The organism is Prosthecobacter sp., from assembly GCF_014879935.1.
Taxonomy (GTDB): Bacteria; Verrucomicrobiota; Verrucomicrobiia; order Verrucomicrobiales; family Verrucomicrobiaceae; genus Prosthecobacter.
On sequence record NZ_JACSRD010000186.1, the window covers coordinates 1 to 57,671 of the forward strand.

Consider the following 57,671-nt stretch of genomic DNA (forward strand, 5'->3'; position numbering starts at 1 on the left):
GAGATCGCCGAAAAGCCGGACGACAAGCCTGCCGATGAACCGAAGGACGAACCGCTCGGCACGGCGCTCACTGGTGGTGATGGCAGCAGCGGACTCGGTGTCGGCGGCGGTGGTGGTGGACGTGGCATGATCGGCGGCGGCAGTGGTCGTGGCGGCAGCAAATGGGGCTGGTATGCCGGCACCGTGCAGAACCGCATCGCTGATGCCCTGCGCAAGCATCCTCTGACCAAACGCGCCGGCTTCACCAACACGGTCAAGGTCTGGGCTGACAACACCGGGCGCATCAACCGTGTCAGGCTCGGCAGCAGCACGGGTGACCGTGCGCTCGACACCGCGATCGAAAACGAGGTGCTCAGCGGCCTCGTGCTCAATGAGCCGCCCCCGGACGACATGCCCATGCCCATCAATCTGCGGCTCACCGCCCGCAAATCGAACTGAGTTCTCCTTTTCACCGCTCCCATGCTCAAATCCTCCCAAGTCTGGCGCCGCCAGTTCGCCTGTTTCACCGCCTCATTGTGCGCCGCGATGCAGCCCGTGCTGCTTCATGCAGCGGAACCGGCCCTGCCCGGGCCGCTGCTGGCCGAAAACGCCCCTGCGGCCGCCCCCAGCACTGCGGAGCCTGGAGCAGTGACACAGGAGATCCCGCTTGATCCCGCACAGGCCTCCGCCGTGCTGCCGGACCCGGCCGGCGCGGCTCCGCAGCCGATTTTGGCCGCTCCATCGCAAAACGTGACGCTGAACCTGATCAACCGTCTCGTGCAGAAAGGCGTGCTGACACATTCGGAGGCGGCAGATTTGATCAAAGGCGCGGAGGAAGACGCCGCCTTCGCCAAAGCGCAGGCTCAGGCCCTGGCGGACACCCAGGCGGCCGTGGCGGCGCAGAACGCGATGCCGCCGGTCGAGCCCGACGCCGAGGAAGTGCGCGTCACTTACATTCCGGAGTCGGTGAAGGCCCAGATTCGCGACCAGTTGCGTACCGAGGTCTTCGCCCAGGCTCGTGCGCAGCAGTGGGCCGCTCCGAACTCCGCTCCCGAGTGGACGCAGCGCATCAAGATCTTCGGCGACATCCGCATGCGGCATGACAACTTCATGTTCGCGCCCGGAAACGACAACACAGGCGTGTTTCCGAACTTCAACGCCATCAACACCGGAGCTCCATTTGATGTCTCGGGCACGGTCTTCTCTCCGCAGCTCAATGTGGACCAGGATCGTGAGCGTACCCGTCTGCGCACGCGCATCGGCTTCGACATTGACCTGGAGGATGGCTTCACTGCCGGCATTCGCATGGCCACCGGCGCGAACAATTCGCCCATCTCCACCAATCAGACGCTCGGCTCTGCCAGCGCCGGGAGTGGCGGTCAGGGGGGCAACTTCTCGAAGTATGAACTGTGGCTCGACCGCGCCTTCATCAAGTACGAGGCCTCCTTCCTGGACCACGCCAATGTCACGATGCTGCTGGGCCGTTTCGACAATCCGTTCATGAACTCCAGCCAGATCATGTGGGACGAGGACGTCGGGCTGGACGGCATCGCCTTCAAGGTCAGCAACCAGTGGAAGCCTGGTTTCAAGGCGTTCCTCACCGGTGGCGCGTTCCCAGTGTTCAACAGCGACCTGAATTTCGCCTCGCACAACGCCGCCAAGTTTGAGAGCTACAACAAATATCTCTTCGCCGCTCAGTTCGGGGTCGAGTTCAAGATCACCGAGGACATCGAGGCGAAGATGAGTCTGGCCTATTACGACTGGAAGAACATTGAGGGCCGTCTGTCCGATCCCTTTGTGCCGCTGGACCCCACGGACGCTGGAAACACCGACAACAGCCGACCGCTCTTCGCGCAGAAGGGGAACACCTATCGTCCGATCCGCAACATCACGCCCACGGCGCTCAATGGTTTCGGCACCACCAACCAGTATCAGTACTTCGGTCTCGCCAGCGAGTTCCGCCAGATCGCGTGGGCTGGGAGGCTGGACTTCAACCAGTTCGAGCCGGTGCAGGTCTCGCTGCTGGGCGAGTATATCAAGAACCTGGCCTTTGACCAAAGTGCGATCAACGCCTTCGCGGTGAACAACCGTACGGGTGGCGGCGCGGGTGCTTTCGATGGCGGCGACACCGCTTGGTACATGGGAGTGAATGTCGGCAAGGCCATCACTGCCTTCGACAAACCGGGCGACTGGGCGTTGGGCATCGGCTACCGCCATGTGGAATCCGACGCGGTGATCGATGGTCTGAACGACTCCGTCTTCGGCGGCGGCGGCACCAACATGGAGGGCTACACGCTCAATGCCGCGCTGGCGCTCTCCAAACGCACTTGGATGCGCATGGCCTACATGAGCGCCTCCCAGATCGCCGGTCCGCAGCTCCAGACGGACGTCTTCCTCATCGACTTCAGCGCCAAGTTCTAACCATGAAACATCCCATCGCCCTGCTTACCCTTGTGACAGTTATTGCCGGCTCCCTTTGGGCCGCGGAGGAGGCCGATCCTGCCATGGCCGTGCTCAAACGCATGCGCGACCAGCTCCGCACTGTGATGATCCAGCAGCAGAAGACCGAGGCCGAACGCGCCACGCTGCAAGCCGCGAATGTGGAGCTGGAGGACAAGCTCAAGAGCCTGGACACGAAGTTCAAGACACTGGCCAAGGAAAGCAACGCACAGAAGGACGCGGATGCGAAGCTCATCGCCGAACTGAAGGAGAAGATCGCCGCCGAGGAGCAGCAGCGGCTGCGGCTGGAGGATTCCGTGGCGAAGTGGAAGGTGGCGCACCAGCAGATCACCGACGAGGCCCGCAAGATCGACGCGCAGCGCGCGGAGATGGCGGCCCGGGTCATCCTGCTGGACCGGAAGGTGGCTGATCATCAGCGCAAGAACGACGAGTTGTTCCGCATCGGCAGTGAAGTGCTTTCCAAGTATGAAAGCTTCGGCCTGGGAACCGCCATCGCCGCCCGCGAGCCCTTCACCCGCAATATGCGCGTGAAACTGGAGACGCTGGTGCAGGACTACTCCGACAAGCTGGTGGACGGCAAGATCAAGCCTGACGACGCGCCGAAGACTCCGGCCTCACCTCCAGCCAATGCCAAGCGCTGACATGATCGCATGTCACTCCATCCTGCGCTTCGCGCTGTTGCTCGCCTGGGTGCCTGCTTTGCAGGCGCAGGAGACAGATCGTGTCGTCGGCAGCATCGGTGACCTCGAATTGCGTCAAAGCGAGGTGGAGGCATCGCTCGCACGGCTGGATGGCGTGGAGAAGGAGGCGCTGGCGGGAGATCCCGCCACGCTCGGAAAGCTGGTGAGATCGATGTTGGTGCAGCGTCTGATCCTTCAGGAGGCGCTGGAGAAGCAATGGGACGTGGAGCCGTCCATCCAGCCGCTGCTCAAGAGCACCCGTGAGGCCGCGATCACGGACACCTACCTCAAGTCGTTGTGCAAACCGCCGGCCAGTTATCCGAGCGAGGCCGAATTGAAGGCCGCGTATGAAAGCAGCCGCGATGCCTTGACCGTTCCGCGTTCCTTCAGGCTGGCGCAGATCTTCATCGGGGAAGGATCGGGCGCTGAGAAGAAGCTGCAGACTTTGCGGCAGCGATTGGAGGACAATCCGGCCGCCTTTGGCGCCGTGGCCCGTGAAGTGAGCGAGGACAAGGAAAGCGCGTCGCGTGATGGCGAGATCGGCTGGCTTTCCGAGAAGCAGATCCAGCCGGAGATCCTCGCGCAACTGCCCAAGCTGCGCGTGAACGTCATTTCCGAACCCGTGCGGCTGAAGGACGGCTGGCACATCCTCAAGGTGCTCGACATGCGCGAGCCCTTCACCCCCATTTTTGACCAGGTGCGGCTGCAACTGGCCCGGCGTCTGCGGGCTGAGAAGACACGCGCCAGCATGCAGGCCTACATGACGGAAATGTTGCAAAAACACCCTGTGGCTGTGAACGAGGTGGCGCTGTCAAAGCTGCTTCACGAATCCCCGCCCGGGGATGCGGTCACCAAACCCTGATCCTCTTGATGAAGCGCTCTGATTTGTCTTCCAGCCTGTCCAGGCTGCCACTGTTCCACGTCGTGCTGGCGCATTTGCTGGTGCTGCTGATGCTTCTGACGCCCTGCACTCAGGCGGGCGACATCCTGCGTATGGGCGCGGCTGCCGGTGCCACTCCCGCCGCGGGAGGAACCCCTGCCACGCCCGACGCGGCTGCCATCAACACCGCCGCCGCGACGGCACAGGCACGCACCAACGCGCAGGACATGCTGGCGCGGAACACCATGGCGCTGCAGGCTGTCACGGCCATGCAGGAGGCGGCGCGTGCAGCCGCCGCCGGGTCGAACAATCTGGGGGCCAACCCGAACTTCCCGGGGCAAACGCTGCCCGATGTGCCGAATGGACTCGTCACAGGCGGCTTGGAACTCAACGGCATTCCGACCGGTGCCGCTTCTCCCCAGCAGTCGTTGGAAAACGCGCGTACCATCGTCAGCATCCAGCAGACGCAGCAGCAGGCGTTGCTGAACTGGAAGACATTCAATGTCGGCAGCAATACGGCCGTGCGTTTCGACCAGAGCGCCGGTGGCGAGGACGTGGGGAACTGGATCGCCTTCAACACGATCAACGATCCCTCCGGCAATCCGACGCAGATCCTCGGCTCCATTGAGGCCCAGGGCCAGGTTTATCTCATCAATCAGAACGGCATCATCTTTGGCGGCACCAGCACGGTGGACACACGCACGCTCGTGGCCTCGTCGCTGCCGATGAATGACAATCTCATCACCCGCGGCCTGCTGAACAATCCCGACTCGCAGTTCCTTTTCTCCGCCAACGCCCAGCCGGCGGGCACGAAGGGGCCGACACCGGCTTACACACCGCCGTCACCTCCCGCATCCGGCCGCATCGGCAATGTGACGGTGCAGGCCGGCGCCCGCATCACCGCGCCGACTTCCTCGGCCAATGTCGGCGGCCGCGTGGCGTTGATCGGACCGAATGTGACGAATGAGGGCACGATCAGCACGCCGGACGGCCAGACCATCCTCGCCGCAGGCATGGAGGTGGGTTTTGACGCGCACAGCTCGGACGATCCATCCCTGCGCGGGCTGGATGTGTATGTCGGCAGCGTTGGCACCTACGGCGGCACCGCGACCAATGCGGGACTGATCGAGGCGCCACGCGGCAGCATTGTCATCACCGGCAAAAACGTGAACCAGAACGGCTTCATCAACAGCACCACCTCGGCCGCTCTGAATGGTCGCGTCGATCTGTTGGCGAACTACAACGCGGTGCCGAACATTAACTTCAGCCCCACCGTGCCGGAGTTCGGCAAGCCTTTCGTTTATCAATCCGGTGTCTCGACCGGCATCGTCAGCACCGGAGCTGGGTCGGTGATCCAGATCCTGCCGGAGTATGAGAGCGCCTTGAAGGTCGTTGGCACGGAGCTGGCTTTGAAGTCCCAGATCAACATGCAGGGATTGGGCGTCCACCTCGGCATGGATTCGGTGGTTTATGCCCCGAATGCGGATGTGGCGCTCAGTGCCGGCGTGTGGGATGTGATTTTGACGCTCGGCCTGACCAACCAGGACTTCGCACATGCCTCCGGCCAGGTTTACTTCGACGAAGGGGCCGTGGTCAGCGTGGCTGGCTCCACCGCCATCGCTGCCAGCATTGATCAATACATCCTGGAGGTCACTTTGCGTGCCGCGGAGCTGGCGGACTCGGCCTTGCAGCGCAATGGCATCCTGCGGGGGCAGACCGTCACCGTCGATCTGCGCGAGCACGGCACACGCAGCGATGGCACGGAATGGGTGGGCACCCCGCTGGCGGATCTCACGGGTTATCTCGGCGTGATCGAGCGCAACGTGGGCCAGCTCACCGTCGCCGGCGGCACGGTCAGCATCGCTGCTGGTGAATCGGTCGTGATGCAGGCTGGCGCGAAAGTGGACGTTTCCGGCGGTTACCAGGATTACGATGCCGGTTTTGTGCAGACCTCGCGTTTGATCCATGAAGGCAACCTCGTGGACATCGCGGACGCGCGCGCGGACATCGTTTATGACGGCATCTACACGCCGGACAGCTCTTCAACGGATCCACGTTGGGCGACTACCTCGGGTTCGTCGTCGTTGTTTGCTGCCGCAGGTCATCATGAGGCCGCGCACAGCGTGGGCGCGAACGGCGGCGGCATCATGCTGGCGGCTGCGTCCATGGCGCTGGATGGCAGCCTCGTGGGCAACACGGTCACCGGACCGCAGCAGATCGAATCGGCGCCGACGCCTTCCAGTTTATCGATCTACTTTCGAGCGCAGCAGTTGAGCCGTGCGCCGCTGGAACTGCCGTTTTACTCGCCAAAACCGCCGGAACTTGAGTTTGGCGCATCCTCCACGCTTCCTGCGGCCGCTGCCTTCGCCCTCGATGGCAGCGGAGTCCCGCTGGCGTTGCGTGCGGAACGGCAGGATGCCGTGGTGCTTTCTCCCACGCTGCTCTCGACGCAGGGTTTCGGCTCCCTGCTCGTGGACAACAGCGACGGAAACATCACCGTGCCTGCGGGATTCATGCTGGAGGCTCCGCTCACCGGCTCGGTGACGCTTCGCGGCGCGAATGTGACGATTGAAGGCGGAATCGTGGCCCCGGGCGGAACGATTGACCTCATCGCCTACAATGTCTCGCCTTACACCACGGCAATGCTGAAGGCCCAAGGCCCTGGAGCCGTGATTCCAACGGTGAATCCGCTGCGCGGTCGCGTGACTGTGGGTTCCTCGGCCATCTTGAGCACGGCGGGCATCATCGTGGATGACCGTCTCGGCTCCACCACACGCGGCTTGGTGCCGCTGGATGTGCTCTATCAAAACACGGACGGTTCCAGCCGTTACGCGCTCACCACCCAGGGTGGCGGCATCAGCATCGATGCCTTCATCACGGAGATCACGACGGGCGGCCTGCTGGATGTGTCTGGCGGATTCCACATCGACGAAAATGCGGATGTCATTTACGCCGACGCCGGTTCACTGACCTTGAAGGGCGGGCACGATCCGGCATTCACCTCATTGTTGGGCGGGCATCTCTCGCTGGGCGGCACCTTGACCGGCCTTTCAGGCGCGAGCGGTGGCAATCTCACACTGCAAGCGCCCGTGATCCAGTTCGGCGGCACGGCGGTGCATGCGGACGCGCTGCTGTTGCAGCCGGAGTTCTTCAGCCTCGGCGGCTTTGACTCGTTTCATCTGACCGGCCTCGGCATTGATGTGACTTCCGGCGGAGTTGAGAGTTTCCTGCCGGGCGTTCTGGTCAGCGCCGGAAGCTCCATCCGCCCGCAGGTTCTCAGCCTGCAGGCCATCGTGGACCCGCAGGGCGGGCCGGATTCGCTCACAGTGAGCACCCTTTTGAAGCCTGAGGGCTACCGTCCGGCCGCGTCGCTGCTGTTTGAGGCGCCCGGTGTCCGCGATGTGATCACTCAGGTGCTGAAGATCCGGGGCCGCATCGAGACGCAGTCAGGCTCCTCCATCGAAACCGATGCGCTCGGCTCCGTCGCATTCGACGGCCAGACGATCGAGCTGTTTGGCAGTGTCCTCGCGCCTGGCGGCAGTTTGAGCGTGTCCGGCGATCTGCATTATCCGCGGGACAGCGATCCCACCGCGGGCCAGGTCACCGTCCATCTCGGCACTGGCAGCCGGCTTTCGACCGCAGGCAAGGTGGTGCTCCTGGCAGACGCGTTCGGCCTGCGCACCGGCCACGTTTATGACGGCGGTTCCATCGTGATCGAAGGAAACATCGTCGCCGACTCAGGCAGCGTGCTCGATGTCTCAGGAACCACCGGAGTGCTCGATTTGCTGCCTCCGCAGGCAGGCACGGCCGATGTGTTCACGGCGGGCTTGTATTCCGCTGCTCTGTTCCCCGGAACCGGTGTGACGCGGCCGGTGCAGGAGGCGCAGCCGGTCGCCACGCAGATCGACAGCGCGGGCGGTTCCATCACGCTGCATGGGGGCGACTTGCTGTTCAGCAATGCCACGCTGCAAGGCGGGGCAGGGGGCGCCACTGCCGCCGGCGGCACAGTGACCGTCAGCTCCGACCGGTTCATCCTGCGCGGAAGCGATGACAACGACAAGGACCTCTCACTCATGGTGGCGCAGGACATGGCCATGTTCACACAGCCGGTGTTCGCGGGTGGCCAGGTGCTCGGCAGCACGCTGGTGAACTCATCCGGCGGAGCGATCCAGAGCATCGGCTATTTCGGCATGAACTCCTTCACCAGCGGCGGTTTCGACTCGCTCAATCTCAAGGGAAATGTCCAGTTTGTCGGTCCTGTGGATGTCGCGGCGGCCGGATACTTGAAGATCGCCGATGGCGGCGTGCTTTCCGCCGACTCGCTCGTGCGGCTGGAGGCCTCGTATGTGTCCCTTGGCACGCCACTGGCCGCACCGACTCGTGACGAGGAGCTGCTGAATCCCTTTTTCATCACCACGAGCGTGGGACTCTTTGCCAGCAACTTCAGTCCGACGCATGGCGGCGGACGGCTCGAAGTCACGGCCGATTTGATCGAGACCGGCTTCCTTTCGCTGCAAAACATCGGCCAGGCCGCGCTCACCGCACGTCAGGAGCTGCGCGGCAGCGGCTACTTTGACATCGCTGGCGATCTGACCCTTACCGCAGGCCAGATCTATCCAGTCACAGCCTCCACCTTCACCATCACGGCCTACGACTACACCGTCAGCGGCAATCTGACGCGCGGGTCGGTCACCATCACGTCCTCCGGACAGACCCCGGAGCTGCCTTTGTCCGGCGGCGGGCGTCTGAGCATCTACGCATCGAACATCATTCAAGGGGGCACCCTGCGTGCACCGCTGGGCACCATCACGCTCGGCTGGGATGGCAGCGGTACGGCTCCCAAAGGACTCGTGACGAACACAGCCGTGCCGGTGGCGCAGCAGATCACCCTGCAAAGCGGCAGCACCACCTCCGTGAGTGCCATTGATCCCCAAACCGGGGCAGGAGTGCGCATTCCATATGGCATCCTCAAAGACGGCACGAACTGGATCGATCCCACCGGCTTCGACATCACCAGCATCGGCGCTCCTGACAAGTCGATCAAACTCGGCGCGAACAGCGTCGTCACGGAGGCTGGCTCCAGCATCGACATCCGTGGTGGTGGCGAGCTCTATGGTTACCGCTGGGTGGAAGGCAATGGCGGCACCAGCGACATCCTCGACACCGATGGCAGCTTTGCCATCCTGCCCGCCTACGCTTCGTCCTTCGCGCCCTTCGCTCCGTTTGCCAGTTCCGGTCTGTTTGTCGAAAACCTCGGCGGTGATGCCGGTTATGCGAACGACACGCTGTCGGTAGGAGACCGCATCTTCCTGAAGGCGGCTCCCGGAGTGGCTGAAGGCGTTTACACCTTGCTGCCGGCACGTTACGCGCTGCTGCCGGGTGCCATGCTGGTCACGCCTGACAGCTCCGGCATCATCACCTCCGCTCAGGTGAAGCCAGGTGGTGCGGTGCTGGCGAGCGGTTATCGTTTCAACAGCCTGAACCCCGATGTCACGGGCCGTTTGTACCAGCAGTTTGAGGTGGCTCCGCTCAGCGTCGTCAAAGCGCGGGCGGAATACGTCGATTTCACCGCTGATGTCTTCCTTCCTGCGGCTCAAACCGCTTTGAGCCTGCCTGTGGCGCTCACTTCCAAGGATGCTGGCTATGTGCTGTTCGACGCGCAGCAGTCGATGCAACTGCTCGGAAGCCTGACCGCCGGTGCAGCGGCCGGGCGTGGCGGCCGCGTGGATGTGAGCAGCCCGCTGGACATCGTCATCGCCGCGCCCGGGGCGCCTGCACAGCCTGGGAAGCTCGTTTTGGACGCCACGCTGCTGAATGGCTGGCAGGCGGAAAGCCTCCTCATCGGCGGAGTGCGCACACAGGGCGCTGGCAGTTCCAGCATTGCCGTTCGCACCACCAATTTGACGCTGGACAACGCAGGTGCGCCACTGACGGGTCGCGACATCGTCCTGGCCGCCAGCGGCACGCTCACCCTCGCGGATGGAGCGGAAATCCGCCAGACGGAGGCGCAAGCCGCAGCCGATGCGTTCCTCCTCAGCGGCAATGGCACGCTGGTGCGCGTGAGTGGTGTCGCGTCCGCGCAGACTTCACGATCCGGTGTGACGGCCTCCGGCCTGCCGCAGCTCGTCATCGGCGCTGAAGCAGTGGTTTCTGGTGTCAGCATCACGCTCGACTCATCGAACGCGACCAGCTTGAATCCGGAGGCGGTCTTGGATGCGGACGCAAAAGCAGTGAATTTGAACAGCGGACGCCTCAGCATCCAGCTCGACAGTCCGGGCGCTCTCCAGCCTGACGCAGGTCTCGTGCTCAGTGGCGACATCCTGGACGCTTTGAGGCTCACGGAATCGCTGTCGTTGCTCAGCTACACGGCGCTCGATCTGTATGGCACCGGGAGTTTCGACTCGGCTGGCACGCTGGCTTTGAGCGCGGGGGAGATTCGCGGCTTCAACAACGGCGGTGGATCGGTGAGCATCACCGCTGCAGACGCTCTGCTGCTCAGCAACAGCGCCAATGGCTCGGTGGTCGGCCCGGTGGCGGCCCTTTCGGGCAGTCTGAGCCTGGTGGCTCCCACCATCACGATCGGTCAAAACGCACTCGTGGTGGAGCAGTTCGCCTCTGTGGCGCTCACAGCCTCCCACGGCATCGCCATGCAGGGTTCGGGTTCCTTCCGGGCGCAGGGTGATTTGAGCGCGGTGACGCCCTTTTTCATCGCTTCAGGCAATGCCACGCAGACTTTCGCCGCGGCGGGCAGCCTGACTTTGTTCCGCCCCGGCGGAGCGCAAAACACGCCGGTGACGATGGGACTGGGCGCCCAGGTGACCTTCGAAGGGGCCAGCGTCTTCGCCAACACCAGCATCCTGCTGCCCAGCGGCGTCATTTCGATGCGGGCGACGAACGGGAACCTGGTGGTCGATGGCCTGCTCGACGCAGGCGGCGCCACGCGGACGTTTTTTGACACGGTGCGCCATACAGATGCCGGACAAGTGTCCCTGACCGCTGATGCGGGTGACGTCATGCTTTCTTCTGACAGCATCATCAATCTGGCCGCCATGGCTGGCGGTGGTGACGCGGGACTGCTCGTGCTGAACGCAGCCGGAAACCTCAACTTGAGCGGCACGCTGCTGGGCCAGGCCGGAACAGGCGGTGAAACGGCCTCGGCACGGATCGATGTCGGCACGCTGGCCTCTTTTGACGCTCTCAATGACATCTTGAACGCGGGTTCCTTCACCCAGTCACGCGACATGCGCGTCCGCAGCGGCAGCGTCACGATCAATGGCGTCGTGAACGCGCATCGCTTCCTGCTCGGCGTCGATCAGGGCTCCATCACCGTGAATGGAACAGTGAATGCCTCCGGACAGACGGGCGGTCGCATCGATCTGATCGCCAATGGCGACGTCACACTGAATTCGGGCTCGTTGCTCACCGTGGCAGGCCAGGAATTCGACAACGCGGGCAAAGGCGGCGCGATCTGGATCGAGTCCGGCTCCCAGCGCAATGGCGTGGCCGGCACGGGCAGGGTGAACATCGCTAGCGGTTCCACTCTGAATCTGTCGGTGGCCGAAAAAGTCGCCGGTGGCGTGGATGTGATCGGTTCCAGCGCCTTCCGCGGCCAGTTCAGCGGCAAGGTTCACCTCCGTGCGCCGCAGAACGGCACGTTCACCGATCTGCTCGTCGATCCGATCGCCGGCACCTTCATCGATCCATCCAGTGTGGAGATCGAGGGCTACCGTCTCTACAGCTTCAACCAGGCGAATGTCATCATCCGTGCCGGAACCACGGCGATCACCAATGAAACGATCACGACGACGACGCTGAACACCGACGCCAGCAGTTTCTTCGGTGCTGGGAACGTGAACTACAACAGCATGATGTCTCGGCTGCTGGCAGGGAACGCCGCGCTGCAAAGCGTGTCCGTGCTGCAACCCGGCATGGAGATCGTGAATCAGGGCGGGAACATCGTGCTGGGCTCCACGACGTCCGGCGCTGGTGCTGACTGGAACCTGGCCACCTTCCGCTATGGTCCGAACAGCGCCGCGGGCATGCTGACGCTGCGTGCCGCAGGGAATCTGGAGTTCTATAACACTCTGAGCGATGGTTTCACGCCAGCGGGCGGCAATGCGGTGGAGAGCATGTGGGTGGCCACCCTGACGGCCCGCAACAACGCCCTGCCAGTCAATTCGCAGAGCTGGTCCTATCATCTGTCTGCGGGATCGGATCTCGCAGCGGTCAATTTCCGCGAAGTCATGCTCATGGCCGGACTGGGAGGCAGCAGCGGCTCGTTGTTGCTCGGCAAGAATGCCGGGCAGGCCGTGCCTTCCAGCGCGGGCGTGAATTCCTCGCCGGGCGCTGATGCCCTCACACGGCTGGCGATCAATCCAGACAATGGCACCAATGCCGCGACGACGTCGAACCGCTTCCAGGTCATCCGCACAGGCACGGGGGACATCGAGATCGCCGCCGGTCGTGACGTGCAGTTGCTCAACCCGTTCGCCACGATCTACACCGCCGGCACGGCTGTGACCAGCATCACATCCATCTTCACCGCGAGTGACTTTGTGCGGCCGATCGTGACACCTTCCACGAATTCGTTCCCCGCCCAGGGTGTTCTCGGGGCGATCCAGCAGCTCTACGCCGCGCAATACAGCATGGCGGGCGGCAATGTGGCGGTGACCGCGCAGCAGGACATCATTCATTACACGCGTGACTCGGGCAACAACCTCGTCATCGACTCCCAGCGCCAGCTTCCCAACAACTGGCTGATGCGTCGTGGCTATGTGAACGCCGACGGTGACTATGGTGCCATCGTGGTGTCCGCCGGTGGCATCCGCCGCATCAACGACGCGGCTGCCTCGACCACGTGGTGGATTGATTTCAGCAACTTCTTCGATGGAGTGGCCGCCCTGGGCGGAGGCAACGTGGATCTCAACGCGGGACGTGACGTGCAGAACGTGAGCGCTCATGCGCCGACGAACGCGCGTGCCGCCCGCGGGAGCCCAGGTGCGGACTCCTTGCTGGAGCACGGCGGCGGTGATGTGACGGTGACGGCGGGGCGCAACATCGACGGCGGAGTCTATTACGTGGAGCGTGGCAACGCGGAGCTGTCCGCCCGGAACGAGATCACCACGAACTCCACGCGCTCGCCGTCCCTGGGCAGGCTTTCACCGGCTCCGGTGATCTACGCGGAGCAGACCTGGCTGCCGACCACCTTTTTCCTGGGCCGGGGAAGCCTCGACATCAGCGCGGGAGGTGATGCGCTGATCGGGCCGGTGGCGAACACGATGCTGCTGCCACAGGGCTTGAACAACAAGCACTGGTACAAGACCTACTTCTCCACCTACTCGACCGACGCCAGTGTGAGTGTCGTCTCGCTCGGTGGCGACGTGACTTTCCGCCAGTCGGCGGTGATTCCCAACGCTGTGGCGCCTGAAGGCATGCTGAACCTGTGGATGAAGGAGGTGCTGCTGCTGACTTCGAATTCGGCGTCGTCCTACCAGCCCTGGCTGCGCCTGGTGGAGACGAGCGTGGATCCCTTTGCCACGCTGAGCACCCTGATGCCTGCCTCGCTGCAGGCGACCGCGTTCGCCGGGGATGTGAATGTGGTGGGCAGGCTGAATCTGTCTCCGTCACCGACGGGGAACCTGGAAATCGTCGCCAGCGGGTCCGTCAACGGCCTTCTGCCCGCCGGTGTGTCGTCCACGCTCGTGCCGGGCCGGCAGACGACGGTGTGGGTGTCGTCGAGCATCAATCTTTCCGACGCCAGCCCGTCAGCCCTTCCAGCGGCGCTGACGCCGTTCGCCTACCACTCGGTCTTTTTCGACGCGGCCGTGCCCATCAACAACAACGCGGCACGCCTCACCGACGCATTGTTCATGCAGGGCCTCGATCTGCTGTTCGCCGAATCAGGATCGACAGCGGGCACTTACGCTTCGTTGCAGGTGAAGCAGGGGCTGCATGCGTCTGGTCTGCTGCATGCGAATGACGCACGGCCTGTGATGGTGAGCGCCTCGGGTGGCGACATTTCGGGCCTGACCTTGTTCTCGCCAAAGCAGACGTCCATTCTGGCCAGTCGGGACATCACGGATGTGGCCTTCTATCTCCAGAATCTGCGTGCTAGTGATGTCTCCGTGGTGTCCAGCGGCCGCGACATCATCGCTTACAACGCGAACTCACCTTCACGCACGGCTGCAGCGCTGAGCGGCAACCAGCCGGCCTTTGGCGAGACGCCGAAATCAGGTGACATCCAGATCAGCGGTCCGGGAACGCTTCAGGTGCTGGCGGGACGTGACCTGAACCTGGGCACCGGCTCGAACAACGCGGACGGCACTGGCGTGGGCATCACCAGCATCGGCAACGGGCGGAACCCGAACCTGCCGTTTGCCGGGGCGGACATCGTCGTCGCCGCAGGTCTGGGCGGCGTCGCCTCCGGTCTGGGCAGTTCGAATGCGAAGTTCGCCGATTTCATCTACGCCATCCAGTATGCGCAGGGGGTGCTCACGGGAAGCCCGACCGCGCCGAAGTATGAGCTCGATGGTCGTCGTTACCTCGCGGAACTGGCCGCGATGCTGCAGTCCAACGGCCTGCGCGGCCTGCCGACCAGCATTTTGTTCACTGACGGCGATCCCTCAGCGCCTGTCGTGACTCTCAACTCTGGAACCATCAGCGTTGGAACTCCTGAGCCCGGAGCCACGCTGCTGCCGAACTCGATCAATCTGGATGATCCGGCGCTCACACCGGCCCAGCGTGATCAGCTTGCGCTGTCGCTCTTCTTCCTCGCCCTTCGAGATGCCGGCCGTGATCGCAACAATCCCGACAGTCCGGATGTGAACACCTATCGTGCGGGTTACGAGGCCATTCAGACGATGTTCACGGTGCCGGATCTGGTCAGCCCGGGCGGCGACAAGGAAGGCATCGAGCGACTCATGGATCGTGATCGTCCTATCGACGGCTATGTTTTCGACGGCGACATCACGACCCAGGCTCGTGACATCCGCACGAAGAGCGGCGGCAGCATCAGCATCCTGGCACCCGGCGGCGGTCTCGAACTGGCTGCCACGTTGATTGGCGAGACGCTCGCGCCTCCAGGCATCATCACCGAGTCCGGCGGAAACATCTCCATCTTCGCCGACCAGGATGTCAGCATCGGCATCGCGCGAATCTTCACGCTGCGGGGTGGCGACATCAACATCTGGTCCACCGTGGGCGACATCGCGGCGGGTTCATCGTCCAAGACGGTGCAGTCGGCCCCGCCCACCCGCGTGATCATCGATCCGCAGAGCGCCAGCGTCGCCACGGACCTGGCAGGTCTCGCCACGGGCGGCGGCATCGGCGTTCTGGCCACGGTCGCAGGCATCGCACCGGGCAATGTCGATCTCATCGCGCCCATCGGTGCCGTGGATGCGGGTGATGCGGGCATCCGTGCGACTGGAAACCTGAACATCGCCGCTGCGATCGTGCTGAACGCGGCCAACATCGTCGCCGGTGGCAGCAGCGCCGGCACTCCGACGGCTGCCGCTGCTGCCGCTCCGAGCATGAGCGCGGTTTCCAGCGCCGGATCCAGCGCTGCGGCGGCCACCACGGCCACCAATGCCGCGCAACAGAACAGCCAGCAGCAGACGGCGTCCGGCACGGGCGACGAACTGCCCTCCGTCATCACCGTCGAAGTCCTCGGCTACGGTGGTGGCAGCGGTGATGACGACGAGCGCCGCCGCAACCGCCCCGGGGAGTGATCACGACCTATGTCCTTCGATTTCGATCCAGATTCCAATCAGAAGCCCGTGGTGGCCGATGTCCCTCCGCCGAAGGAGCAGATCGGCACCTTCGCCGTCTTCGCGCTCGTCACTTTCGGCCTGCTGGCGCTGGCGTGGTTCGCATGGACACCGCTGAGCACGGCCATGCGTGCCGCCATGGCTCGAACTGACACACGCAGGGCGCTGGAGGCCGTGACGGCGAAGGACTGGCCGCTCGCCGCGAAACTGCTGACGGAGGCCAACCGCCGTGCACCTGGAGATCCTGAGGTGCTGCGTGGCTTGATCGAGTTTCACAAGGCCACCGGCTCCGATCCCGCCGGCCTGGCGCAACGGCTGAAGACGCTGGATGAGATCCAGCCGCTCAACTCCGCCGAGAGATTGCTGCTGGCAGAGGCACTCATCGCCACCGGCAAGCTGCCGGAAGCACGCGAAGTGCTGGACCAGGTGCCGCAGGAGGCGGATGTGAATGCGCGGCGTCTGGAGTTGCTGGCCGCCGTGTTGAAGGCGGAGGGGCATACCCAGCAGGCCCAGCTGGTGGCGCGTCACTCCTTGAACGGCAGGACGGATGATCCGCAGGTGCGGCTCCAGGCGAGCCAGGAAAACATGCGCAGCACCTTTCCGGAAGTCCGCCAGCAGGCCCGGGGCCAGCTTTGGGACACGGCCCGGCTGAAGACCGAGGTGGCGCTTCCTGCCATCGAGTCATTGATCAAAGACCCGGCGCTCACCGCCGCCCAGGCCACCGAGCTGCTCGAACTCGCCCAGAATCATCCATTGAAGCCTCGCAGCCTCACCTTGGCCGCTGTCTCCGTGCTGATGCGTCTCAAGCCGGACCAGCGTCCGGCGCTCGTGCGGGAGCAGGTGAGACGTTTGACCGAGGAAGGGGAGGGCACCCGCGAGGAAACCGCCTTGTGGCTGATGCGCGAGCGTGAATACGATGAGCTGCGCCGCCTCGTGCCGGCATCACTCGCGGTGAAATCGCGCGAGCTGTATCCCATCCTCATGCAGACCCTGGCGCAGCAGCAGCGCTGGCAGGAGCTGGAGGAGTTCCTCACCGCTCCCAATCCACCGGTGGATCGCGGCCTCGTCACGCTGGCATTGGCGGAGGTGAAAGCCCACCGCGAGCCGGACAAACGTGAGGCGCGCCTGTTGATTGACCGCACCATCGAAGCGGCGAAGGTGGAGGGCAATCTGGCGGTCCTGCGCGGAGCTGCTGCCGTTGCGGAAAAGCACCACCTCGCCGATTCGGCCGCCGCGGGTTATCAGGCGGCGGCGGAAAAGGCGGTGGCATCAGGACAGGTGAACGACGCGGTGTCCGACCTGCAAAAGGCCGCCACGCTGGCTCTTGCGGCGAAGAACACGGGCCTGCTCCTGGCGATCTTCCGCCAACTGCACGAACTCCGTCCCAGCAGCACCGCCTTCGCCGAGGAGTTCGTCTATCTCCGGCTGGTCCTCGGCGTGGAGATCGAGACGGTGGACCTGAAAAGCCTCGGTGCAGGCAGCCAGGCGGCCACGGAGGCTGAGATGACCATGGATCGCATGCCAACGGACTTGTTGCACGCGCTGGCGGCCTATCGCCTGGGTGACCCGGCTGCGATGCGGCAGCACGTGGCCGGTTTGCAGGACACGTCCCGCCTTCCCGCCGGACAGAGGGCGGTGGCGGCCGGATTGCTGTCGCTGGTGGGCAAGGCAGACCGCGCCTTCCAGATCGCCGAGAAAGTCCCCGGCGGCCTCCTGCTGGATGAGGAGCTCGTGTTCCTGAAGAAGGCGCTGTGAAGCGAAAACTGCGGCTCAATCCGGCAGCGGCAGACGAATCGTGAACGTGGTGCGGACGCCGGGGGTGCTTTCCAGCTCGATGGAGCCGCCGTGGGCCTCCACGGCTCGTTTGACGATGGAGAGGCCCAGTCCGGTGCCGCGAATCTCCTGGGAGTGATCTTTGGCGCAGCGATAGAAGCGTTTGAAGACGAATGCCACGTCCTCGGCGGCGATTCCCACGCCGTCGTCTTCCACGGTGAGGATGCACTCATGCCGAGTCCAATGGCCGGTGATGCCGATGCGCAGGCCGGTGCGTGGATTCTCCTTCAACGCGTTTTCGATGAGGTTCGTGAAGATCTGGTCCCAGTAAAAGCGGTCGCCATGCATGAGGCCGCCGTCGGGCGGGAAATGCAGCGTGATCGCCGGCTGCCTCTGCTCGATCAGCGGGGTGAGGTGTTCCAGCACGTCCTCCACGCAGCCGCGCACGAGGAAGGGCTCGGGCCGCAACTGGGAATCCGGCCCTTCCAGGCGTGAGATGGTCAGCATGTCGTCGATCAGCCGCATCATGCGGCGGCTGTGTTTCTCCATGACGTCCAGGCAGCGCAGGAGGGAGGCCGGGTTTTTGATCAGGCCGCCTTTCAGCGTCTCAATGTAGCCGTGGATGAGGGAGAGCGGCGTGCGCAGCTCGTGGCCGGCATTGGTGACGAAGTCCTGCCGGATGCGTTCGGTCACGATGCGTTCGGTGGTGTCCTCCACCATCACCCAGAGGCCGGAGCGCACGTCTTCATGCCAGGGCGAGACGACCACGCGGTAAAAATGCTCGTGATGACCGTCGGTCGGGTGCTCGCTGGTGAAGCGCAGCTCTCCCTCGACGCGTTCTTGTTTCTGCCGTGCCTCGACCATGAGATCACCCACGATCTTGAGCCCCTGACGGGCGGTGAACGTCTGACCGACCACGAGACGCAGCGGCAGAAACAGCACGCTCATGGCGAGGTTCACGTGGGTGATGACGTCTTCCTCGTCCACCACCAGGATGCCCTGAGGGGTCTCATCCAGGAGGGTGGAGAACACATGGCAGTCGTCTCCCAGGCACAATGAGGCGGCTGCTCCTGCGGCCCGTGTTCGCGTGGCTGTTTCCAGACGAGGGTCTTCTGCCGTGGCCGTCTCGATCATGCGTTCTCCAGCGTGCTCCCGGCATGAGTTCGGAAAAAGTAGCCCTGGCGGCGCAATGTGCCGATGTGCCGTCCGTGATCGCCCAGCTTGTCGCGCAGGCGCTTGATGTGGGTGTCCAGCGTGCGGGAATGCGTGTCGTCGGCGTAGCCCCACACGGCGCTGAGCAGCTCGGCGCGGGAGTGGATCACGTCGGGATTGGCCATCAGCGTGGTGATGAGCTTCAGCTCGGTGATCGTGAGCTCCACCAGGCGGCCATTGATGGACAGGGACATGTTTTTGCGGTCGAGCAGGAAGTCACCGAGACGCTGCTCGGCCACCATGACGACCTTCTGCGTGCGCCGGAGCACGGCACCGATGCGCAGCATGAGCTCGCGGGGGCTGAAGGGCTTGGTGAGGTAGTCATCGGCACCGCTTTCCAGGCCGGCGATGCGGTCGTTCGTCTGCGCCCGGGCGGTGAGCATGATGACGGGAATGTGACGTGTCCGTGTGTCCGCCCGCAGGCGGCGGTGCACCTGCACGCCGTCGATTCCGGGCAGCATGATGTCCAGCACGATGAGATCGGGCGAGTGCTGCACTGCCGCAGGCAGCACGGCCAGCCCGTTTCCCGCCGAGACCACCTCGTGGCCTTCTCGTTGGAGATGAAGGCTCACGAGATCGACAATATCCTTCTCGTCATCGACTACCAAGATTCTGCTCATGATCGGGAGGCCTTGATTGTGACGGCATTGACGCATCAATGCCAAAGGCTCCCTTGTTACGATCTTGTCGCACTCGTCACGGTGGTTCTCATTGTGACGTTTTCGTGACGCTGCCTCCAGCGTCCGTGATTGCAGGGCGTGCGCCTGTCACCCGCGTGGCGGATGCTGGCGCACCCCTTTGCAAAAGGCCGCGCCGATGACGCAGAGGCCGCCGATGATGAAGCCGATGCCGACAGGGGTGACGACATTGACCGGGATCATCGCCAGACCGGCGATGATCAGCACGATTCCGGCGGCCATCCACGTGCTGGATGGCCGCTTGGATGAATGAACGAAGGGTTGCATGGGGAAATGAGTGGATGTCAGGCCACCGCGGCCTTCCAGGCGCTGTCCGGTTCGACGGATGAGTTCGATGATTGCGAGGCGAGCTGGTTGAAGTCGCCACGCACGGCTTTGAGGGCGAATTTTTCCTCGTCGATCTCCTTCTGCGTCCGCACGCCACGGCGGCGGAGGATGGGCACCGGCGGGCACCAGCCCTGCACGGCATGCTGGAAGAGGAAAGGCAGCACCAGGCAGGGAATGGCGAAGAACTTGCGGTTCACGAACAGGCCGCACAGCACACCGGTGAAGGCGAGCGCCGAGGCGTTCATCTCCAGCCAGCGTTCGATGTCCCATTCGCGGTCAAGTTTGTGGATGCGGGCGGAAATCTGCGTTTCCGACTCGTTGGAAGCGTCCAGAACTCGCTGTCTGGCCTCTTCGTGGATGCGTTGGTTGATGCGGTCGCAGGTATGCGCCTGCACGCGGTCAGGTGGAAGGTTCATGTCTGGAGAACGCGGCTGCGCGGCCTGTGGGATTCGGAGACAGGGCTGAGCTCCCCATCCGGCGGCTTTTTCAACCGCTGTTTCAGGCCGGTTCACGGCCGCAGGATCGGGGCACGGCCGCACTGATCCGGTGCGGCGATAGTTTCCATATGAAAGCCGCCGTTTGTTACCACCGCCCGGGAAAGATTGTTGTCGAAGACGTGCCTGATCCGCGGCTGGAGGAGCGGGAGGATGTGATCGTGAAGGTGACTGCCACCGCGATCTGCGGCTCCGACCTGCACATTTACAACGGCTACCTGCCCGATTTGAAGCCCTTCATCGTCGGCCACGAGTTCATGGGCATCGTGGAGGAGACCGGTCCCGGTGTGACGAAGCTGAAAAAGGGCGACCGTGTCATCGTGCCGTTTCCGATCGCCTGCGGACGCTGCTTCTTCTGCGATCATGGCCTGCCGGTGCACTGCGAGCACTCCAATCCGGCCAGATACGGGCCTGAGGGGGCGCTGCTGCATGACAAAGGCGGCGGTCTGTTCGGCTACACCGGGATGTACGGCGGTTACGATGGCGGTCAGGCGGAGTATGTGAGGGTGCCGTATGCGAACAATGGCCCGCGCAAAATCTCATCCGAACTGGCGGATGACCAGGTGCTGTTCCTGACGGACATTTTTCCGACGGGCTTCACCGCCGTGCAATGGGGCGCGGTCAAAGGCGGAGAAACGGTGGCCGTGTTTGGCTGCGGTCCCGTGGGCCTGATGGCGCAAAAGGTCGCCTGGGCACGTGGCGCCAAGCGCGTGATCGCCATCGACCTGCAGGACTACCGGCTGGCGATGGCGCGGAACGTCTGCCTGTCGGAGACGATCAATCTCGCGCAGCAGGATCCGGTGGAGGCGATCCGTGAGGCGACCGACGGGCGTGGCGCGGACGTGTGCATCGATGCCGTGGGCCAGGAGGCCGAGCACAGCATGTGGGAACGCGTCGCCAACGTGCTGCACCTCCAGGTGGGCAGCCTCAATGCCCTGCGCATGTGCCTGAGCGCGGTGCGGCGTGGCGGAGTGGTGAGCGTGGTCGGCGTGTATGGCGTGCCGTATGACAACTTCCCGCTGGGGCAGATTTTTGACAAAGGCCTGACACTGAGATTCGGCCAGGCACCGGTGCAGTCCTGCGTGGATGACCTCATCGAGTGGGTCGAGAACAAGCGTGTGCGTCTGGACGACATCATCACCCACCGTCTGCCATTGTCGGCGGCCGCGCACGGCTATGACATCTTCAACCGCAAGCAGGACGGCTGCGTGAAGGTGGTGATGTATCCGCATCAAAGGGCCGCCATCGACCCCGTCGTCTAAACCTCCATCCGCGCCTTTTCATCATGAATCCCTCCATCGCACTCATCACCGGCGCCTCCAGCGGCATCGGACTTCACCTGGCACACCAGTTTGCCGCCCATGGTCATCGTGTCATCCTCGTGGCACCCGTGCTCGCCGAGCTCGAACGCATCGAGAAGGATCTTACCGACACCTATTTGACGGAGGCCTTCAGCATCGCCGCCGATCTGGAGCAGCCGGACTCCGCGCAACGCGTCTTCGATGAGGTGAGGGCGCTGAACTTCGACGTGGACATCCTCGTGAACAACGCCGGGCACGGCTTCCGGGGCAAGTTCTGGGAGATTCCGATCGAAAAGGACCTCTCCATCGTGCGGCTGAACATCGAGGCGGTGCTCAGGCTCACGAAGCTCTTCCTCCCGCCGATGCTGGAACGCCGGCAGGGCCACATCCTCAACACGGCCTCGGTGGCCGGCTTCGAGCCCGGGCCGTTGCTCAACGTGTATCATGCCAGCAAGGCCTTCGTGCTGTCCTGGAGCGAGGCGCTGGCGACGGAGCTCAAAGGCAGCGGGGTTTCAGTCACCGCCCTGTGTCCCGGACCCACAGACACGGATTTCTTCCCGAAGGCAGGCATGGAAGGGGTGCGTGGCTTCCAGCAGAACGTGATGGCGCCGCAGGACGTGGCCAAGGCCGGTTACGACGGCATGGTGAACAAGGAACTCTTCGTCGTGCCGGGTGCGATGAACAAGGCGCTGGTGGCCGCCCGTCGTGTGCTCTCCGAATCAGCGCAGGCCGCCATGAACGAGAAATTCTACGAGGAAGTGCCGCCCGACCAGAGAAAGCGCAAACGCGGTGATCTCGAATTCGCCACGGCGGAGAAGCTGTAGCGATTCATCCACGGACGTTTTGCCGGCAGATCACTGCGGCAGCGTCCTGCCCGGTGAGGACGGAGCCGCTGCGGCGAGTGCCGCGGAGCGATGCTCGGTGGCGAGTTCCGGCATGCCGAGCTGCTGGTAATACTGCGCCAGCTTCGCGTGCGTGGACTGCTTGTTCCGCGCACGGGCCAGGGAGTGCTCCAGATCGCGCACGGCCTCCTTGTATTGGCCGAGTTTGGCCAGCACGTGGCCGCGAGTGTCGAGGTAGAAGGGGTTTTCAGCGTCGAGCTTGATCAGCTCGTCCATCATCGCGAGCGCCTTCTCGAGCTCGGCACGATCATCTGACACGGAGGCGATGGCCATGGCGAGATTGTTGCTGATCACGCCGAAACCGGAGTTCAGGGAGCTGGCGAGCTCGAAATGCGCGCGCGCGGCGTTCTTGTCGCCACGTTTCCAGTCCTGCACGCCGAGGTAGTAGTGCATGAAGGAGGTGGCGATGCCGCCTTTGCTCAGGATGCGCGAGACATACTGGCCGCGCTCTTCCACGCTGACGGGCAGCTCGTCGCAGTCGCTGAGGAAGGCCATGATGAGATCCTGGCTCTCCGGGCTGATCTGGATGCCTTGTTCGAGCAGTTCCATCACCTTCGCGCGATCATGGCCGGGCTGTTCCTTCACATGACGGCTCCAGGAGAGGTAGATGCCGCCGAGAACCTGGCGCTCTTCCTTGGTGGGCTCGCCTTTGTGAGAGCTGAGCATCCACTGCACGGCCTTTTCAAACTGCCGCTGCAGGCTGAGGCTGACCGCGATGGAAAATCGGATGCTGTCAGTGCCGGATTCGTCGGAGGCGTGCATGGCACGCAGGGCGGTTTCGGCCTCACGGGCGGTTTTGATGGAGTCGCCGGTCATTCCGCTGAGTTGCAGGGCGGTGGCCTTCATCAGCAGCAGGTCACCGCGTTTTTTCATGTCGATGCGGCTGAGATGATGCAGGGCGGTCTTCCAATCGTTGCGGCCGGCGGCGAAACGGGCGGCGAGTTCGAGCGCATCGACGTTCGTGGGATCACTTTGAAGCGCCAGGTTCATATGCCGGCCGGCGTTCTGCATATCCGGCTTGGCTTGCGAGAGCAGAATGGCCGCCTGCATGACGTGTGCGGGCGCGTAACCGGGACGATCTGCCGGTGCGAGGCGTGCGAGCAGGCGGGAGGCCTCCATCTCGCGGCCCATGCCGCGCAGGGCCTTGGCCTCGATCAGCACGGCCTTCTGACTCTGAACGCCGTCCTGGGTGAGTCGCATGGCGGCGATGCGTGCCTCGACGAAGCGGCCTTTGTCGAGATGCGCCTGGGCTTCTTTTTCCAACTGGGCCACGTGGGGCGGGTCGGTGGCCTCACGCGAATGGAGGATCATGAATCCGAGCAGAAGCACCACAAGCACTGCGGGAATGCCGAGAATGGCGTCGAGCGGGCGGCGTTGGTCGAACATGGAGGACAGGCGGTGTCGTGTTTCGTGGATGAAGTCCTGGATCATTCGCTTTCCTTTCCAGAGGGTGATGTGCGGGTTGAAATGGCATCTGCCAGCAGGTTGCGGGCGCCGGCGAGGAGGTCGGTGAAGGCTTGCTGCGCGGTTTCCTCCTCCTGCGGCTCGATGGCGAGCACCTGGAGGACGTACGTGGTCGTCGGGCCGCGTTTGGGCTGGGTCCAGCGTGACCAGAGGCGCTTGCCGAGGTGATCGAGAGGGTTCTCCGAGTTGAGTTTCTGCGCGGTGCCTTTTTCATCGAGCACGCTGAGCCAGAGATGGGCCCGAGTGAGCTCGGTGGGCTGGTTCATTTCGAGGAAGCGCACGGTCTTCTCGCGGTCACCCGGAAGCGCGGCGTCCACCTGCTTCTGAAACTGCCAGCCCTGGCCGTTGTAGCAGACGCGGGTGTCGTGGAAGCCGAGGAAGGGGAAATTCACGGCCACAAAGGCCTCCAGGCCGTCCTTGCGATAGAGCCACACCTGGTTGCGGACACCGAGCTTGCCGATGATGGAGTCTTCGAGCGGCTTGTCGCCTTCACGCAGCCAGCCGGAGAGCTGTTTGGGCATCTGGAACTCCTCATCAGTGAGATTGCCCAGCGGTTGGCCGCTGGTGACGGCGGAGGGTCGAGACAAGGCGAGCAACTCCGGCCCGGTGATGCTCACAGTGCCGATGAGGGCGATGAGCAGGCTGATACGCGCATACCACGGGTGGGCGGCAGCGGCGGCAGGCACGGGCGGCCGCATCCACGGCGGCGTGTGCGTGACGGCGGGAGCCCAGTTGAGGGCGAAATTCCAGCCGCGGTCAGCGCTCCACACCATGGCGAGATCGAGGAGGAAGAAGGCGAATCCCACCGCCTCATGCGGCCAGCCTTGATCGAGCTCCAGGCCCCAGTGGTGAAGTCCGCCGATCACGACGCAGATGCGCAACACATTGGACGCCACGGAGATCACCACGGCGGAAAGCATCATGAACAGCGCGTGAAGGAGCGATCTGCGGTTCAAACTGCACACGACCACCGCCACACAGACGGCGGCGAGCAGGGAATTGGCCCCGCTGCAGGCGTCATCGACGAAGAAGCGCTTCTCCGGCGTCGCCACGATGGTGCCCTGGACCACGTGGAGCACCTGCATGGCATCAAGCCAGCCCTGACTGAGCCTCGCGGCGAGTCCGGCGAGGATTTGATGCAACTGCTGGTCCAGCATCATCGGCGGCGGAATGAAAAACAGCGCGAGCGCCGGCAGCGACCAAGCTGGTGCCTGGTTCTCACCCGGCTGTCTGGCGGCGGCCACTGCGGCCGCCGCCAGCACCAACGCCACTCCTGCGAGAAATGGGGAGACCAGCACAAACGAAGTCAACGCCAGCAGCAGATGGGCCACAGCCAGCCAGCGGCATGCCGCAGGATGGCGCGGTCGCTGGAGATCACGCAGCCCGCCATCCCGGATCAGCAGCCAGACGCCCGCCGCCAGAGGCAACGGGACGAAGTGCAGGGCCGGATGACGGGCCCATACCTCATGCAGGGCGAAGAACAGGCAGACCACCGCCGACGCCAAAGTCATCCACAACGCAGGGAGGCGTTCGCTCTGATGGGAGGTCTTCAAGATCGGCGGTGGGTTGAGATTTGGGCCCGATGATCAAGCGAGGGCGGCCACTGCGGGCTTCGCACGCTTTTTGAAGGCGAATCCTGCGACAAACAGCAGTCCGGCGCCGCCGAGGATCACGGCGGGTGGCTCAGGTACCGGAGCGATGGGGGCAGCGGTGTAGGAGTAGGTCACCTGGAGGTTGCCAGTGGTGCTGCCGGTGATGCTGGTCAGCCACGAGGTGGTGCTGCCGGAACCCGAAGCGGTCGGCGTGGCCCCGAAGGTGTTGGAGAGATACAACGGGACGCTGCCCGTGCCCTGGAAGTCCGTGAAGTTGGCATCGGCCGAGGTGTAGCTGTCTGTCTGGGTGAAGCCGTTGAAGACGATGTTCTCCACCGTGTAGGATTCGCCTTGGTTCAGCGTCACCGTGCCGCCGGCGGGCGTGTGGTTCTTGGTGCGGCCGACTTCGGCCACCAGATCACCGGTGTCACCGACGGAGGGCACATAACCTTCGACCGTGTTGGTGAAGGTGATCTTGCTCACGGTGACGGTGCCGGTGTTCTGGTTGGTGATGGATGCGGTGGAGATGCTGGAGTTGACCGTCCAGGACAACGTGACCTCGTTCAGCGTGCCGAGCGAGGTGTCGAACTGGTCGAAGTAGAACTGCGTGCCGCCGGTGACGGTGCCGAAGTTGACGGTTTGGGTGATGACGTCGGCACGGGAGGCGACAGCCGTGGTGAAGAGTGCGAGGGCGAGTAGAAGTGGCTTTTTCATAGCAGATGTATTTTCCATAACTTGGGGTTGAGGTGCAAATTCGGGTGTGTAAGTGAAGCCTTAAGCTCCTTAGAGGTGCGGCTAAACCCAGAGACGGACAGCTTCCAGGATGCTGGTCACGCCGAGCTTCCCCAGAGCATTGCGCTTGTGGCTGGAGATGGTTTTCATGCTGAGACCCAGGCGGCTGGCCACCTGGCTGGGCCGCATGCCCGAGACCAGCAGGTTCAGCACCTCCTCCTCACGTGCGGAAAGGGAGAAGGGTGAGGCGTCCGAGTCCTCGCAGGCGGACCCTGACGGCATGGCCGAGCAGGCCACCACGGCCGCCAGTTCGCTCGACATGTAAGGGACGCCCTCCAAGGCGGCGCACATGGCCCGCTTCAGCTCCTCCACGGATTCGTTGCTGCCGATGAAGATGGAAGCGCCGGCCTGCATCGCTGTGCGGGCGGTGATGTGGGCGGGTGGACCGCAGATCAGCAGGACGTGTCTGCCGCCCTGCTGTAGGATCGCGGCTTTCAGCGTCTCCACACCATGGTCGCTGCCAGTGGCAGGATGGAACTCCATCATCATCGCATCGGATTCATGTTCGCGGCCGACAAACTGGACGTCGCGCAGGCTGGCCGCTTCGGAAATGCGGCATTTGGGGAAGATCTTCTTCAATAACAGTCCCCAGCTCTTCCGGGTGATCTCGCTGGGGTGGAAGAGAATGAAGTGCGGGTTGGAAAGCACGGGAGGCGATTCAAAAGCCTCCAGCTTTGAGGGGGAAGGGAACGTGTTCACGGTCGGCTGGCGTAGGTCCGTGGTGACACCCCGTGCTGTTTCCAGATAGTGGAATGGTTGAGCGGGAATGGGAGCGGACATGTTGAAATACTGTAACCACTCGCGCTACTGAGACATTAAAGCCGCGCCTCGAAACCGGCTAAGTCCTACCTTATCGCGTAAAGCGCCATTCAACTGCCGAGTTCAGGAAAGCTAAATCAACTTCAGCCGGACCGGTGATGGCTTCTGTGAAATGGGCACGTGGAGACCCCAGCTAACACCTTCATTTTGAGTTCCAAAAGGGTCCTGAAAGCCTAAGGCAACCCTTACACCCCGTTGCTTGCGAGGCTAAATATTTGAAACTTAATTTACCTGTAATTTCAGATTTTTAAGAGAACGTCTGTTTTTATAATTTCTACCACAAGCCCAGTTTCCTCCAAGCCCCACCAAAAACTATGACACCCTCCAAAAACATCCTGATTGTGGACGATCACGCCATGTTCGCCGAAACCCTCGGTCAATACCTGCGCATGATGTTCAAAGACTACGCGATCACCGTCGTCACCAGCGCTGAAAAGGCGCGCGAGCATGCCTCCCGGCAGCCGGTGGACGTTGTGCTGATCGATCTGGAAATGACCGACTGCTCCGGACTGACCCTCCTGGCTGATTTTTCCAGCGCCATGCCCGCGCCGGCCTGCATCATCGTCAGCATGCACCTCCAGGCACCGTGGATCGAGCGTGCGCTGAAGGCGGGTGCCTCCGGCTACGTGGCCAAAGACTCGCCACCGACGGAAATCGTCAACGCCATCCAGTCAGCGCTCCGTGGGAAGAAATACCTCTCCCGCAGCGTCGCCCAGTCCTTCGCCGAAAACGCCGTCCGTCTCCCCATGGGCGGGAAAGAGCTGCACAAGGCGCTGAGCGACCGGGAATTCGAGATTTTCCTGCAACTGGCGCAGGGCAAGAGCCTGAAGGCCATCTCGCTGGATCTCAGCCTGTCCGCCAAGACCGTTTCTGTGCATAAACACAACATCTGGAAAAAGACCGGCATCGATTCGGGGGCGAAAATCGCCCGCTACTGCGTCGAACACGGCCTCCTGGCCGGCAGCAGCCAGACGTTCATGGCGGCCTGATTTTCAAGGTGTGCTTGAAAGGAAAAGTCGTGACCGCATCCAGCGAGGGCTGGGTGCGGTTTCGCATTTTCAGAGCGGCTTCAGGCGTCATGTGACACTCGCGGCCACCCACTGCGCGTAGCTGTTGGCGACTTGTTCAGGTCTGAGGGCGACGATTTCCGGCACGTCGTAGGGGTGCAGTCCGGCAAGGCGGGATTCGAAGCGTGGCCAGGCCTCAGGCGTGGTTTTAAAGATGGCCAGCACCTCGGAACTGGTCTCGACCTTGCCTTCCCAACGATAAATCGACTCCACGGCGGGGATGAGATTCACACAGGCGGCCAGTTGCGATTCCACCAGCGCCGTGCCAGTCTCGCGGGCCTTTGCCATGTCGGGAAAGGTGCATAGGACGATCAAAATGTCGCTCATGCCCGCCAGTGTATGAGATCCGCCTTCATCGACAAGCTCATCAAACGCATGGACCGCCTGGAACCGGGCGAAGTGCAGGGCATCGTGCTCGAGTTGCTGAAGGAAAAGGGTTTTCTGGAGAAGGTGTTCGACGCGTTGCAGGAAGGCGTGATCCTGCTCGATACGGAGGCCAAGGTGACCTATGTGAACCAGGCCGCGTGCCGGTTTTTCGGCCTGCAGCGGGACCAGGTCATCGGCCAGCGCCTGGCCCAGGGCGTCCGTGGGCTGGACTGGAACGAACTGCTCATCCCGGGCACGGTCGTGAGCCGCGATCTGGAGGTTTTTTACCCGGAGAACCTCTTTTTGAACTTCTACATCACCAGCATCGACGACGAGCAGCCGCTGGGCTTCGTGATGCTGATCCGGGATGTCACCGAGACGCGAAAACACACCGAGCAGCAGATCGAAAGCGAGCGACTGAACGCCTTCACCCTGCTGGCGGCCGGCGTGGCGCACGAACTCGGCAATCCGCTCAATTCCCTGACCATCCACCTCCAGCTTCTGGAGCGGCGGCTGAAAAAAATGGGCGCGAAGGGCGAAAGCCTGCGCGAGCACCTCGACGTGGCCACGGGCGAGATCAAGCGGCTGGATTTCATCATCGGCCAGTTCCTCGCCGCCATCCGTCCCACCAAGCCGCAGCTCCAGCGTGTGCAGTTGCGCGAGCTGCTGGATGAATGCCTGCGCTTCCTGCAGCCTGAAATCGAGCAGGCCAGGGTGAAACTCAAGCTCGACCTGCGCACGGACCTGCCCTCCATGCCGCTGGACCCGAACCAGATGAAGCAGGCAGTCTTCAATCTCGTGCGCAATGCCTGCCAGGCCATGCCCGATGGCGGCACACTGACGGTCAGCGGCACCTTCACCGACTACGACGTGCGCCTGAGCTTTGAAGACACCGGCAAAGGCATCAGCGCCGAGCAGATGAACAAGCTCTTCCAGCCATTCGCCACGACTCGCAGCACCGGCACCGGCCTGGGGCTGCTGATCGTGCGGCGGATCGTCCGCGAACATGGCGGCGAGATCGACATCGAAAGCCGTGAAGGGCAGGGGACCCGCGTGAGCTTGTGGCTGCCGCTGGTGGAGAAAAAGGTGCGCCTTCTGGAGAACGGAGAGGTGCCGTGAGACACACGCCGGAGGCCGAAATAGCGTTCGCGAGGCGAAAAACGCTACAGAAAAACCCCTGCGCTCCCGAGGTTGACCTGTAGCGTTTCAGCCGCCAGCGTCTCTGTCCTATGTCCGACTCAACCAATCCGAAACCCGCCCGCAAACTCAATCCCGCTCTCTCCAAGCCCGTCCAGCCGGACGAGGTGCTTGCCGCCGTGGTGGGGTCCGAACCGCTCTCCCGTGGTGAATTGACGAAAAAGCTGTGGGACTACATCAAGGCGAACGGTCTCCAGGACCAGGCCAAGAAGACCAACATCAACGCCGACGACAAGCTCAAGGCCGTCTTTGGCGGGAAGAGCCAGGTGACGATGTTTGAGATGACCAAGCTGGTCAACGCGCACGTCAAAGCGTGAGATTTGACCGTTACAGCCCGAGTTGAAGGTTCGATTGGCCGCCCCGAAACGGGCGGCCAATTCTTTGTTGAAACCTCCGCCAAGCCGTCGCATCTCAGGCGAACCCGCCTGTCACACTGCCTTGGCAACCAACGACTCCTCCCGCACCCTCGTCGCCATCCCTGCCCGCTGGGGATCCACCCGCTTCCCGGGCAAGCCGCTCCACCTCATCGCCGGAAAACCGCTGGTCCAGCATGTCTGGGAGCGTTGCCAGGAGTGCAAGCAGGTCGACGACGTGATCATCGCGACCGATGACGCCCGGATCGCCGAGGCGGCGGCCAGTTTCGGCGCGAAGGCCGTCCTGACCTCGCCGGATCATCCCAGCGGCACGGATCGCATCGCCGAGGCGGCCAAATCCTTCCCGGATCATCGCGTGATCATCAATGTGCAGGGCGACGAGCCGTTGATCTCGCCCGCGTTGATCGACGAACTCGCCCGCGCGCTGCGTGACGACCCTGCGGTGAAGATGATCACCGCCGCCGCCCCGATCCAGGACGCGGCGCAAATCAGCGACGCGAACGTGGTGAAGGTCATTTTCGACACGCAGGGCGACGCGCTCTATTTCTCGCGCTCGCCGCTGCCCTTCGTCCGCAATCCGGCCGCCTGGCCGCGCAGCTACCGCCATCTGGGCATTTACGGCTTCCAGCGCAGCTTCCTGTTTCAGTTCGTCGCCTGGCCGCCGTCCCGGCTGGAGCAAACCGAGTCGCTGGAGCAGCTCCGCGCCCTCGAAAACGGCACCCGCATCCGTGTCGTGCTCACGGACGAGCTTTCGCCCGGCGTTGACACGCCGGAGCAGGCGGCTGCCATCGAACAACATCTTCAAAAACAAACTTCTTGAACTGGGAACCGCGCACAGCGAACCGAGAACAATCATGAAATACATTTTCGTCACCGGCGGCGTTGTCAGTTCACTCGGAAAAGGGCTCGCGGCCTCCTCCCTGGGCACCCTGCTGGAACTGCGGGGGCTGAAGGTCATCATGCAGAAGTTTGACCCGTATCTGAACATCGATCCGGGCACGATGAACCCCTACGAGCACGGGGAGGTGTATGTGCTGGATGATGGAGCGGAGACGGACCTGGACCTCGGCCACTACGAGCGCTTCACCCACACGAATCTCTCCCGTCTGAACAATCTGACCTCCGGCCAGGTGTATCAGAACGTCCTGGACAAGGAACGGGCGGGCAAATACAAGGGCCGCACGGTGCAGGTCATCCCCCACGTCACGAACGAGATCAAGGCCCGCATCCACGACGTGGCGGAAAAGATGCAGGGGGACGTCATCATCACGGAAATCGGAGGAACGGTCGGTGACATCGAAGGCCTGCCGTTCCTGGAGGCGATCCGCCAGTTCGGCCACGAAGTCGGCCCGGGGAACGTGCTGTACATCCACGCCACGCTGGTTCCTTACATCAAGGCGGCCCAGGAATTGAAGACCAAGCCCACTCAGCAGAGCATCGCCAAGCTGCGTGAGATCGGGATCGCGCCCCACATCATCCTCTGCCGCACCGAGCAGCCGCTGGACCTCGACGTGCGTGAAAAAATCTCGCTTTTCGGCAACGTGCCGATCGAGTCGGTCGTCGAGGTGCGGGATGTGAAGCACACGATCTACGAAGTGCCGCTGAAGCTGCATGAAGAGCGCCTGGACGACAATGTCTGCCGCCTGCTTGGCCTCAACACGCCGCAGCCGGACCTCGCCCGCTGGCGCAGCTTCGTTCAGCGCGTCGTTCATCCGTCGCATCACGTGCGCATCGGAGTCGTGGGCAAGTACATCGAGCTGCAGGACGCCTACAAATCGATCTACGAGGCGCTCACGCATGCTGGCGCCGCGAACGACTGCAAGGTGGACATCGTCCGCATCGATGCCGAGAGCATCGAGAAAGCCGGGCCGGAGCTGTACCTCTCCGGCTTGCAGGGCATCCTGATTCCCGGCGGTTTTGGCGACCGCGGCACAGAGGGCAAGATCACGGCCGCTCGTTATGCGCGTGAGAAGAAAGTGCCCTATTTTGGCATCTGCCTCGGCATGCAGATTGCCGTCATCGAATTCGCCCGCAATGTCTGCGACTTGAAGAACGCGACGAGCACGGAGTTCGACAAGGCGACGGAGCATCCCGTGATCAGCCTGTTGGAAGAGCAGAAAAAAGTCACCCAGCTCGGCGGCACGATGCGTCTGGGCACCTGGGTGACCGATCTCGTGCCTGGAAGCAAGGCGTATGAGCTGTATCACAGCGCCACCATCACGGAGCGCCATCGCCATCGTTACGAGTTCAATTCCGACTACAAGGCGCTCATGGAGGAGAAAGGCATGCTCATCTCCGGCACGTCTCCGAAGGGCGATCTGGCTGAGATCATCGAACTGCCGGATCATCCGTTCTTCGTCGCCTGCCAGTTCCATCCGGAGTTCCTGAGCAAGCCGAACCACCCGCATCCGATCTTCAACGGCTTCGTCAAGGCGGCCGTTCAGCATCACGGAGCGCCGGAGCCTGCTTGTTGAACTGTTGAACGCGGCCAGTGCCGAAAGTGGCGGGTTGACCAGTCTGTGGCACGTCCTGTAGTCTGATCGCGAAATCAGAATATCCAATCATGCGCACCTCGAACCCCACCCTCAACGACCGCGTTTTTGAGAACTCCCGCACTGGCGTCGCCGCCGACGGGGTGATGACCCTCAACGGCACCGTCATCAAAACAGCGGTCCTGACGCTGCTGCTCGTCACTGCGGCCAGTTGGAGCTGGAAACTGGCCTTGAGCGGCAATCCGCCCGCATGGTTCGGCTCCGCTCTCACTTTTGGCTGGCTGGTGCCCCTGGCGACGGCGCTGATCATCGCTTTCGTGCCCAAAACCGCGCCGGCGCTGGCTCCGGTGTATGCTCTCGGGAAAGGCATCATCGTCGGCATCATCTCAGCCATGTATGAGACGCAGTTCGGCGGGATCGTTTTGACGGCCGTCATGCTGACTTGCGGCATTCTGTTCGCGTTGCTGGGGGCCTACATGACCGGCTTCATCAAGGCGACAGAGAACTTCAAGCTCGGCATTTTCGCCGCCACAGGAGGCATCGCATTGTTTTACCTCGTCGCGTGGGTGCTGGGGATGTTTGGCATCCAGATTCCGGGTCTGTTTGGCAATGGCTGGGTCGGAATCGCCTTCTCCGGCTTTGTGGTGGTCATCGCCGCGTTGAATCTGGTGCTCGACTTCGATTTCATTGAGAACGGTTGTTCTGTCGCTGCCCCCAAGCACATGGAATGGTATGCTGCCTTCGGTCTGCTGGTCACGCTCGTGTGGCTCTACCTCGAAATCCTGCGCCTGCTCTCCAAGCTCCGCAGCCGCGATTGAATCCCCGTGCCCGCAACCCTCAAAACTCGACTTCCTGCCATGAAACTCACCTTTCTGCTTGGTCTTTTCCTCGCCAGTTCCCCGTTGCTGCGCGCCAATTCTGAAATCGCGACGATCGTTGACCAGGAATACGGCGCGGCGACCTCGGAGGGCATTGTGCTTCTCCAATCGCCTGCCAGTGCCGCAGATCCGGCCCAGTGGGCCGTTTTTGCCCGCGACCCTTTCCGTCCTGGCGAATTGGTGCGTGCCACGATCACAGCGGAACCGGGCGGCTGGGCACCGAAGGCCGACGGGGCAGGGAACAGGTTGCTCGGGCGCGTGCCTCCGCAGACGATTGCCTTCAATCGCATCAAGTATCGTTCCAGCGATGCGCGCAGGATCGCGCAGCAGAACGCGATGCTGGCCAAGGTGAACTTCGTCACTGCGGCGTATCAGCTTGCAGCCAATGCCACGACTGGTGCTCCGGAATGGGGGCTGGCGCTCATCGACGCCAATGACGTTGAGGTCGGTTTTGTGGTCATTTCTGCCGAAACAGGAGCCGTCCTGCACCAGCAATGGAGCAACGGGCTTGCCAGCCAGGTGCCTGGAGGACCAATCACGTCGCCTGAACCAGGTTTCAAAGGTGAAAAAGCGGCCGAGGATGTGAGACGCGCCGCACGTCGTGCCTGGGAATGGACAGGTGACACCGGCCTGGAGGTCGGACACTTCTTCAAGCGCCTGTTCCGCGGCGATTGAATTGCTCCCCACGGTTCAGCGGTCAAGAGAGCGCGGCGACCACCGCCCTGCTCTCACTGGCCTTCTTCTTCGAACCGCAGCACATACTCGCCTTGCTTTTGCAGATTGAGACGGTCGCGGGCGGCTGTTTCGAGATAGGCGTTGTCGCCTTTGATCCACTCCATGCGGCGGAGCAGTTTGTCGCGTTCAGCTTTGAGTGTGTCACGCTCGACCCTGATCTGGTCGAGTCGGGTGCGCATGACGAGCTGCTCGTCGATCGGATTGTCACACAGGACATAGACGACCGGGACGACCAGCAGCACCAGGGTGAACCGGCCCACCTTGAGAACTGCGCGCACCCACGACTCCCAGCGTGACTGGGGTTCGGAGACGCGCAGTTCCCGGTAGTTCATGGTTTTAGACCTTCATGCGGCCACCGTAGATGGCGTTTTCGCCGAGCTGCTGCTCGATGCGCAGGAGCTGGTTGTATTTTGCGATACGGTCGCTGCGGCTCATGGAGCCGGTCTTGATCTGGCCGCAGTTCGTGGCGACGGCGAGATCAGCGATGGTGGAATCTTCCGTCTCACCGGAGCGGTGGCTCATCACGGCGGTGTAGGCGTGGCGGTGGGCGAGGTCAACGGCGTCGAGGGTCTCGGTGAGGGAACCAATCTGGTTCACCTTCACGAGGATCGAGTTCGCGACCTTCTGGTCGATGCCCTTCTGGAGGAATTCGACGTTGGTGACGAAAAGATCGTCGCCGACGAGCTGGGTGGTGGCACCAAGTTCCTGGGTGATGACGCTCCAGCCGGCCCAGTCGTTCTCAGCGCAGCCGTCTTCGATGGAGATGATCGGGAACTTCTTCTTCAGCTCGGCGTAGTAGGCGACGAGTTCGGCGGCGGTGCGCTCGGACTTGTCGGACTTCTTGAAGACATACTTGTTTTTGGCCTTGTCGTAGAACTCGGATGAGGCGACGTCGAGGGCGATGGCGATGTCGTCACCGATCTTGTAGCCAGCCTTTTCGATGGCCTGGGCGATGACTTCGAGGGCGTGGTCGGCGCTCTTGAGCGTCGGGGCGAAACCGCCTTCGTCACCCACGGCGGTGCTGAGACCGAGGTCGTGCAGGATCTTCTTGAGCGCGTGGAAGACTTCGGCGCCGTAACGCAGGGCTTCAGAGAAGCTGGGAGCGCCTTTCGGCATGATCATGAACTCCTGGAAGTCGATCGGGGCGTCTGAGTGGGCACCGCCATTGATGATGTTCATCATCGGCACCGGGAGGACTTTGGCGTTCGGGCCGCCGATGTATTTGTAAAGAGGCTGGCCGAGCTGGGTGGCGGCAGCTTTGGCGGCGGCCAGGGAAACGCCGAGAATGGCGTTCGCGCCGCACTTGGACTTCGTCTTCGTGCCATCGACGGCCAGCATGGCCATGTCGAGACCGACTTGATCGGTGGCGTCGGTGCCGATGAGGGCGTCGGCCAGTTCGTTGTTCACGGAATCGACGGCCTTGAGGACGCCTTTGCCAAGGAAACGCTTCTTGTCGCCATCGCGCAGTTCGAGGGCTTCGTGTTCGCCGGTGCTGGCGCCGCTGGGCACTGCCGCGCGGCCGATGGCACCGCCTTCAAGCTGCACATCCACTTCCACAGTGGGGTTTCCGCGGGAGTCAATGATTTCGCGTCCGATGACGGAAACGATGGTGAGGTCGTCCATGAGAGGGTGATTATTTAAGTTTTGCTAATTAATGGGGATTTTTCAAGAAAGGTTTTCCAGAAATCTCCGGGGAGCGCGCTTCATACACGGCTGAACGCGGGCCTCAAACGGTAGTTTCGACACGGCATAGCAGGACGTGCGCCATCCCGGAAAGCAACGTGGGAGACGCTGCGAACGTCTCCCACGGCGAGGAATGCTGGAATGAGGTGCGGCGATCAGCCGAACAGAGCGGTGACCGGCTTGCCTTTGTCGGCGACGGTGAACGGGCGCTTGCTGGGGCTGTAAAGCACCTGGTCGAGCGGAATTCCGAGCGCGTAGGCAATGGTGGCGTTGAAATCCGGAATGGTGACCGGGTTTTCCACTGCTTTGCCGCCCATCTCGTCGGTCGCTCCATAAACTTGGCCACCGCGGATGCCGCCGCCCGCCATCAGGCAGGTGAAGCCAGGAGCGTGGTGGTCGCGTCCGTCGTTCTGATTGATTTCCGGTGTGCGGCCGAACTCAGTGGCGAGAACCACCAGCGTCTCCTGGAGCATGCCGCGGGAGTCGAGGTCCTGTAGCAGGGCGCTGAGGGCCGCGTCCAGTTCATCGCAGAGCTCGGGAACTCGGGTGAAGTTGGCGTTGTGCGTGTCCCAACTGCCAAAGGACACCTCCACGAAGCGCACGCCATGCTCCACGAGACGGCGGGCGAGAAGGCAGCCCTGACCGAAACGGTCGGAGCCATACTTGCTGCGCAGGGCGTCAGGTTCAGCGGAAAGATCGAAGGCTTTCAGTTCCTCGCTCTTCATCATCTTCAGAGCGTCGTCATACATGTCCGAGTACGCGCGGACGTTTTTGACGTTGTAGGTTTCAGCGAACTGGCGGTCGAGTTTCTTCGCAACGTTCAGACGGTCGTGGAAACGCTCCTCAGTGAACCACTGGTTTGTTTTGACATTGTTGATGCCGCCTTCCGGGTCATTGATCATCAGCGGCGAGAAGCGGCTCTCAAAGAAGCCTGCACCTGGATGACGGCTGTCGTTGCCGATCATCACGCTGCCCGGCAGCGTGGGATTGCCGCGATCCTGGAACTTCTGCAGCCACGCGCCCATCGAGGGGTGGCGGATGCTGCTGCGCAGAGTGTAGCTGGTATGCTGGTAATACTGGCCCTGCTCGTGGGCGCCTTGGGTCGAAAGCATGCTGCGAACCAGTGCCAGCTTGTCCATCTGGCGGGCGACGAGCGGCAGGTTGTTGGAAACGCGGATGCCATCGACGTTGGTGTTGATGACCTTCGTCAGACCCATGATGTCGGCTTTGTCCGGCTTCGGATCAAAGGTGTCCAGGTGGCTCATGCCGCCGGTCATGTACAAATAAATCACGTTTCGTGCCGTGGCAGCCTGCTTGAGCGGCGACGCTCCCTGTCCGGGGGCGGCGATCACGCGTGTGTGAAACTGGGAGGCAGCGGTGACGCCGAGGAAGGTCTTGGCGGCACCGGAGACGAAGGAGCGGCGGTTAAGATCGTTGCGAAGCAGGTTCATGGAGCGGTTTTTGGGGGAATGTGCGCCAATAACGGCACGCCACCTCGCTCTTATCACAAGATTTTTGACCACGGCCGGCGATCAGCCCGGTGCGCGACGGCCGAATTTCCGTTCCAGCTCCGCAGTGGAGATCTGTACGAGCGTCGGGCGCCCGTGCGGGCAGCAGTAAGGCATTTCGCAGGCAAACAGGTCCTTTAGCAGGGCCTGTAGTTCCGGAATTGACAGCACATCGTTGCTTTTGACTGACGCCCGGCAGGCCGTGGTGGCGATCGCATCCTCGCTGAGCCGGAGGCTGGAGGATTTCGCGCTGAGGCTGCGCAGTTCTTCGATCACGTCGTCCAGCCACGCCGCAGGATCGTCGGTTTTGAGAAAAGCAGGCACCGCCTCCACCTTGAAGACATTCGGGCCGAAAGGATCGATTTCAATGCCGAGGCGGTTCAACGCAGCCTGGTTTTGTCGGAGCAGGTCGGTGTCCCGCGGCGTTGTTTGCAGCGTGATCGGCATCAGCAGCCGCTGGCACGGCACACCGCCGGTCTCGAGGGCGCGGCGGAACTTTTCGAAGTTCACCCGCTCGTGTGCCGCGTGTTGATCCATGAGCACCAGGCCTTCTGGGCTCTCCATCAGCACATACAGCTTTTGCAGAACTCCAATGATGCGGAAATCAGGAGCCGCAGGCCGATCCGCGTCTTCTTTCTTGGAGCTTGCCGGCTTGGTCTCTGGAGGCGCTTCATCCTGTTTCTGTTCGAGTTCGACCGGAAGTCGGGGCGGAGGAGCCTCGGGAATCGGGGCTCGCGGCGAGACTGGAGCCAGTTGCCGCAGGGGAGCAGCCGTTCGCGTGACGGGGATGTCGAGTTGCTCCTGTCGGTGGCTGATGACGGGCATTGCGGGCGCTGGCACCAGGCTGAACGCTGGTTGGCGGGCTGGCGCATGCCCGGAAGGCAGTTTGGCCGCGCTTTCCAGAGTGCGGCTGATGCTGCGTGAAATGGCATCCCGCACGGCGTTGCCGTCATGAAAGCGCACTTCCTTCTTGGCTGGATGCACATTCACATCGAAGGCATGCGGATCCATCTGAATGAACAGGAAGGTCACCGGATGCTGCCCCTTCATCAAAGCCGTGTGATAGCCCTCACGCAGGCCGTAGGAAATGCTGGCGCTTTCAATGGGGCGGCCATTCAGATAGGTCGTTTGCATCTGGCGGTTTGACCGGCTCATGCCCGGCCCGCCGATGTAGCCGGACACGGTGATGCCGTGGAAGGTGGATTCCTCCACTTTCAGCAGCCTGGAGGCCATTTCACCGCCAACCAGACCGCGAATGCGTTCCAACATGTCATGCGTGGCCGGCAGATGGAGCACGAGTTCGCCATTGTGCGTGAGTGTGAAGGCCACCTGCGGGTTGGCAATCGCGTGCAGTCGCAGTTGCTGCTCAACATGCGCAAATTCCGTGTTTTCCGTGCGCAGGAACTTGCGACGTGCCGGCACGTTGAAGAAAAGCGAGCGTGCCTCAATGACCGTTCCGGGAGCTCCGCCGTGATCCCGCACAGATGTGAGCTTGCCTCCGTTCACCTCGATCTCGGTGCCCACGAGCGATTCTCTCTCCCGTGTGGCCAGTCGGAAGCGCGACACGCTGGCGATGCTGGGCAGCGCCTCACCTCGAAATCCAAAGGTGCAGATGGCCCCGAGGTCATCCTTGGTCCGGATTTTGCTGGTGGCGTGGCGCTCCAGACACAGCATGGCATCCTCACGATCCATTCCACATCCATCATCCACGATACGGATCATTGCGATGCCGCCTCGTTGCGCATGCACTTCGATGTGGCCTGCTCCTGCGTCCAGACTGTTCTCCACCAGTTCTCGAACCAGAGCCGCCGGCCGCTCCACGACTTCTCCCGCTGCCACCTGGCTGGCGAGCGCGTCTGGAAGAATGCGAATTTTGGACATGAATGTGGATAAACTGTGTGGCAGGAAACGTAGCTCTCTTGCTTCCAGGAAACGTCACATTGGACGTCGGTCAGGGAATTTCAATCCCTGCCGCCTTGTACGCCAAGGTTCTGCAAATCGAACTGCCCTCATGATTTCCATCACGTCCAGCGCCCTGGGTCATCTCAAGGCCCTCCTCGTCGAAAAGAACGCCGGTTCCACCACCGGCCTTCGTCTTCGTGTCGAAAAGGGTGGCTGCGCTGGCATGCAGTATGTGATGGCATTGGACGAGGCGCGGGAAGGGGATGCGGTGGAGACGCAGGACGGCGTCTCAGTCCTCATCGACCCGTCCAGCGTGGAATTCCTCCGTGGATGTGAGATCGACTACGTCGATTCGCTTTCTGACAGCGGATTCAAGCTCAATAATCCCAACGCGGCCCGCAGTTGCGGGTGCGGCACCTCTTTTGAACCCCGCCCCGCCTGATCTGAGGCCAAATAATGAGCAAAGATTCTGCCAAGTTATTCACAAAATTTTCTTTTCAAATTCAGCCTAGCTTGTAGAATTTGAACAATCTGATCTTATAAAAACTAAAAATTTCGCAATTCTGCCATGCAAATCCGATTTTTGAGCGACGGAAATGAGTTCCGCTCCTATGGAGGCGGGAGTTTTTCAAAGAAGAAAGACTCCGGCGGCATCTTTTGGTGGACCATCCTCATCACCCTTCTGATGGGATTCGCCACCTTCTGCTGGTTCTTCAGCATCATGGTGTTCGCCCACCCGGAAAAGCCGTTCAACTACCGTGTGCTTGCCCGTTTCGACAAGCTCGACCCGCTTCGCAAGTTCACCAACTACACCGTGCCGCAGGGCAAGTTTCTGCCGGCACGAGACCTCCTTGCGGAGTTTTACGCCTTCTCCAGCGAGCAGCTCGCCGTGAAGAACGACCTCCTCAAGCGCTCCTACATCCGCAATTACAAGCAGGAGCAGCCGCTCTACGTCAAAGGATCCTATCAGGTCATCAATGCCCGTCCGCTCACAGTGAATGATGTCATCACCGAAGGCTGGGTGGTGCGTGCACGGTCCACTGACATCGAGGATGTTGACATCGAGATCGTTCTTCCTGGAAACAAGGGCAAAGCAGACCCTTATCAGGCGGGAGATGTACTGGTGCTCGATCAGAAGAACACCTTCGCCGCAGCGCTCCATGTGCAGAAGTTCGACCTCGAACGAGTATGCGTGACGCTCATGCCGCTCGCCTATCAGGGGTTTGGCACGAAGGATGGCAAACAGTTTGAGATGAAGCCGCCGGCCAAGCTCAACATGGACGCTTACTGGCCGTTGACCCGTGATCCGGGCGTCGCTGAGCAGGTGGTGGTGAAACAGGAGGACTGAAACTCACACGGTGAATGATAGTTCGATGAAGCGGAAGGCGATGCCTTCCGCTTTTTGCATTCTGCCAAAGCGTGCGCTAGCAGGCACGCAGTCTTTGCTCGCGAGCGCCTCAGGCCGGCGAATTTGGCTTCCACATCGTCCCTGATGGCAGGGAATGGCCTTGATCTTCAGACCATGCGTCAGATTGAGAGGGGACTGCGGGCATGACGTGGGCACCGGATCCGTTGAACCCCTCTCCCGACCTTAGTCATTCATATTTTTCTCCTCGTGTCGAAGCGCTTGACCGTCCAAGACCCTTGCATTCAGGTACGTGTTCCTCCGCTTCATGACCACGAACGCAACGACCCCCGCCATCCCCAGGCTGGCTTCCATCGGGGCAGTGGTGGTCGGCCTGTTCGCCATCGCGGCCAGCGGGGTGACACTGGCAGGGTGGATTCTCGGCAGGCCCGAACTCACCGGCTGGCACGGGGACGACATCCACATGTTTGCCAACACGGCATTGATGGCGATCGGCTGTGGCGTGGCTCTGCTGTTGGAGCCCCGCCACACCTGGAGGAACACCGCCATCCGTCTGCTGGGACTATTCACGGCCACGGCGGCCGTTGCCACGCTGTTTCAGCACTTCACAGGGATTGACCTTGGCATCGATAATCTGGTCGCGCAGCATCGCTGGGGCTCACGTGCGGCGATGGTCCCGGGGCGGCCGGGGCCCCCGGCCTCCTTTTCATTTGCCCTGCTCGGCGCGGCTCTGATCCTCTCCACCTTCAGTGCGAAAAGGCGCACCTTTGCCGCCGCGTTGACCATGGCGGTGGCGGCCGTGGCCGTGGTGAATCTCACCGGCTTCCTGCTCGGCGCCGACCAGCTCTACGGCGTGGCGCGTTACACCGGCATCGCGTTGCAATCGGCCGCGATCATCTTCGTGCTGGCGCTGGGACTGCTGGCACGACTTTCCGACCAGAATCCCATGCGCACCGTTTGCGACGCAGGCGGCGCAGGCTTGCTCATCCGGCGGGCATTCCCCGCAGTGCTGCTGCTGCCCGCGACACTGGCCTGGCTGCTGCTCCAGGGCCAGCAGCTCGGCTGGTTCGACATGAAATTCGGCGTGGCCTTGCACACCACGACGGTGGTACTCGCCTTCTGCGGCCTGCTGGGATGGTGCGCGGCACTCATCGCGGCGCATGAGGCGGCGCTGCGTGGCAGCGAGGAGATGCGGCGCTCCATCACCGATCACTCGCAGGACATCATTTTCGTCAAAGACCGTGACTGTCGCATGCTCTTCATGAATCCCGCCGGCATCCGCATGACCGGCCTCACCGAGGCCCAGATCATCGGCCGCACCGATGCCGATGTCCTCCCGGATCAGGCCGCGCAGTCCGCCCGTCTCATGGCCGCCGACCGACGCGTGATGGAAACCGGCCGGTCCGAGACCATTGAAGAAGAAGTCGTCAGCGCCACCGGCCGCACCTACACCCTGCTCACCACCAAAACACCCCGGCTCGATGCCGCAGGCCGTGTCATCGGCCTCATCGGCATCTCCCGCGACGTCACCGAACGCAAACGTGATGAGGAACGATTGCGCGAGGCCGCTCAACGCGCCGAGGAGGCCTCCCGCGCCAAGGACGACTTCCTCGCCGCTCTCAGCCACGAGCTGCGCACTCCGCTCACTCCCGTTCTCATGACGGCTGCGGCCATGGAGGAAGATCCGGCCATCGACGCGGAGACGCGTGACGCCTTCGCCATGATCTCCCGGAACATCCAGTTGGAGGCGAGGCTCATCGACGACCTGCTCGACCTCACCCGCATTGTCCGCGGAAAGCTCTCGCTCCACCCCGCCACCTGCGATCTGCACCTCCTCATCGTCCAGGCCGACGAGATCTCACGCAGCGGCGAGGTCCTGGACAAGAAGCTTGCCGTGCATCTGCACCTCGACGCCCGCGCGCATCACATCCACGCGGATCCCACCCGCTTGCAGCAGGTGCTTTGGAATCTGCTGAAAAACGCCCTCAAATTCACCCCGGAAGGCGGCACAGTGCTGCTCAGCACCGCCAATCCGCAGCCCGGCCGGGTGGAGATCCGCGTCACCGATAGCGGCATCGGCATCGCCCCCGAAGCCCTCGGCTCCATTTTCCAGCCCTTCGACCAGGGCCATCTCGGCTCACGCCATCGCTTCGGCGGCCTCGGCCTCGGCCTGGCCATCTCCCGGGCCATCGTGGAGCAGCATCATGGCACCCTTCGCGCCGAAAGTGACGGCCCGGGCCACGGCGCCACCTTCGTGGTCGAACTTGAAACTTGCGCGACTCCCCAGCCGCCTGCCGCCGGCACTTGAGTGTGAGAAATGCAGGCCAAGCCTCCGCCATCCCGGCCAGCACCGCTCATGAATTCACACGATCCACCACCACGGCCGCCGCATGCCGACTGGACCGCGTGGGGGCTTCATTTTGTCTTCGGCTTCGTCGTTGGCGGCTGCGGCGGTTATCTCATCTGGGGCCAGATGCTGCGCATGGGATTCAGCGACTTCGATGGCTGGCCGGGATTCATCCTCAGCACCGCCCTGTTCGTCGGCGCGATCACTTCCCGGCACGGAGATCGCGTCTGGTGGGGCCGGTCCGTCTTCGATCCTGAACCGCACCGCCAAAGCCCGGCCAGCAAGGCCGCCTCCACGCTCATTGGCAGCTACGGCGTGCTCCTCTTTTGCCTGACCGGGTTCAGGCACCTGCCTCAAACACGTGGCTCCGCAGGATTCAGCGGCGGCGATGTCGCATCGCTCGTCATCGCGGCCTTTATCGCCTGCCTGGTCATCGTGGCTCTGCGGACAGACACTCTGTTTGGTCGCCGCGAGTCCATCACCCGCGAGGAATCGCCTTTGCTCTTCTGGCTCCACGTCGCCGCCGGCTCGGTGGGGGTCTTCTACCTTGTGATCGACGCGTTTCGATGAATGCTGGAATCGGATGGTGCTGTGCCCATGGCACGGCTGCTTGTGAAATTCACGACTTTCACGCCTCGACAATTTTGTGAGCCTGCGGTGTAATCCGGGGACTCCAACCTTCTGAATGCAGCCTCCGACACGCACGCCGCCGGACATCCGCGATCATGACACCCTCCGCCTCATCGGCAGGGGGGCGTTCGGGGAGGTGTGGCTGGCACGCAGTGTGACCGGTGTGCTGCGGGCGGTGAAGGTGGTGTGGCGGGAGGATTATGACCGTCCGGAGTCGTTTGAGCGTGAGTTTGAGGCGCTGAAGCGTTTCGAGCCTATTTCGCGTCGCCACGAAGGTCTGGTGCCGATCCTGCAGGTGGGGCGTAATGAACAGGAGGGCTTCTATTACTATGTGATGGAGCTGGCGGACGATGTGGAGCGTGGCCGGGACATCGATCCAGACACCTACAAGCCGCACACGCTGGGCCTGCAGATGAAACGTGAGAAGCGCGTGTCGGCCGAGCAGTGCATCAAACTGGGGATCACCATCGCGGAAGGACTGGACTACCTGCACCGAAACCAGCTCATCCATCGCGATGTGAAGCCGTCGAACCTGATTTTCATCGATGGCATCTGCCGTCTGGCGGACATCGGGCTGGTGGCTTTGCTGGGGCAGCGCAGTTTTGTCGGCACGGAGGGGTTTGTGGCTCCAGAAGGGCCCGGAACAGCGGCGTCGGACATTTTTTCGCTCGGAATGGTGCTGTATGAAGCGAGCACGGGAAAGGACCGGCTGGATTTCCCGGATCTGCCGACTTCCTCGGGAACGGGGGCGAAGCTGGATGTGTGGCGGCAGCTTCATGACGTGATCTGCACCGCCTGCGCACCGAAGGCGAAGGAGCGCTTCGTCAACGCGCGTGAGATGGCCCTGGCCTTGCGGGGAGAGCCGCTGCCGTCGTCACGGAAGGTGTTGTGGACGTGGGTGGCTGCGGGATCGGTGGTGCTGTTTCTGGCGGTGGGATTCGGCATGTGGCTGGCGCAGAGCCAGCGTGGCCGTTCCATCGTGGCGACGAGTCCGCAGGAGCCGCGTTTGAGAATCGTCACGACGCCGCCCGGGGCGGTGGTTTTCGCGGGTGAAGAGCGTCTTGGGGTGACGCCGCTGGAGTTGCAGCCCGCCGAGGGCGTGCCGGTGATCTATCAGCTCCGTCTTCCCGGGCACAAGCAGGTGGAGATCGAGCACATCGCGTCGGATGCCACGCCAGCGGTGTTTGATTTGAAGATGGAGCCGTCACGGCTGCCGCAGAAAGGTGAACGCTGGCGGAACAGCCTGGGCATGGAGTTCAAACCGGGCGCTGGAGGTCACATCAGCGCTGATCCGGTGGAGATGAAGTTCTTCCGCCGCTTCCTGGAAGCCACCGGCAGGTCGTTCGAGGGCAAGGTGGTGCGTTACCAGCCGGGAAAGGAGTCGGCCTACCTCGTGGTGGTGCCGGATGGCGATGCGGAGGCGTTTCGCTACTGGCTGACGGACCGGGATCGCAGCGAGGCGTTTCTCAGTCAGGAGCATCACTACCAGGTGGAGCCGTTTTATTTCGTGGAAAGCGGCCAGACGGCCACGGAGGACATGCCAGCGGAGACGCGCGATGAGGATCCCGATCCGGACGAGGAAAAAAACTGGCGCGCGTTTCTGCTGCGGGTGGAGAGGCAGACCTACGGCAGCGTGATCGTGCGCAGCCAGCCAGAGAAGGTGCGTGTGTATCAGCACGAGCAGCTTCTCGGCGAAACGCCGCTGGAACTGCCCCGCGTGCGCACGGGACCGGTGGAATTTGAACTGCGGGAGGAAGGCTTTGCCGATGTGGTGCTGGAAGGGGAGGTGAGGGAAGGTGAGCAGTCGGAGCTGTTCGCGGACATGCAGACGCGGAAAGCGGTGACCTTTGGCCGCCAGTGGAAGACGAACAGCCTGGGGATGAATTTTGTGCCGCTGGGGGAGGTGATGATGTCCGCGTGGGAGATCCGGCATCGTGATTATGCCGAGTATGCCAAGGCGACGCAGACGCGGAAACCCGGCCGCGTGGAGGACAGCGGCAAGGGAGGAGCGCTGCCGGTGGTGGGGGTGGATCGGAATGAGGCGCAGGCCTTCTGCGCCTGGCTGACTGAACGAGATCGCAATGCGGGGCTGATCGGGCCGAAGGATGTGTATCGCCTGCCCACCGACGAGGAATGGAGCCGTGCGGCTGGTCTGCCGCCAGAACGCGGCATCACGCCGGCCGAACGCAACGGGCGCATCCGCGGCGTGTATTCCTGGGGCTATGACTGGCCGCCGCCGAACGACGTGGACAATCTGGCGGACATTAATTCCGCCCGCCGGGCCAGTCTGGACAGCGCGATCCCGGGTTATGAGGACCGTTTCGCGTTTCTGGCTCCTGTGGCTGCCTTGCGGCCGAATGAGCGGGGCATTTCCGGTCTGGCGGGAAACGTCTCGGAATGGGTGGACACGGATTACGAGGCAGCACCAGCGGCGAAACCGAACGAACCGGCCAGACCGGTGATGGGCACGACACGTGGCGGCAACTGGCGCACGTCGGTGCCGGAGGAACTGCTGGCTTCCGCACGCACACCGGTGCCGCCGGAGACGCGGCGGAACACGATTGGCTTCCGCGTCGTGCTGGCACACGGGAAGTAGTCGTGGTGGCGTTACCAGCCACCTGCGTGACGCGAAGCTTTGACCGTGCTGGCGATTCGCTGAGCACTTCTTGACCGCAGCGGGTTTTCTCCCGACTTTTTGTGCAGAACCGCCGTCGCAAGGCGTTCTCCTTTTACCCCCATGCAAACCACGCTCGATTCTCCGCAGGCTGCGGCTGCGACCGAAGTCCAGGTCCCCAAAAAGACCGAAAAGACCGAGGCCGGGAACTATTTCGTCTCGAACTATCCGCCCTTCTCCTTCTGGCAGAAAGAGCAGGTTCCGGTGGTCGAGGAGGTGCTCCGCCGTCCGGCACCCACGGATGTGCCGCTCGGTGTTTACTTCCACATCCCGTTCTGCCGGAAGCGCTGCCATTTCTGCTACTTCAAGGTCTATACCGACAAGAACGCGTCCGAGATCAAGGCCTACATCGACGCGGGCATGCGCGAGATGGAGCACTTCGCGCGGCAGCCTTACATCGCCGGTCGGAAGGCGCACTTTGTTTACTTCGGCGGCGGAACACCGAGCTACCTGTCCGTGCCGCAGCTCAAGGACCTGACGAACCGCATGAAGGATCTCGTTTCCTGGGAAGGTGCGGCGGAGGTGGCCTTCGAGGCGGAGCCGGGCACGCTCAACGAGGTGAAGCTGACCGGCATTCGTGAGGTGGGCGTCACGCGTCTGAGCTTGGGTGTCGAGAATTTCGACGATCACATCCTCGAAACCAACGGACGTGCCCATCGCAGCGGCGAGATCGAAAAAGCCTACCGTTTTGCCCGAGGCCTCGGTTTCGAGCACATCAACATCGATCTCATCGCCGGCATGATGAATGAGACGGCGGAAAACTGGAAGGTGTGTGTGCGCAAAGCCATCGAACTGGAGCCGGATGCGGTCACGATCTACCAGATGGAAGTGCCCTACAACACGACGATCTACCAGCAGATGAAGGCGGAGGGGAAAGTCACCGCACCTGTGGCCGACTGGCAGACGAAACGCGACTGGGTCAGCTACGCGTTCGACGAGTTCCAAAAGGCCGGTTACACGGTCACCAGCGCTTACACCGTCGTCAAAGACCCGACACGCATCAAATTTGTCTATCGCGATGCGTTGTGGGAAGGCGCCGATCTTTTGAGCTGCGGTGTGGCCTCATTCGGGCATCTGGGCGGTGTTCACTATCAAAATCAGGCCGATGTCGGGCCGTACATGCTGGCGGTGGATGCCGGGCAGTTCCCGATGTTCCGTGCTTATCAGACCACGGCCGAGGATCGCTTCGTGCGTGAGTTCATCCTGAAGATCAAACTCGGACACAGCGAGTTCGACTATTACATCCGGAAATTCGGGCAGAATCCGCGGGAGTTTTTCGCCCCGCAGCTCGAATACCTCGCGAAAGAGGGATTTGCGACCCTTACGGACACAGGAGTCACGCTCACACGTGATGGATTGCTGCAGGTGGACCGTCTGCTGCACGACTTCTTCCTCCCCCAGCACCGCCAGTATGCCCGCTACACCTGACGTCCAGGTGGCGCGTCCTGACGAGGACATCCTGGCCCCGCTCATTTTCTTTTATGGCATCGGCAGCACGCGTCCACGTGTGACATTTGTCGAACCTGAGGCGCTCGCCGAGCAGGAGCGTCATCTTCTCGTTCACGAGAAGGACATGACGCCGCGGCTGCGGGAGTTCCACGCTTGCGAGATCGATCTCGACGTCGCCGCTCGTGCTCGCATCGGCAATTACCTCGTGCGGGCCTCTGTCCTGCATCGCCGCAGCGATGGCATGCCGGTGGAGTTCGGTGCGATCGGCATCCACCTCGACATCCTGCCCGAAGAAGCCCAAAAACTCGTTCTGGAAGGCCATGTGCCCTTTGGTGCGATCCTGGAGCGCTTCCAAGTGCCGCACTCCAGCCATCCACGGGGCTATTTCCGCATCTCAGTCGATCAGCGGCTGGCGGAACTCCTGGGCGCCACCAGCGGCCAGTTGCTTTTCGGCCGCTGCAACGAGCTTCGCCATGGCAGTGGCCGCGTGCTGGCGGACGTGGTCGAGGTGCTGCCGCGGGTGATTTGATTTTGGGATTGCGTTTTGAAGCATGGAGGACTGAAAGCGCGAGGATGATGCTTCCAATGCGTCCCATCAGGCGTTGATTGGTTAACGGCGATGCCCGCCGGTCAAACCAGTTGCCACGCCGGGGGATTGCGGTTTGATTCGGAGCAACCCGAAAAAATGTTCCTCGCCATGAACCGCATCCTCTTTTTGTCGATCTTTGTGGGTCTGACTGCCACCACGCTCCACCTTCCCGCAGCCCCACAGGGCACGAAAGGAGTCGAAGAATTCGATCCGCAGGCGTTTCCGGGCAAAGTCGTTGATGACGTGGTTGTCCCGGTGCCGAGCGAGGTCTTTTCCGTGCTGGACAAGCTGGGCGAGCCGAACTGGCGCACGGAGCTGCGCAAGCAGGAACTGCCGACGACCAGCGACCGCACGAAGCTCTCCCTGCTTTTCGGTTATACAGTGGCGGAAGGCTTTGTGGCTGTGCAGGCGGAGGACAAGGAGGCGGTGAAGGACCTCGGTCGCGATGTGATCAGCCTCGCCAAGAGCCTCGGCCTCAGCAAATCGGTGCTGCCACATGCGCAGAGCATCCTGGATGCCGCCGACAAGTCGAACTGGAGCGCCATCCGCAAGGAATTCGACCAGACGCAGAAAACGGTGCGCGACACGATGGAGCAGATGAAGGACATGGACCTTTCGCAGTGCGTCAGCCTCGGCGGCTGGCTGCGCGGCACGGCCTCCGTGACGTCGGTGGTGAAAAAGAGCTTCTCCGCCGACCGTGCGGAGCTTCTGAACCAGCCGATGCTCGTCGAGCACTTCGTCGGCAAGATCGAAGGCATGCCTGCCGGCACGCGTGAACACGATGTGATGCGCTCCATTCGCAAGGGACTCGGTTCCGTGCTCCAGCAGATGGAAGGCGCGGTGGACGGCTTCTCAAAGGACGCTGTCTCTGAAATCGGCAAGACCTGCGATGGATTGCTGGCCGAAATCCTGGCGAAGAAATAATCCCCCACACGGCTTTGCCATGAAATCGAACTTCGGAAAAACCGTCTTCGCAGTGCTGTCCCTGGCCTTCGCCTCGCTGGTGAATGCCACCGTGGACGAGTCGCATGATTTTGCGATGGAGGCCGCCATCCCGTTCGTGGAGCAGGGCTTCATCGTCCGCGAGGACTACTGGAACGGCGAGGTGAAGAGCGGACAGAAGCTCATGATCCGGCACCAGTTGTTCAAGGGGAATGAGTACGCCTTCTGGCTGGGCACCAGCCAGGAGGGTGTGTCGCTGGACATGAAGGTCTTCGACGAGAAAAACCAGCCGGTTCAAATCAGCGCGAAGGCGGACAAGTATTTCATGAGTGTCCGCGTCAATCCGCCGAAGACCGGCACCTACCGCATTGTCTTTGAGCTGAAGTCGAAGACGGAGCCGAGCGTCCTCTGGGCGCTGGCGTATGGCTATCGCTGATGTCTGTCGAAACCCTCACTTACGAGACGCCGCAGTTTCTCCAGAAGCTGATTGGCAATGACTTGGGCAGTCTGCGGCTGGTAGGCGAGACGTTTGGCGTGACTGTGACCAGTCGTGAAGGCTGGGTGCGACTGGAGGGGGATGAGGCGAAAATCGCCGCAGCGCGGGAGGTTTTCACCCAGCTCGAACGTGTCCGCAGGCAGGGGGGCGAGATTTCACCCGGCATGGTGCGCCTTATCACCGAAGGCGTGCAGCGGGAAAGTGGCGATGCTCCCGGCGAGGCGATCATGCAGCTCAAAATGCTCGGCTCCGGCAAGCGTCCGGCCGTTCTCGCCAAAACCCGCAGCCAGATCGCCTATGTGCAGGCCATGCGGGAATGTGAGGTCGTTTTCGGCGTGGGCCCGGCCGGCACGGGCAAGACTTACCTCGCCATGGCGCAGGGATTGCACTGGTTGAAGGAAAAGGTCGTGCAGCGCCTCGTTTTGACCCGGCCGGCGGTGGAGGCAGGCGAGGCTCTCGGCTTTCTGCCCGGCGATCTGAAAGAAAAGATATTCCCCTACCTGCGGCCGCTCTACGACGCCCTCTACGACATGCTGGAGCCGGAGGAGGCCGAGCGACTCATCGAGCGCGGCAGCATCGAAATCGCCCCGCTCGCTTACATGCGCGGGCGAACTCTGAAAAACGCCTTCATCATCCTCGATGAGGCGCAAAATACGACGACAGAGCAGATGCTCATGTTCTTGACCCGCCTGGGTGACGGGGCGCGGTGCGTGGTCACAGGCGACCCGTCCCAGGTGGACCTTCGCCGCCATGTGAAGTCCGGATTGAAGGAAGCTGTCGAACTGCTTCAGGACGTGGAAGGGGTGAAATTTGTGGCGTTTGCCCCGAAGGACATTGTCCGCCTGCCTGTCGTGCAGCGGATCATCGAGGCCTATCAAGCAGGGAGAGTTGCCAAAACTGCGCCACAACGGCTCAAGGAGCCTGAACACGAGGGGAAAGATTCTTGTCCGACCCCCGATGTATGATAGCCTCCCTGCCACTCCCGCACCCCCACCATGTTTGAGTCCATCCGACGTGCCCGCTTGCAACGCGAAGGCCTTTCCTGCGGCAGAACCCGCAGAAAACACCAGGAAGGTGACTTTGTGGACGAGATGCGCACGCATCCGGCCGGTACCGTCGCCGCCTACGTGCTGTTCTTCATCGGCGTCGTCGTGTTGATGCGTCTGGGCACTCAGGTGGAGGATGGCCTGCCTGCTTTGACCTGGCTGCATGCTCTCTACGCGGGTGCCCTCGGCTTTGCCTTTGTGGCCCATGAGCGGGTGGCCTTGCGCGGGGAGATCCGTGACAACGGCATCCTGCTGCTCGTGCTGGGCACCATCCTGATGCACCTGGCGCTGATGGTCTTCACGCTGGACCTCTCGGCCGGTCAGAGTTGGGGAAAAGCGCTGAAAGCTGTCATCCTGCCGCACGCCTTCGGTCCGCTGGTGCTTTCGGTCATCCTCGGCAGCCGGATCGGGCTGTTCGGTGCGATTTACGCCACGCTTTTCGGCGTGCTGGTGTGTGTTTCGGTCTCGGCACCCACCTATCTGGCCACGTCATCGCTGATCGGTTTCACCGCCGTGCTGCTGACCCGTCGTGTCCGCCGCAGGAACCGCCTTTTCATGGCCGGCCTCTATGTCGGCGTGGTGGCGATGGTGTTCTCCCTGTTTCTGCATGAGGCGGCCGGGGTGATCATGGAGGAAAAGATCGGCCGCATGGTGGGTCTGCCGCTGACGATCGGCATTGTGACCGGGATGGCCGTCGGTGGCCTGCTGCCGGTGTTTGAAAGCGTCTTCGGGGTGACCACCGATGTGTCATGGCTGGAGCTCGCCGACTTGAATCACCCGCTCATGCGCCGCCTCAGCATCGAGGCCCCAGGCACTTATCACCACAGCCTCGTCGTCGCGAATCTGTCCGAGGCCGCCGCCGAGGGCATCGGTGCCACGGCCAGCATGTGCCGCGTGTGCTCCTACTTCCATGACATCGGAAAGCTCAGCAAACCGGAGTACTTCATCGAAAACATGGATCCCTCCGCGAATCCGCACGACGATCTCACGCCCCGCATGAGCGCGCTCGTCATCATCGCCCATGTGAAGGACGGCGTCGATCTCGCCATCAAAAACAACCTCAACTCCCGCATCATTGACGTCATCGAGCAGCATCACGGCACCTCGCTCGCCTATTATTTCTACCGTCAGGCCCTTGATCATAAGGCGGAGCTGGAGCGCCTCGTGAAGCTCGGCAAGGCGAAGGAGGACGATGTCCAGCAGGTCAGTGAGGAAACCTTCCGCTATCCGGGACCCAAGCCGCAGTTCAAGGAGTCGGCCATCATTTCGCTCGCAGACGCCGTGGAGAGCGCCTCCCGCACCCTGGAAAAGCCAAACGCCTCCCGCATTGAGAGCATGATCGACGAGATCGTGCAGGCGCGCATGGTGGACGGCCAGCTCGATGAGTGCGACCTCACCATCGCGGAGCTCGCCAAGATCAAGGCCAGCTTTGCCAAAACCTTGCTCAGCATGATGCACGGCCGCATCAAGTATCAGAAAGCGGTCGAGTCACCGCCCGCCGCTGCTGTCGTCCTCCGGGATGACGCGAAGCCCCGCCTCGCGGGCGACGACGAAGCATCGTCCGGCGGGCCGGCCAAGATCGTCGAGGCTTCTTTTGCTGGTCCTTTGCCCGAATCGGCGGCCAGGAAGCCCCGCACCCGCAAATCGCCTCCTGCCTCCGCCGCCTGATGCCGTTGCCAAAGCTCCGCATCTACAACCGCCAGAAGGAGCACTCGATTTCGCTGCCCTGGCTCCGTCGCATCGGCAAAAAGGCACACCCTGCCTGTCTGGCGGCTGCCAAGTCACCCGAGTCGCCGCTGGGGTCATTGCCAGAGATCGAAATCACGATTGTCGATGACGCGGACATCGCCCGCGTCCATGGCGACTTCCTCGATGACCCGACGCCCACCGATGTGATCACGTTTCACCATGGCGAGATCCTCATCAGTGCCGACACTGCGGAACGGCAGGGCAGGGAACATGGACAACCTTTCGACCACGAGATTGCTCTCTACCTTGTCCACGGCCTGCTTCATCTCGCCGGCTGGGACGATCACGAGCTCGCAGAGGCAAGGGAAATGGCAAAACGTCAGGAAGCCATCCTGCGTGAGGCGCTGGCGGCCCTTTGAGCTCAAAGCAACCGCCGGAATCGTCAGTCCTTCGCTTCCAGCACCTTCAACGCGTTTCGCAGCAAGGTCAGCCCGGCTTCCTGGCTCTTTTCGGGGTGAAACTGCACCGCCACGAGGTTCTTCTTCGCGATGCCGCTGATGAAGCCCACACCGTAGTCCGTGCGGCACAGCGCCAGCGATTCATCCTGCACCTCGGGGTAGTACGAGTGCACGAAATAGACGTGTGTCGGATTCGGCAGGCCGTTCCAGACGGCAGACTGCCCCGCTTCCCAGTTCGCCACGTTCCAGCCCATGTGCGGAATCTTCAAACCGCTCGCTGGATCAAACCTGCGCACTTTGCCGGGCACCACGCCGAGCCCGACCACACCGGGGGACTCCTCGCTGCTCTCGAAAAGGAGCTGGTAGCCCAGGCAGATGCCCAGATACGGCTTTCCGGCCTTCAACCAGCTCTTCAGCGGCTCCCAAAGGCCGGTTTCATTCAAGATGCGCACGGAGTCGCCGAACGCGCCCTGCCCGGGAAACACGAGCACGTCGATGGTGTCAAAGTCTTCGGGCCTCGTCACGAGGTTCGCATGCGCTCCGATGGCCTCGAACGCATTCAACACGCTGCGCAGGTTTCCCGCGCCATAATCAAGCACGCCAAGTTTCATCACAGAACGTCCTTGGTGCTGGGGATGCCGGTGACACGCGGATCGAGCTTCGTCGCCGCGTCGAGCGCACGCGCGAGCCCCTTAAAGATCGCCTCCGCCATGTGGTGGGCGTCGCGTCCGCGGCGGATTTCGACGTGAAGCGTCGCCAGCAGGCTCGACGCGAAGGCACGGAGAAATTCCTCCACGAGTTGGTAGCTGAAGCGGTTCACACCACCGATGGCTTCGACATTCTCGGGAGCGTGGTAGCTCAGGAATGCACGACCGCTGAGGTCGAGTGCGACTTCGGCCAGCGTCTCGTCCATCGGCAGCAGCCAGAAACCATAGCGCACGATGCCCGCCTTGTTGCCCAGCGCTTCACGGAAGCAATTGCCCAGCACGATGCCCGTGTCCTCCACCGTGTGGTGGTAATCCACCTCGATGTCGCCCACGACCTTCACTTTCAGGTCAAACAGGCCGTGCTTGGAGAACAACGTCAGCATGTGGTCGAAGAATGGCACTCCCGTGTCGATCTTCGACTTTCCGGCCCCATCGACATTGAGTTCGATCTCAATGTCCGTCTCGGCGGTTTTGCGGTGCTGCTTGGCGGTTCTGCTCATGTGGGCGCGAATGAACACGCGGTTGGGACGTAGTGCAACCGTCCCGGTCGCAGTTTGGGCAAGCGGGACGCTCGCCCTACACCACGATCCCTTTCACCAGCTTCCCATGCACATCCGTGAGGCGATAACGCCGCCCTTGGAACTTGTAGGTCAGCCGTTCGTGGTCGATGCCCAGCAAATGCATGAGGGTGGCATGGAAGTCGTGGATGTGCAGACCGTCCTTGACCGTGTTGTAGCCGAAGTCGTCCGTCTCGCCATACACCGAGCCAGCCTTGATGCCGCCGCCGGCGAACCAGGCGCTGAAGCAGCGGGGATGATGATCGCGGCCGAAGTTGGGGTTGATCTTGCCCTGGCAATACGCCGTGCGGCCAAACTCGCCGCCCCAGACGACCAGCGTGTCGTCCAGCATGCCACGTTGCTTGAGGTCTTTCACCAGCGCTGCAGCCGGTTGGTCGGTTTCCTTGCACAGCCTCGGCAACGCACCGGGCAGGCCGCCATGATGATCCCAGTCCTGATGGTAGAGCTGGATGAAACGTACGCCCTTCTCCGCCAGACGACGTGCTTGCAGGCAGTTCGCGGCAAAGGTGCCCGGCGTCTTCACATCCGGGCCGTAGCTGTCGAGCACGTGCTGCGGTTCATCGCTGAGGTTGGTCACCTCTGGAATGCTCGACTGCATGCGAAAAGCCATCTCGTAGTGGTCGATGCGATTTTGAATCTCCGCGTCCGGCGTTCCGGCGAATTGATGCTCATGCAGCTCCTTCAGGCGATCCAGCATCAGCCTGCGGCTGCCCGCGCTCACGCCTGCCGGATTGCCGAGATAGAGCACTGGATCCTTCGCCGCACGGAACAGCACACCCTGATGCTTCGTCGGCAAAAAGCCGCTGCCCCACAGATGCGAGCCCAAAGGCTGTCCGCCCTTGCCCTTCGTGATCAGCACCGTGAACGACGGCAGATTCGCATTCTCCGCGCCGAGTCCATAGCTCAGCCACGAGCCAAAACTCGGCCGCCCCGCGATCTGTGACCCTGTCTGGAAAAACGTCACGCCAGGGCCGTGATTGATCGACTCCGTGAACATCGAACGCGCCACGCAGATGTCGTCCGCGATGCTCGCTGTGTGCGGCAGCAGCTCGCTGAACCATCCGCCCGCCTGTCCATGCTGCGTGAACTTGAACGGCGATCCCACCATCGGAATCGACGACTGATTGCCCGACATGCCCGTCAGCCGCTGGCCGCCGCGCACCGAGTCCGGAAGCTGCTCGCCATGGCGCTTGTTCAGCACCGGCTTGTAATCAAACAGGTCGAGGTGCGACGGCCCGCCCGACATGAACAGGTAGATGATGCGCTTGGCCTTCGGCTGGAAATGCGTGCCTCCCAGCACCCCATGATCGTCCGAAGCCTTCGCCAGCATCTCATTCAAAGCGATGCCTCCGAGGCCCAGGCCGAAGCTCTGGAGCAAAGAACGGCGGTTTGTTAACCACTCATGTCCACTAATGGACTCTAATGGATTGTTTGGTGGGTTCGAGGCCCATCTTGAGGCTTGGTTGCTCATGGTGCTTGAGGGGCAATTGTCAGAGGACGTAGCGACGCCATTCGACGCGCTTGAGAGGAGCGAAATTGATGAGGTAGCCGACACGTTTCCCGGTCAGCCGCATGTAATTGAAAAGCTGGGCATCGTGCTCCGGCAAAAGCTGTGACACAGCCTTCAGCTCGACGACAATTCCATCACAGGCATACAAGTCCGGGACGTAACGCCGCTTCAATTCCCGACCCTTGTAGTAAATTGCGATCTCTTGTCTGGAGACGAACATCATGCCCCGCATCTCCAGCTCAACCTCAAGGCTCTCCTGATAGACCTCCTCCGCCAGTCCACCACCCACTTCATTGTGAACGTCAAACACCGCCGCCATGAGATCAAAGCCCTCCTGCTGAAACGGCCCATCCTCGCTCATCGTGATCTTGTTCTTCTTATTAGTGTGCATAGTGTCCGATTAGTGGTTCAAAACTCAACGCTTCACCACACAGGCGTCATGGTTCAGCAAAGCTTGGGCGAGAACACCCGCTGCCGCCGCTTCGGAGACTGGAATTGTGACATCACGCTTGGCATTCCCCGTTTTCAGCAGTTCCTCAGCCTCCTTCGGCACCGCTTTGAAATGGGCAAGCTGCTCCTGATAAAGCTGGGTGCAAATTTGGACCTCCTTCGCATCCGGTTTGCGGCTGAGGCAGCGCAAGAAGCCGAGTTCGATCATCTTGGGCAGGTCGCCCTTCGCTTCGAGGTGCAGTTTCTCGCCGAGCACACGGGCGGCTTCGACATACTGCACACCATTGAGTAAAATGAGCGACTGCAACGGCGAGTCGGTGCGTTCACGCCGGGAAATGCAAACGGCACGTCGTGGTGCGTCGAAGGCCACCATCGCGGGCGGCGGGCTGGTGCGGCGCCAGCTCGTGTAGAGGCTCCGGCGATACACCGCGTCGCCTGCGCTGGGGCCGATGGGCTTGAACGCCTCGGTCATCTCATACGGATAGACCGGTGCGCCGCCGAGGGTCAGCTTCAGCAATCCAGCGGCGGCCAGGGCGTTGTCGCGGATCATTTCGGCAGGCAGCCGGAGACGCGGTCCCCGTGCCAGCCACAGGTTTTCGGGATCATCCGTCATCGTCCGCGCATCTGCGATGCTGTGCTGGCGATACACACGGCTCATCACGATCTCCTTGAGCAGTGCTTTCACGTCCCAGCCGCTTTGGATGAACTTCATCGCGAGATAATCCAGCAGCTCGGGATACAACGGACGTTCGCCCTGGCTGCCAAAGTCCTCCGTCGTTTTCACCAGACCGCGTCCGAACAGGCTGTTCCACACACGGTTCACCGTCACTCGGGCGGTGAGCGGATGGTCTGACGCCGTCAGCCATCTGGCGAGTCCGAGACGGTTCTTCGGGGCATCCTTCGGGAAGGCTGGGAGCACCGCCGGTGTTTGCGGACCGGCTTCCTCGGCCCGCTTGTCATACTCGCCCCGAGTGAGCACATACGCCTTCTTCGGCTCTGGGAGCTCCTGCATCACCATGATCTCCTTCTGGGCATCCTGCAGTGCATGGAGATCGGCCCGGGCTTGGGTCAGTTCCGCCGAAGGACCGCTGGACACAGACAGATCGCGGCCAAACACACGAAAATCATCGATCAGGCCGCCTTTGAAGCCCCGATCCCGGAAGCGTTCTCCCAGTGCGATGTTATCGCCGCCTCCGCCCTGGATCGTCTTCGTCAAAGCGTCACGAATGACTTCCGTCGCGGCCAGTTCGCCATCCACATAGAGGTGAAGTCCGTCCGCACGGCTGCTGCCGTCATAAGTCACGACCACCTGCGTCCATTCATTCACTTTCAGCGGAGTCTTGGCGCGGATGGAGATCGCATTGCCCGGCCAGAAGTGAATCAAAGACCACTTCAGCCTG

At 62.2% G+C, this 57,671-nt stretch carries 45 protein-coding genes (1 of these 45 running past the window's edge); 27 read left to right on the plus strand and 18 right to left on the minus strand.

Annotated elements, in window-relative coordinates; genetic code table 11:
* From IAE77_RS20220 to IAE77_RS20245, 6 genes are all read left to right on the plus strand, one after another.
* A partial coding sequence (locus IAE77_RS20220; protein WP_294230663.1) for a TonB C-terminal domain-containing protein occupies positions 1-438 on the plus strand: 438 nt, incomplete at its 5' end.
* 21 nt (positions 439-459) lie between these two features.
* Positions 460-2,400, plus strand: coding sequence for a putative porin (locus IAE77_RS20225; RefSeq protein WP_294230668.1), 1,941 nt, complete (start codon positions 460-462; stop codon positions 2,398-2,400).
* Positions 2,401-2,402: 2 nt separating this feature from the next.
* On the plus strand, positions 2,403-3,080 hold the full coding sequence (locus tag IAE77_RS20230) for a hypothetical protein (RefSeq protein ID WP_294230671.1): 678 nt from the start codon (positions 2,403-2,405) through the stop codon (positions 3,078-3,080).
* A 1-nt stretch (position 3,081) separates the two neighbouring features.
* Complete coding sequence (locus tag IAE77_RS20235) at positions 3,082-3,981, plus strand: peptidylprolyl isomerase (RefSeq protein ID WP_294230674.1); 900 nt, start codon at positions 3,082-3,084, stop codon at positions 3,979-3,981.
* A gap of 8 nt (positions 3,982-3,989) precedes the next feature.
* Positions 3,990-15,725 carry a filamentous haemagglutinin family protein gene (locus tag IAE77_RS20240; RefSeq protein WP_294230800.1) on the plus strand — a complete coding sequence of 3,912 codons (11,736 nt, stop codon included), beginning with the start codon at positions 3,990-3,992 and terminating at the stop codon, positions 15,723-15,725.
* 9 nt (positions 15,726-15,734) lie between these two features.
* Positions 15,735-17,519 carry a tetratricopeptide repeat protein gene (locus IAE77_RS20245; RefSeq protein ID WP_294230677.1) on the plus strand — a complete coding sequence of 595 codons (1,785 nt, stop codon included), beginning with the start codon at positions 15,735-15,737 and terminating at the stop codon, positions 17,517-17,519.
* Between the two features lie 15 nt (positions 17,520-17,534).
* Here IAE77_RS20245 and IAE77_RS20250 read toward each other — a convergent pair whose 3' ends face one another.
* The 4 genes from IAE77_RS20250 to IAE77_RS20265 all read right to left on the minus strand — a co-directional run bounded on the left by IAE77_RS20250 (position 17,535) and on the right by IAE77_RS20265 (position 20,190).
* A complete protein-coding gene (locus IAE77_RS20250) occupies positions 17,535-18,671 on the minus strand; it encodes an ATP-binding protein (RefSeq protein ID WP_294230680.1) in 1,137 nt (378 codons plus the stop codon).
* Positions 18,668-19,369, minus strand: a complete 702-nt coding sequence (locus tag IAE77_RS20255) for a response regulator transcription factor (protein ID WP_294230684.1) — start codon at positions 19,367-19,369, stop codon at positions 18,668-18,670. Before IAE77_RS20255 ends, IAE77_RS20250 begins: the two co-directional genes overlap by 4 nt.
* Positions 19,370-19,516: 147 nt before the next feature.
* Positions 19,517-19,714 (minus strand): hypothetical protein, encoded by a 198-nt coding sequence (locus IAE77_RS20260; protein WP_294230687.1) that lies wholly within the window; start codon positions 19,712-19,714, stop codon positions 19,517-19,519.
* A 17-nt stretch (positions 19,715-19,731) separates the two neighbouring features.
* Positions 19,732-20,190 carry a hypothetical protein gene (locus tag IAE77_RS20265; RefSeq protein ID WP_294230690.1) on the minus strand — a complete coding sequence of 153 codons (459 nt, stop codon included), beginning with the start codon at positions 20,188-20,190 and terminating at the stop codon, positions 19,732-19,734.
* A 149-nt stretch (positions 20,191-20,339) separates the two neighbouring features.
* Between IAE77_RS20265 and IAE77_RS20270 the strand changes: the two genes are divergently transcribed.
* Both IAE77_RS20270 and IAE77_RS20275 read left to right on the plus strand, forming a co-directional pair.
* Positions 20,340-21,530 carry a zinc-dependent alcohol dehydrogenase gene (locus tag IAE77_RS20270; protein ID WP_294230693.1) on the plus strand — a complete coding sequence of 397 codons (1,191 nt, stop codon included), beginning with the start codon at positions 20,340-20,342 and terminating at the stop codon, positions 21,528-21,530.
* A 23-nt stretch (positions 21,531-21,553) separates the two neighbouring features.
* A complete protein-coding gene (locus IAE77_RS20275; RefSeq protein ID WP_294230695.1) occupies positions 21,554-22,393 on the plus strand; it encodes an SDR family oxidoreductase in 840 nt (279 codons plus the stop codon).
* Between the two features lie 30 nt (positions 22,394-22,423).
* Here the strand turns inward: IAE77_RS20275 and IAE77_RS20280 are convergent, their stop codons facing one another.
* The 4 genes from IAE77_RS20280 to IAE77_RS20295 form a co-directional block, all read right to left on the minus strand.
* The gene (locus IAE77_RS20280; RefSeq protein WP_294230697.1) at positions 22,424-23,857 is read right to left on the minus strand and encodes a hypothetical protein; all 1,434 of its coding nucleotides are present in this window, start codon (positions 23,855-23,857) and stop codon (positions 22,424-22,426) included.
* A gap of 41 nt (positions 23,858-23,898) precedes the next feature.
* Positions 23,899-25,488, minus strand: coding sequence for an exosortase U (xrtU, locus tag IAE77_RS20285; RefSeq protein ID WP_294230699.1), 1,590 nt, complete (start codon positions 25,486-25,488; stop codon positions 23,899-23,901).
* Positions 25,489-25,521: 33 nt separating this feature from the next.
* Positions 25,522-26,241 (minus strand): choice-of-anchor E domain-containing protein, encoded by a 720-nt coding sequence (locus tag IAE77_RS20290; RefSeq protein ID WP_294230701.1) that lies wholly within the window; start codon positions 26,239-26,241, stop codon positions 25,522-25,524.
* An 81-nt stretch (positions 26,242-26,322) separates the two neighbouring features.
* Positions 26,323-27,018: a response regulator transcription factor gene (locus IAE77_RS20295; protein ID WP_294230704.1), complete on the minus strand. Its 696-nt coding sequence runs from the start codon at positions 27,016-27,018 to the stop codon at positions 26,323-26,325.
* A 434-nt stretch (positions 27,019-27,452) separates the two neighbouring features.
* Between IAE77_RS20295 and IAE77_RS20300 the strand changes: the two genes are divergently transcribed.
* Positions 27,453-28,127, plus strand: coding sequence for a response regulator transcription factor (locus IAE77_RS20300; protein WP_294230708.1), 675 nt, complete (start codon positions 27,453-27,455; stop codon positions 28,125-28,127).
* A gap of 87 nt (positions 28,128-28,214) precedes the next feature.
* On the opposite strand, the gene cutA is transcribed toward IAE77_RS20300, so the two are convergent.
* Positions 28,215-28,532 (minus strand): divalent-cation tolerance protein CutA, encoded by a 318-nt coding sequence (gene cutA / locus IAE77_RS20305; protein WP_294230711.1) that lies wholly within the window; start codon positions 28,530-28,532, stop codon positions 28,215-28,217.
* A 12-nt stretch (positions 28,533-28,544) separates the two neighbouring features.
* Here cutA and IAE77_RS20310 point away from each other — a divergent pair, with 12 nt between their 5' ends.
* From IAE77_RS20310 to IAE77_RS20335, 6 genes are all read left to right on the plus strand, one after another.
* Positions 28,545-29,690: an ATP-binding protein gene (locus tag IAE77_RS20310; protein WP_294230713.1), complete on the plus strand. Its 1,146-nt coding sequence runs from the start codon at positions 28,545-28,547 to the stop codon at positions 29,688-29,690.
* A 110-nt stretch (positions 29,691-29,800) separates the two neighbouring features.
* A complete protein-coding gene (locus tag IAE77_RS20315; protein WP_294230716.1) occupies positions 29,801-30,085 on the plus strand; it encodes an SWIB/MDM2 domain-containing protein in 285 nt (94 codons plus the stop codon).
* Between the two features lie 121 nt (positions 30,086-30,206).
* Positions 30,207-30,962, plus strand: a complete 756-nt coding sequence (gene kdsB, locus IAE77_RS20320) for a 3-deoxy-manno-octulosonate cytidylyltransferase (RefSeq protein ID WP_294230719.1) — start codon at positions 30,207-30,209, stop codon at positions 30,960-30,962.
* A 34-nt stretch (positions 30,963-30,996) separates the two neighbouring features.
* Positions 30,997-32,616, plus strand: coding sequence for a CTP synthase (locus IAE77_RS20325; protein WP_294230721.1), 1,620 nt, complete (start codon positions 30,997-30,999; stop codon positions 32,614-32,616).
* Between the two features lie 89 nt (positions 32,617-32,705).
* Positions 32,706-33,452: a Bax inhibitor-1/YccA family protein gene (locus IAE77_RS20330; RefSeq protein WP_294230723.1), complete on the plus strand. Its 747-nt coding sequence runs from the start codon at positions 32,706-32,708 to the stop codon at positions 33,450-33,452.
* A 39-nt stretch (positions 33,453-33,491) separates the two neighbouring features.
* A complete protein-coding gene (locus IAE77_RS20335) occupies positions 33,492-34,187 on the plus strand; it encodes a hypothetical protein (RefSeq protein WP_294230728.1) in 696 nt (231 codons plus the stop codon).
* 53 nt (positions 34,188-34,240) lie between these two features.
* Here the strand turns inward: IAE77_RS20335 and IAE77_RS20340 are convergent, their stop codons facing one another.
* From IAE77_RS20340 to mutL, 4 genes are all read right to left on the minus strand, one after another.
* Positions 34,241-34,579 (minus strand): hypothetical protein, encoded by a 339-nt coding sequence (locus IAE77_RS20340; RefSeq protein ID WP_294230731.1) that lies wholly within the window; start codon positions 34,577-34,579, stop codon positions 34,241-34,243.
* Between the two features lie 4 nt (positions 34,580-34,583).
* Positions 34,584-35,870 carry a phosphopyruvate hydratase gene (eno, locus tag IAE77_RS20345; protein WP_294230734.1) on the minus strand — a complete coding sequence of 429 codons (1,287 nt, stop codon included), beginning with the start codon at positions 35,868-35,870 and terminating at the stop codon, positions 34,584-34,586.
* Between the two features lie 215 nt (positions 35,871-36,085).
* On the minus strand, positions 36,086-37,381 hold the full coding sequence (locus tag IAE77_RS20350) for a DUF1501 domain-containing protein (protein WP_294230736.1): 1,296 nt from the start codon (positions 37,379-37,381) through the stop codon (positions 36,086-36,088).
* Positions 37,382-37,462: 81 nt separating this feature from the next.
* Positions 37,463-39,319: a DNA mismatch repair endonuclease MutL gene (mutL, locus tag IAE77_RS20355; protein ID WP_294230738.1), complete on the minus strand. Its 1,857-nt coding sequence runs from the start codon at positions 39,317-39,319 to the stop codon at positions 37,463-37,465.
* A gap of 130 nt (positions 39,320-39,449) precedes the next feature.
* Between mutL and IAE77_RS20360 the strand changes: the two genes are divergently transcribed.
* From IAE77_RS20360 to ybeY, 12 genes are all read left to right on the plus strand, one after another.
* Positions 39,450-39,782, plus strand: coding sequence for an iron-sulfur cluster assembly accessory protein (locus IAE77_RS20360; protein WP_294230740.1), 333 nt, complete (start codon positions 39,450-39,452; stop codon positions 39,780-39,782).
* Between the two features lie 126 nt (positions 39,783-39,908).
* On the plus strand, positions 39,909-40,688 hold the full coding sequence (locus IAE77_RS20365; RefSeq protein ID WP_294230744.1) for a hypothetical protein: 780 nt from the start codon (positions 39,909-39,911) through the stop codon (positions 40,686-40,688).
* Between the two features lie 325 nt (positions 40,689-41,013).
* Entirely contained in the window at positions 41,014-43,014 is a 2,001-nt protein-coding gene (locus IAE77_RS20370; protein ID WP_294230747.1) for a PAS domain-containing protein, read from the plus strand.
* 48 nt (positions 43,015-43,062) lie between these two features.
* On the plus strand, positions 43,063-43,623 hold the full coding sequence (locus tag IAE77_RS20375) for a hypothetical protein (RefSeq protein WP_294230750.1): 561 nt from the start codon (positions 43,063-43,065) through the stop codon (positions 43,621-43,623).
* Positions 43,624-43,738: 115 nt separating this feature from the next.
* Complete coding sequence (locus tag IAE77_RS20380; RefSeq protein WP_294230753.1) at positions 43,739-46,279, plus strand: bifunctional serine/threonine-protein kinase/formylglycine-generating enzyme family protein; 2,541 nt, start codon at positions 43,739-43,741, stop codon at positions 46,277-46,279.
* A 141-nt stretch (positions 46,280-46,420) separates the two neighbouring features.
* A complete protein-coding gene (locus tag IAE77_RS20385; protein ID WP_294230757.1) occupies positions 46,421-47,785 on the plus strand; it encodes a coproporphyrinogen-III oxidase family protein in 1,365 nt (454 codons plus the stop codon).
* Entirely contained in the window at positions 47,769-48,335 is a 567-nt protein-coding gene (locus tag IAE77_RS20390) for a hypothetical protein (protein WP_294230759.1), read from the plus strand. The genes IAE77_RS20385 and IAE77_RS20390 overlap by 17 nt, the downstream gene beginning before the upstream one ends.
* Before the next feature lie 168 nt (positions 48,336-48,503).
* Positions 48,504-49,319, plus strand: a complete 816-nt coding sequence (locus IAE77_RS20395; protein ID WP_294230761.1) for a hypothetical protein — start codon at positions 48,504-48,506, stop codon at positions 49,317-49,319.
* A 19-nt stretch (positions 49,320-49,338) separates the two neighbouring features.
* Positions 49,339-49,773, plus strand: coding sequence for a hypothetical protein (locus IAE77_RS20400; RefSeq protein WP_294230764.1), 435 nt, complete (start codon positions 49,339-49,341; stop codon positions 49,771-49,773).
* On the plus strand, positions 49,773-50,798 hold the full coding sequence (locus IAE77_RS20405) for a PhoH family protein (protein WP_294230766.1): 1,026 nt from the start codon (positions 49,773-49,775) through the stop codon (positions 50,796-50,798). Before IAE77_RS20400 ends, IAE77_RS20405 begins: the two co-directional genes overlap by 1 nt.
* Positions 50,799-50,828: 30 nt before the next feature.
* A complete protein-coding gene (locus IAE77_RS20410) occupies positions 50,829-52,547 on the plus strand; it encodes an HDIG domain-containing metalloprotein (RefSeq protein ID WP_294230769.1) in 1,719 nt (572 codons plus the stop codon).
* The gene (ybeY, locus tag IAE77_RS20415; protein WP_294230771.1) at positions 52,547-52,987 is read left to right on the plus strand and encodes an rRNA maturation RNase YbeY; all 441 of its coding nucleotides are present in this window, start codon (positions 52,547-52,549) and stop codon (positions 52,985-52,987) included. The genes IAE77_RS20410 and ybeY overlap by 1 nt, the downstream gene beginning before the upstream one ends.
* A 23-nt stretch (positions 52,988-53,010) precedes the next feature.
* On the opposite strand, the gene hisH is transcribed toward ybeY, so the two are convergent.
* The 5 genes from hisH to IAE77_RS20440 all read right to left on the minus strand — a co-directional run.
* A complete protein-coding gene (gene hisH / locus IAE77_RS20420; RefSeq protein ID WP_294230775.1) occupies positions 53,011-53,637 on the minus strand; it encodes an imidazole glycerol phosphate synthase subunit HisH in 627 nt (208 codons plus the stop codon).
* On the minus strand, positions 53,637-54,233 hold the full coding sequence (gene hisB / locus IAE77_RS20425) for an imidazoleglycerol-phosphate dehydratase HisB (protein WP_294230777.1): 597 nt from the start codon (positions 54,231-54,233) through the stop codon (positions 53,637-53,639). The genes hisH and hisB overlap by 1 nt, the downstream gene beginning before the upstream one ends.
* A gap of 76 nt (positions 54,234-54,309) precedes the next feature.
* The gene (locus tag IAE77_RS20430) at positions 54,310-55,641 is read right to left on the minus strand and encodes a DUF1501 domain-containing protein (protein WP_294230803.1); all 1,332 of its coding nucleotides are present in this window, start codon (positions 55,639-55,641) and stop codon (positions 54,310-54,312) included.
* A gap of 160 nt (positions 55,642-55,801) precedes the next feature.
* Positions 55,802-56,212: a GxxExxY protein gene (locus IAE77_RS20435; protein WP_294230781.1), complete on the minus strand. Its 411-nt coding sequence runs from the start codon at positions 56,210-56,212 to the stop codon at positions 55,802-55,804.
* Between the two features lie 24 nt (positions 56,213-56,236).
* Positions 56,237-57,671: the final stretch of a DUF1553 domain-containing protein gene (locus IAE77_RS20440; RefSeq protein ID WP_294230783.1), read on the minus strand. It continues 1,586 nt past the right edge of the window; only the last 1,435 of its 3,021 coding nucleotides appear in the window; the start codon falls outside the window, past its right edge — the gene reads right to left on this strand; its stop codon occupies positions 56,237-56,239.

Excerpts from the sequence above, each read along its gene's own strand:
- IAE77_RS20225 (WP_294230668.1), top strand. The coding sequence starts at position 460 with ATGCTCAAATCCTCCCAAGTCTGGCGCCGCCAGTTCGCCTGTTTCACC.
- IAE77_RS20230 (WP_294230671.1), top strand. The coding sequence starts at position 2,403 with ATGAAACATCCCATCGCCCTGCTTACCCTTGTGACAGTTATTGCCGGC.
- IAE77_RS20235 (WP_294230674.1), top strand. The coding sequence starts at position 3,082 with ATGATCGCATGTCACTCCATCCTGCGCTTCGCGCTGTTGCTCGCCTGG.
- IAE77_RS20240 (WP_294230800.1), top strand. The coding sequence starts at position 3,990 with ATGAAGCGCTCTGATTTGTCTTCCAGCCTGTCCAGGCTGCCACTGTTC.
- IAE77_RS20245 (WP_294230677.1), top strand. The coding sequence starts at position 15,735 with ATGTCCTTCGATTTCGATCCAGATTCCAATCAGAAGCCCGTGGTGGCC.
- IAE77_RS20250 (WP_294230680.1), bottom strand. The coding sequence starts at position 18,671 with ATGATCGAGACGGCCACGGCAGAAGACCCTCGTCTGGAAACAGCCACG.
- IAE77_RS20255 (WP_294230684.1), bottom strand. The coding sequence starts at position 19,369 with ATGAGCAGAATCTTGGTAGTCGATGACGAGAAGGATATTGTCGATCTC.
- IAE77_RS20260 (WP_294230687.1), bottom strand. The coding sequence starts at position 19,714 with ATGCAACCCTTCGTTCATTCATCCAAGCGGCCATCCAGCACGTGGATG.
- IAE77_RS20265 (WP_294230690.1), bottom strand. The coding sequence starts at position 20,190 with ATGAACCTTCCACCTGACCGCGTGCAGGCGCATACCTGCGACCGCATC.
- IAE77_RS20270 (WP_294230693.1), top strand. The coding sequence starts at position 20,340 with ATGAAAGCCGCCGTTTGTTACCACCGCCCGGGAAAGATTGTTGTCGAA.
- IAE77_RS20275 (WP_294230695.1), top strand. The coding sequence starts at position 21,554 with ATGAATCCCTCCATCGCACTCATCACCGGCGCCTCCAGCGGCATCGGA.
- IAE77_RS20280 (WP_294230697.1), bottom strand. The coding sequence starts at position 23,857 with ATGTTCGACCAACGCCGCCCGCTCGACGCCATTCTCGGCATTCCCGCA.
- IAE77_RS20290 (WP_294230701.1), bottom strand. The coding sequence starts at position 26,241 with ATGAAAAAGCCACTTCTACTCGCCCTCGCACTCTTCACCACGGCTGTC.
- IAE77_RS20300 (WP_294230708.1), top strand. The coding sequence starts at position 27,453 with ATGACACCCTCCAAAAACATCCTGATTGTGGACGATCACGCCATGTTC.
- cutA (WP_294230711.1), bottom strand. The coding sequence starts at position 28,532 with ATGAGCGACATTTTGATCGTCCTATGCACCTTTCCCGACATGGCAAAG.
- IAE77_RS20310 (WP_294230713.1), top strand. The coding sequence starts at position 28,545 with ATGAGATCCGCCTTCATCGACAAGCTCATCAAACGCATGGACCGCCTG.
- IAE77_RS20315 (WP_294230716.1), top strand. The coding sequence starts at position 29,801 with ATGTCCGACTCAACCAATCCGAAACCCGCCCGCAAACTCAATCCCGCT.
- IAE77_RS20325 (WP_294230721.1), top strand. The coding sequence starts at position 30,997 with ATGAAATACATTTTCGTCACCGGCGGCGTTGTCAGTTCACTCGGAAAA.
- IAE77_RS20330 (WP_294230723.1), top strand. The coding sequence starts at position 32,706 with ATGCGCACCTCGAACCCCACCCTCAACGACCGCGTTTTTGAGAACTCC.
- IAE77_RS20335 (WP_294230728.1), top strand. The coding sequence starts at position 33,492 with ATGAAACTCACCTTTCTGCTTGGTCTTTTCCTCGCCAGTTCCCCGTTG.
- IAE77_RS20340 (WP_294230731.1), bottom strand. The coding sequence starts at position 34,579 with ATGAACTACCGGGAACTGCGCGTCTCCGAACCCCAGTCACGCTGGGAG.
- eno (WP_294230734.1), bottom strand. The coding sequence starts at position 35,870 with ATGGACGACCTCACCATCGTTTCCGTCATCGGACGCGAAATCATTGAC.
- IAE77_RS20350 (WP_294230736.1), bottom strand. The coding sequence starts at position 37,381 with ATGAACCTGCTTCGCAACGATCTTAACCGCCGCTCCTTCGTCTCCGGT.
- mutL (WP_294230738.1), bottom strand. The coding sequence starts at position 39,319 with ATGTCCAAAATTCGCATTCTTCCAGACGCGCTCGCCAGCCAGGTGGCA.
- IAE77_RS20360 (WP_294230740.1), top strand. The coding sequence starts at position 39,450 with ATGATTTCCATCACGTCCAGCGCCCTGGGTCATCTCAAGGCCCTCCTC.
- IAE77_RS20365 (WP_294230744.1), top strand. The coding sequence starts at position 39,909 with ATGCAAATCCGATTTTTGAGCGACGGAAATGAGTTCCGCTCCTATGGA.
- IAE77_RS20370 (WP_294230747.1), top strand. The coding sequence starts at position 41,014 with ATGACCACGAACGCAACGACCCCCGCCATCCCCAGGCTGGCTTCCATC.
- IAE77_RS20375 (WP_294230750.1), top strand. The coding sequence starts at position 43,063 with ATGAATTCACACGATCCACCACCACGGCCGCCGCATGCCGACTGGACC.
- IAE77_RS20380 (WP_294230753.1), top strand. The coding sequence starts at position 43,739 with ATGCAGCCTCCGACACGCACGCCGCCGGACATCCGCGATCATGACACC.
- IAE77_RS20385 (WP_294230757.1), top strand. The coding sequence starts at position 46,421 with ATGCAAACCACGCTCGATTCTCCGCAGGCTGCGGCTGCGACCGAAGTC.
- IAE77_RS20390 (WP_294230759.1), top strand. The coding sequence starts at position 47,769 with ATGCCCGCTACACCTGACGTCCAGGTGGCGCGTCCTGACGAGGACATC.
- IAE77_RS20395 (WP_294230761.1), top strand. The coding sequence starts at position 48,504 with ATGAACCGCATCCTCTTTTTGTCGATCTTTGTGGGTCTGACTGCCACC.
- IAE77_RS20400 (WP_294230764.1), top strand. The coding sequence starts at position 49,339 with ATGAAATCGAACTTCGGAAAAACCGTCTTCGCAGTGCTGTCCCTGGCC.
- IAE77_RS20405 (WP_294230766.1), top strand. The coding sequence starts at position 49,773 with ATGTCTGTCGAAACCCTCACTTACGAGACGCCGCAGTTTCTCCAGAAG.
- IAE77_RS20410 (WP_294230769.1), top strand. The coding sequence starts at position 50,829 with ATGTTTGAGTCCATCCGACGTGCCCGCTTGCAACGCGAAGGCCTTTCC.
- ybeY (WP_294230771.1), top strand. The coding sequence starts at position 52,547 with ATGCCGTTGCCAAAGCTCCGCATCTACAACCGCCAGAAGGAGCACTCG.
- hisH (WP_294230775.1), bottom strand. The coding sequence starts at position 53,637 with ATGAAACTTGGCGTGCTTGATTATGGCGCGGGAAACCTGCGCAGCGTG.
- hisB (WP_294230777.1), bottom strand. The coding sequence starts at position 54,233 with ATGAGCAGAACCGCCAAGCAGCACCGCAAAACCGCCGAGACGGACATT.
- IAE77_RS20430 (WP_294230803.1), bottom strand. The coding sequence starts at position 55,641 with ATGCTGGCGAAGGCTTCGGACGATCATGGGGTGCTGGGAGGCACGCAT.
- IAE77_RS20435 (WP_294230781.1), bottom strand. The coding sequence starts at position 56,212 with ATGCACACTAATAAGAAGAACAAGATCACGATGAGCGAGGATGGGCCG.